The 57,671-nt window shown below is 43.0% G+C and carries 55 protein-coding genes and 1 pseudogene (2 of these 56 cut by a window edge); 17 read left to right on the top strand and 39 right to left on the bottom strand.

Going from position 1 to position 57,671, the window contains the following annotated elements; genetic code table 11:
* Nucleotides 1–1,193: the 3' portion of an ammonium transporter gene (locus H540_RS0122985; RefSeq protein ID WP_028402553.1), read on the top strand. 31 nt of this gene lie to the left of the window's left edge; only the last 1,193 of its 1,224 coding nucleotides appear in the window; its start codon lies off the left edge, out of view; its stop codon occupies nt 1,191–1,193.
* Nucleotides 1,194–1,208: 15 nt separating this feature from the next.
* Nucleotides 1,209–1,574 (top strand): P-II family nitrogen regulator, encoded by a 366-nt coding sequence (locus tag H540_RS0122980; RefSeq protein WP_028402552.1) that lies wholly within the window; start codon nt 1,209–1,211, stop codon nt 1,572–1,574.
* A gap of 336 nt (nt 1,575–1,910) precedes the next feature.
* On the opposite strand, the gene asnB is transcribed toward H540_RS0122980, so the two are convergent.
* Complete coding sequence (gene asnB / locus H540_RS0122975; protein WP_028402551.1) at nt 1,911–3,755, bottom strand: asparagine synthase (glutamine-hydrolyzing); 1,845 nt, start codon at nt 3,753–3,755, stop codon at nt 1,911–1,913.
* 157 nt (nt 3,756–3,912) lie between these two features.
* Between asnB and H540_RS0122970 the strand changes: the two genes are divergently transcribed.
* Nucleotides 3,913–4,464 carry a DUF2777 family protein gene (locus H540_RS0122970; RefSeq protein ID WP_028402550.1) on the top strand — a complete coding sequence of 184 codons (552 nt, stop codon included), beginning with the start codon at nt 3,913–3,915 and terminating at the stop codon, nt 4,462–4,464.
* 28 nt (nt 4,465–4,492) lie between these two features.
* Here the strand turns inward: H540_RS0122970 and H540_RS0122965 are convergent, their stop codons facing one another.
* Nucleotides 4,493–4,867: a YisL family protein gene (locus tag H540_RS0122965; RefSeq protein ID WP_028402549.1), complete on the bottom strand. Its 375-nt coding sequence runs from the start codon at nt 4,865–4,867 to the stop codon at nt 4,493–4,495.
* Between the two features lie 202 nt (nt 4,868–5,069).
* Nucleotides 5,070–5,966, bottom strand: a complete 897-nt coding sequence (locus H540_RS0122960; RefSeq protein WP_034671776.1) for a fumarylacetoacetate hydrolase family protein — start codon at nt 5,964–5,966, stop codon at nt 5,070–5,072.
* A gap of 265 nt (nt 5,967–6,231) precedes the next feature.
* Here H540_RS0122960 and H540_RS0122955 point away from each other — a divergent pair, with 265 nt between their 5' ends.
* The 7 genes from H540_RS0122955 (at nt 6,232) to H540_RS0122925 (ending at nt 8,464) form a co-directional block, all read left to right on the top strand.
* Nucleotides 6,232–6,399: an aspartyl-phosphate phosphatase Spo0E family protein gene (locus H540_RS0122955; RefSeq protein WP_028402547.1), complete on the top strand. Its 168-nt coding sequence runs from the start codon at nt 6,232–6,234 to the stop codon at nt 6,397–6,399.
* A gap of 114 nt (nt 6,400–6,513) precedes the next feature.
* Nucleotides 6,514–6,735: a spore germination protein gene (locus H540_RS0122950; protein WP_028402546.1), complete on the top strand. Its 222-nt coding sequence runs from the start codon at nt 6,514–6,516 to the stop codon at nt 6,733–6,735.
* A gap of 12 nt (nt 6,736–6,747) precedes the next feature.
* Complete coding sequence (locus tag H540_RS0122945; protein WP_028402545.1) at nt 6,748–6,963, top strand: spore germination protein GerPB; 216 nt, start codon at nt 6,748–6,750, stop codon at nt 6,961–6,963.
* A gap of 27 nt (nt 6,964–6,990) precedes the next feature.
* The gene (gerPC, locus tag H540_RS0122940; protein WP_028402544.1) at nt 6,991–7,608 is read left to right on the top strand and encodes a spore germination protein GerPC; all 618 of its coding nucleotides are present in this window, start codon (nt 6,991–6,993) and stop codon (nt 7,606–7,608) included.
* Between the two features lie 3 nt (nt 7,609–7,611).
* Nucleotides 7,612–7,806 carry a spore gernimation protein GerPD gene (locus H540_RS0122935; RefSeq protein WP_028402543.1) on the top strand — a complete coding sequence of 65 codons (195 nt, stop codon included), beginning with the start codon at nt 7,612–7,614 and terminating at the stop codon, nt 7,804–7,806.
* Between the two features lie 9 nt (nt 7,807–7,815).
* On the top strand, nt 7,816–8,214 hold the full coding sequence (locus H540_RS0122930; RefSeq protein WP_028402542.1) for a spore germination protein GerPE: 399 nt from the start codon (nt 7,816–7,818) through the stop codon (nt 8,212–8,214).
* A 34-nt stretch (nt 8,215–8,248) separates the two neighbouring features.
* A complete protein-coding gene (locus tag H540_RS0122925) occupies nt 8,249–8,464 on the top strand; it encodes a spore germination protein (RefSeq protein ID WP_028402541.1) in 216 nt (71 codons plus the stop codon).
* A gap of 108 nt (nt 8,465–8,572) precedes the next feature.
* Here the strand turns inward: H540_RS0122925 and H540_RS30695 are convergent.
* The 10 genes and pseudogenes from H540_RS30695 to uptA form a co-directional block, all read right to left on the bottom strand.
* Nucleotides 8,573–8,931: pseudogene (locus tag H540_RS30695) on the bottom strand (HNH endonuclease).
* Nucleotides 8,932–8,946: 15 nt separating this feature from the next.
* Nucleotides 8,947–12,651, bottom strand: a complete 3,705-nt coding sequence (gene addA / locus H540_RS0122915; RefSeq protein WP_028402540.1) for a helicase-exonuclease AddAB subunit AddA — start codon at nt 12,649–12,651, stop codon at nt 8,947–8,949.
* On the bottom strand, nt 12,648–16,148 hold the full coding sequence (addB, locus tag H540_RS0122910; RefSeq protein WP_028402539.1) for a helicase-exonuclease AddAB subunit AddB: 3,501 nt from the start codon (nt 16,146–16,148) through the stop codon (nt 12,648–12,650). Before addB ends, addA begins: the two co-directional genes overlap by 4 nt.
* A gap of 54 nt (nt 16,149–16,202) precedes the next feature.
* The gene (gene lepB, locus H540_RS0122905; protein ID WP_425388165.1) at nt 16,203–16,772 is read right to left on the bottom strand and encodes a signal peptidase I; all 570 of its coding nucleotides are present in this window, start codon (nt 16,770–16,772) and stop codon (nt 16,203–16,205) included.
* A 71-nt stretch (nt 16,773–16,843) separates the two neighbouring features.
* A complete protein-coding gene (locus H540_RS0122900; protein ID WP_028402537.1) occupies nt 16,844–17,443 on the bottom strand; it encodes a TVP38/TMEM64 family protein in 600 nt (199 codons plus the stop codon).
* Between the two features lie 169 nt (nt 17,444–17,612).
* On the bottom strand, nt 17,613–18,188 hold the full coding sequence (locus H540_RS0122895; protein WP_028402536.1) for a competence protein ComK: 576 nt from the start codon (nt 18,186–18,188) through the stop codon (nt 17,613–17,615).
* 201 nt (nt 18,189–18,389) lie between these two features.
* Complete coding sequence (gene aceA / locus H540_RS0122890) at nt 18,390–19,667, bottom strand: isocitrate lyase (protein ID WP_028402535.1); 1,278 nt, start codon at nt 19,665–19,667, stop codon at nt 18,390–18,392.
* A 42-nt stretch (nt 19,668–19,709) separates the two neighbouring features.
* Nucleotides 19,710–21,290, bottom strand: a complete 1,581-nt coding sequence (aceB, locus tag H540_RS0122885) for a malate synthase A (protein WP_028402534.1) — start codon at nt 21,288–21,290, stop codon at nt 19,710–19,712.
* Nucleotides 21,291–21,585: 295 nt separating this feature from the next.
* Nucleotides 21,586–21,771: a DUF4083 family protein gene (locus H540_RS0122880; RefSeq protein WP_034671773.1), complete on the bottom strand. Its 186-nt coding sequence runs from the start codon at nt 21,769–21,771 to the stop codon at nt 21,586–21,588.
* Between the two features lie 63 nt (nt 21,772–21,834).
* Complete coding sequence (gene uptA, locus H540_RS0122875; protein WP_028402532.1) at nt 21,835–22,434, bottom strand: undecaprenyl phosphate transporter UptA; 600 nt, start codon at nt 22,432–22,434, stop codon at nt 21,835–21,837.
* Nucleotides 22,435–22,837: 403 nt separating this feature from the next.
* Between uptA and H540_RS0122870 the strand changes: the two genes are divergently transcribed.
* Entirely contained in the window at nt 22,838–23,716 is an 879-nt protein-coding gene (locus tag H540_RS0122870) for a pentapeptide repeat-containing protein (RefSeq protein WP_028402531.1), read from the top strand.
* An 82-nt stretch (nt 23,717–23,798) separates the two neighbouring features.
* Here the strand turns inward: H540_RS0122870 and H540_RS0122865 are convergent, their stop codons facing one another.
* From H540_RS0122865 to H540_RS0122850, 4 genes are all read right to left on the bottom strand, one after another.
* Nucleotides 23,799–25,055, bottom strand: a complete 1,257-nt coding sequence (locus H540_RS0122865) for a M48 family metallopeptidase (RefSeq protein ID WP_028402530.1) — start codon at nt 25,053–25,055, stop codon at nt 23,799–23,801.
* A gap of 309 nt (nt 25,056–25,364) precedes the next feature.
* On the bottom strand, nt 25,365–26,891 hold the full coding sequence (locus tag H540_RS0122860) for a fatty acid--CoA ligase family protein (protein WP_028402529.1): 1,527 nt from the start codon (nt 26,889–26,891) through the stop codon (nt 25,365–25,367).
* 148 nt (nt 26,892–27,039) lie between these two features.
* Nucleotides 27,040–28,026, bottom strand: a complete 987-nt coding sequence (lplA, locus tag H540_RS0122855) for a lipoate--protein ligase (protein WP_028402528.1) — start codon at nt 28,024–28,026, stop codon at nt 27,040–27,042.
* A 9-nt stretch (nt 28,027–28,035) separates the two neighbouring features.
* Complete coding sequence (locus tag H540_RS0122850; protein ID WP_028402527.1) at nt 28,036–28,770, bottom strand: MBL fold metallo-hydrolase; 735 nt, start codon at nt 28,768–28,770, stop codon at nt 28,036–28,038.
* Between the two features lie 161 nt (nt 28,771–28,931).
* Between H540_RS0122850 and yhfH the strand changes: the two genes are divergently transcribed.
* Nucleotides 28,932–29,063 carry a protein YhfH gene (yhfH, locus tag H540_RS32565; protein ID WP_081415248.1) on the top strand — a complete coding sequence of 44 codons (132 nt, stop codon included), beginning with the start codon at nt 28,932–28,934 and terminating at the stop codon, nt 29,061–29,063.
* 136 nt (nt 29,064–29,199) lie between these two features.
* On the opposite strand, the gene H540_RS0122840 is transcribed toward yhfH, so the two are convergent.
* The 11 genes from H540_RS0122840 to H540_RS0122790 form a co-directional block, all read right to left on the bottom strand.
* Nucleotides 29,200–30,213 carry a LacI family DNA-binding transcriptional regulator gene (locus H540_RS0122840; protein WP_028402526.1) on the bottom strand — a complete coding sequence of 338 codons (1,014 nt, stop codon included), beginning with the start codon at nt 30,211–30,213 and terminating at the stop codon, nt 29,200–29,202.
* A 257-nt stretch (nt 30,214–30,470) separates the two neighbouring features.
* The gene (locus tag H540_RS0122835; protein ID WP_028402525.1) at nt 30,471–32,657 is read right to left on the bottom strand and encodes a YhgE/Pip domain-containing protein; all 2,187 of its coding nucleotides are present in this window, start codon (nt 32,655–32,657) and stop codon (nt 30,471–30,473) included.
* 69 nt (nt 32,658–32,726) lie between these two features.
* Nucleotides 32,727–33,299: a TetR/AcrR family transcriptional regulator gene (locus H540_RS0122830; protein ID WP_028402524.1), complete on the bottom strand. Its 573-nt coding sequence runs from the start codon at nt 33,297–33,299 to the stop codon at nt 32,727–32,729.
* A 465-nt stretch (nt 33,300–33,764) separates the two neighbouring features.
* The gene (locus H540_RS0122825; RefSeq protein WP_028402523.1) at nt 33,765–36,149 is read right to left on the bottom strand and encodes a DUF6359 domain-containing protein; all 2,385 of its coding nucleotides are present in this window, start codon (nt 36,147–36,149) and stop codon (nt 33,765–33,767) included.
* 178 nt (nt 36,150–36,327) lie between these two features.
* On the bottom strand, nt 36,328–37,749 hold the full coding sequence (gene hemY, locus H540_RS0122820; protein WP_028402522.1) for a protoporphyrinogen oxidase: 1,422 nt from the start codon (nt 37,747–37,749) through the stop codon (nt 36,328–36,330).
* Nucleotides 37,750–37,773: 24 nt separating this feature from the next.
* The gene (hemH, locus tag H540_RS0122815; protein WP_028402521.1) at nt 37,774–38,712 is read right to left on the bottom strand and encodes a ferrochelatase; all 939 of its coding nucleotides are present in this window, start codon (nt 38,710–38,712) and stop codon (nt 37,774–37,776) included.
* 17 nt (nt 38,713–38,729) lie between these two features.
* The gene (hemE, locus tag H540_RS0122810; RefSeq protein WP_028402520.1) at nt 38,730–39,776 is read right to left on the bottom strand and encodes a uroporphyrinogen decarboxylase; all 1,047 of its coding nucleotides are present in this window, start codon (nt 39,774–39,776) and stop codon (nt 38,730–38,732) included.
* Nucleotides 39,777–39,993: 217 nt separating this feature from the next.
* Entirely contained in the window at nt 39,994–42,111 is a 2,118-nt protein-coding gene (locus H540_RS0122805) for a transglycosylase domain-containing protein (RefSeq protein WP_051317244.1), read from the bottom strand.
* A gap of 667 nt (nt 42,112–42,778) precedes the next feature.
* The gene (locus H540_RS0122800) at nt 42,779–43,504 is read right to left on the bottom strand and encodes an EcsC family protein (RefSeq protein ID WP_028402518.1); all 726 of its coding nucleotides are present in this window, start codon (nt 43,502–43,504) and stop codon (nt 42,779–42,781) included.
* 36 nt (nt 43,505–43,540) lie between these two features.
* Nucleotides 43,541–44,755 carry an ABC transporter permease gene (locus H540_RS0122795; RefSeq protein ID WP_028402517.1) on the bottom strand — a complete coding sequence of 405 codons (1,215 nt, stop codon included), beginning with the start codon at nt 44,753–44,755 and terminating at the stop codon, nt 43,541–43,543.
* Nucleotides 44,742–45,494: an ABC transporter ATP-binding protein gene (locus H540_RS0122790; RefSeq protein WP_028402516.1), complete on the bottom strand. Its 753-nt coding sequence runs from the start codon at nt 45,492–45,494 to the stop codon at nt 44,742–44,744. Before H540_RS0122790 ends, H540_RS0122795 begins: the two co-directional genes overlap by 14 nt.
* A gap of 605 nt (nt 45,495–46,099) precedes the next feature.
* Between H540_RS0122790 and H540_RS0122785 the strand changes: the two genes are divergently transcribed.
* Nucleotides 46,100–46,540 carry an HIT family protein gene (locus tag H540_RS0122785; RefSeq protein WP_028402515.1) on the top strand — a complete coding sequence of 147 codons (441 nt, stop codon included), beginning with the start codon at nt 46,100–46,102 and terminating at the stop codon, nt 46,538–46,540.
* Here H540_RS0122785 and yhzF read toward each other — a convergent pair.
* On the bottom strand, nt 46,535–46,720 hold the full coding sequence (gene yhzF, locus H540_RS30690) for a membrane protein YhzF (RefSeq protein WP_034671769.1): 186 nt from the start codon (nt 46,718–46,720) through the stop codon (nt 46,535–46,537). The two genes, H540_RS0122785 and yhzF, sit on opposite strands and share 6 nt — an antisense overlap.
* 80 nt (nt 46,721–46,800) lie before the next feature.
* Between yhzF and H540_RS0122775 the strand changes: the two genes are divergently transcribed.
* Together H540_RS0122775 and H540_RS0122770 are read left to right on the top strand one after the other, a co-directional pair.
* Nucleotides 46,801–47,163: a YtxH domain-containing protein gene (locus H540_RS0122775; protein WP_028402514.1), complete on the top strand. Its 363-nt coding sequence runs from the start codon at nt 46,801–46,803 to the stop codon at nt 47,161–47,163.
* A gap of 134 nt (nt 47,164–47,297) precedes the next feature.
* On the top strand, nt 47,298–47,855 hold the full coding sequence (locus H540_RS0122770) for an HTH-type transcriptional regulator Hpr (protein ID WP_028402513.1): 558 nt from the start codon (nt 47,298–47,300) through the stop codon (nt 47,853–47,855).
* A gap of 45 nt (nt 47,856–47,900) precedes the next feature.
* Here H540_RS0122770 and H540_RS35715 read toward each other — a convergent pair whose 3' ends face one another.
* The gene (locus H540_RS35715) at nt 47,901–48,029 is read right to left on the bottom strand and encodes a DUF1878 family protein (RefSeq protein WP_081415246.1); all 129 of its coding nucleotides are present in this window, start codon (nt 48,027–48,029) and stop codon (nt 47,901–47,903) included.
* 74 nt (nt 48,030–48,103) lie between these two features.
* Between H540_RS35715 and H540_RS0122765 the strand changes: the two genes are divergently transcribed.
* Nucleotides 48,104–48,301 (top strand): hypothetical protein, encoded by a 198-nt coding sequence (locus tag H540_RS0122765; protein WP_028402512.1) that lies wholly within the window; start codon nt 48,104–48,106, stop codon nt 48,299–48,301.
* Nucleotides 48,302–48,677: 376 nt separating this feature from the next.
* On the opposite strand, the gene H540_RS32555 is transcribed toward H540_RS0122765, so the two are convergent.
* Nucleotides 48,678–48,764 carry a YjcZ family sporulation protein gene (locus tag H540_RS32555; RefSeq protein ID WP_081415245.1) on the bottom strand — a complete coding sequence of 29 codons (87 nt, stop codon included), beginning with the start codon at nt 48,762–48,764 and terminating at the stop codon, nt 48,678–48,680.
* Between the two features lie 83 nt (nt 48,765–48,847).
* Nucleotides 48,848–48,892, bottom strand: coding sequence for a sporulation protein YjcZ (yjcZ, locus tag H540_RS35710; RefSeq protein ID WP_155891135.1), 45 nt, complete (start codon nt 48,890–48,892; stop codon nt 48,848–48,850).
* Between the two features lie 612 nt (nt 48,893–49,504).
* Here yjcZ and prsA point away from each other — a divergent pair.
* The gene (prsA, locus tag H540_RS0122750) at nt 49,505–50,365 is read left to right on the top strand and encodes a peptidylprolyl isomerase PrsA (protein ID WP_028402511.1); all 861 of its coding nucleotides are present in this window, start codon (nt 49,505–49,507) and stop codon (nt 50,363–50,365) included.
* A 312-nt stretch (nt 50,366–50,677) separates the two neighbouring features.
* On the opposite strand, the gene H540_RS0122745 is transcribed toward prsA, so the two are convergent.
* The 7 genes from H540_RS0122745 to H540_RS0122715 all read right to left on the bottom strand — a co-directional run.
* On the bottom strand, nt 50,678–52,366 hold the full coding sequence (locus H540_RS0122745; RefSeq protein ID WP_028402510.1) for a glycerol-3-phosphate dehydrogenase/oxidase: 1,689 nt from the start codon (nt 52,364–52,366) through the stop codon (nt 50,678–50,680).
* Nucleotides 52,367–52,503: 137 nt separating this feature from the next.
* The gene (glpK, locus tag H540_RS0122740) at nt 52,504–53,994 is read right to left on the bottom strand and encodes a glycerol kinase GlpK (protein ID WP_028402509.1); all 1,491 of its coding nucleotides are present in this window, start codon (nt 53,992–53,994) and stop codon (nt 52,504–52,506) included.
* 12 nt (nt 53,995–54,006) lie between these two features.
* The gene (locus tag H540_RS0122735; RefSeq protein WP_028402508.1) at nt 54,007–54,828 is read right to left on the bottom strand and encodes an MIP/aquaporin family protein; all 822 of its coding nucleotides are present in this window, start codon (nt 54,826–54,828) and stop codon (nt 54,007–54,009) included.
* Nucleotides 54,829–55,036: 208 nt separating this feature from the next.
* Entirely contained in the window at nt 55,037–55,597 is a 561-nt protein-coding gene (locus H540_RS0122730; protein WP_028402507.1) for a glycerol-3-phosphate responsive antiterminator, read from the bottom strand.
* 60 nt (nt 55,598–55,657) lie between these two features.
* Nucleotides 55,658–55,858: a sporulation YhaL family protein gene (locus H540_RS0122725; RefSeq protein ID WP_028402506.1), complete on the bottom strand. Its 201-nt coding sequence runs from the start codon at nt 55,856–55,858 to the stop codon at nt 55,658–55,660.
* A gap of 67 nt (nt 55,859–55,925) precedes the next feature.
* Entirely contained in the window at nt 55,926–56,870 is a 945-nt protein-coding gene (gene yhaM / locus H540_RS0122720) for a 3'-5' exoribonuclease YhaM (protein WP_028402505.1), read from the bottom strand.
* Between the two features lie 64 nt (nt 56,871–56,934).
* Nucleotides 56,935–57,671, bottom strand: the 3' end of a protein-coding gene (locus H540_RS0122715) for an ATP-binding protein (protein ID WP_028402504.1). 2,068 nt of this gene lie beyond the right edge of the window; 737 of the gene's 2,805 nt are visible here — the last part of the coding sequence; the start codon falls outside the window, past its right edge — the gene reads right to left on this strand; its stop codon occupies nt 56,935–56,937.

The following is a 57,671-nucleotide window of genomic DNA, read 5'->3' as shown; positions in this document are numbered from 1 at the left end:
TGGCTACGGTAATGGTTATGTTGATGACACCAGGACTTGCATTGTTTTACGGCGGGATGGTAAAAAGCAAAAACGTATTGAGTACTACGATGCACAGCTATGGGGCAATGGCTATCGTGTCTATTCAATGGATTTTAATCGGATACTCTCTTTCTTTCGGCCCTGACTGGAAAGGCTTAATCGGCGGGCTCGATTGGATCGGACTTAAAGATGTAACGTTCGCTCCGAACAAGGACTACAGCGCCACGCTTCCTCATAACTTATTTATGATGTTCCAGCTTATGTTCGCAATCTTGACACCAGCTTTAATTTCCGGAGCATTCGCGGAGCGCATGAGATTTTCCGCTTTCATCGTCTTCATTCTTCTTTGGACAACAATTGTATATGATCCGGTTGCTCACTGGGTATGGGGTGTAGGCGGCTGGCTGCGCGAACTCGGCGCACTTGACTTTGCAGGCGGAAACGTTGTTCATATTACATCCGGCGTGTCCGGTCTTGTTCTCGCAATCTATCTCGGCAAACGAAAAGATGCACACGCATCAGCACCGCACCATCTGCCGTTTACAGTGCTCGGCGCAGGACTTCTATGGTTTGGCTGGTTTGGTTTTAACGTAGGAAGCGCACTTACACTAAACGATGTAGCTTTAACTGCCTTCATCAACACAAACACTGCAGCTGCAATGGCCGCAATCTCCTGGGTTGTATGCGAATGGATTTTCACAAAAAAACCGACTGTTCTCGGCGCAGTGAGCGGCGCCATATCCGGCCTTGTCGCAATCACGCCGGCCTGCGGATTTGTTACACCAATTTCTTCTATTGTTATCGGTTTTCTTGGCGGAGCGATTTGCTACTTTGCCGTATTCTATATGAAGAAAAAGCTCGGCTACGATGATGCGCTTGACGCATTCGGCTGCCATGGCATCGGCGGAACTTGGGGCGGCATCGCAACAGGCTTGTTCGCAACAAAAAGTGTAAACGAAGCAGGGGCTGACGGTCTCTTCTACGGCAATGCAGCTTTATTAGGAAAACAAGCGATTGCCATTGGCGCAACATATGTGTTCGCTGCAGTCGCAACATTTTTAATCATCAAAGCTATTAGTCTCGTAATACCTGTACGTGCCAATGAAGAAGAAGAAGCACTCGGTCTTGACATCTCCATGCATGGCGAAAAAGCATATCATGAAAGTTTATAAGAAGAGGGTGATGATATGAGCGACAAGCTGACGAAAATCGAGATTATTACACGTCCTACAAAGTTTGAAGAGTTTAAGCAAGAGCTGGCGAAAATCGGCGTAAGCGGTATTACTGTTTCAAACGTATTAGGCTGCGGATTGCAAAAAGGCTTTACAGAAGTATACCGCGGAGTAAAAAGAGAGATTAGTATGCACGAACGCATTAAAATAGAAATCGTTGTATGCAAGGTGCCGGTCCAAGACGTAGTAGACACCGCCAAGCGCATATTAAAAACCGGAAAACCAGGCGACGGCAAAATCTTCATTTATGAAATTGCCAATGCTATTAAAATTCGTACAGGCGAAGAAGGCTGTCAGGCCTTGCAAAATGATGAAGCATAAAGAAAAGCTCCACCGGCTCGCTCAGGTGGCAGCACCTAGCCGGTGGAGCTATATATGAGTGAATGATAATTTCGACATTTCCATGTGCGATGTGCAACGAAAAGGGAGTATGGTATGCTTCTTCTCTCTGGTTTACCCTTGCATGAACCACTACAAAGGTTTGACCGCTTCTGCACGTCGCCGGATGATCTCTCCCCACTATAAAAAGACGGCTTTTTTATTCACTTGTATATATAAGAAGAGCTGTGGAACACTCCACAGCTCTTTCATTATGTAAATATTATAAAAAACTTATACAAAATTTCACTCAAAAAAAAGACAGCCATCACGGCTGTCTTACTCCTTAATAGAAATATTGTAATGATCGAACCAAACGTGTATCTGCGCCAAATGCGCGAGAAGCTGCGGTCCTGTCATCAATTGCCCGAACCATGGAACCGTAAACGTTTTTCCTTCCGTTGCAATGAGGCTATTAAGCTGATCACGATTAAAGAATTCATGCAGCACGGAATTTTTATCCTGCAGCAATGAAGTCAGCCACTGTGTAACCGCCTTTGTATAATGCGGATTGTGCGTCTTCGGATACGGGCTTTTCTTTCGGTACAGCACATCTTCCGGGAGCACGCCTTCAAGCGCTTTGCGAAGCAATCCTTTCTCCCGATTGTTATACATTTTCATAGCCCAAGGAATATTCCAGGCGTATTCCACGAGACGATGATCTGCAAACGGCACGCGCACTTCTAGACTTGCGCCCATGCTCATGCGGTCTTTCCGGTCCAAAAGTGTTGTCATGAACCAAACCATATTTAAATAAAACAGCTGACGTCTTTTTGCTTCTAACGGACTTTCGCCTTCTAATGCAGGCGTTTCTTTCACCGTTTCATCGTAACGCTGCTGCACGTACTCACGCAGCTTCAGCTTCTCTCTCCATTCCTGCTTCAGTAAGTTTTCACGCGCTTGTGTCGAACGCATCCATGGAAAATTGCTAGACTGCAAATCATCTTCTCTATAAAACCATGGATAGCCTCCGAAAATCTCATCTGCACATTCTCCAGATAGACTCACGACAAAGTCCTTCTTAATTTCACGGCAGAACCATAATAAAGAAGAATCTATATCCGCCATTCCCGGCAAATCCCTGACAATGACTGCCTCTGTTAAATGCTTCGCCAAATCTTCGTTGGAAATGACGCAGCGGTGATGGTTCGTTCCGAATGTTTGAGACATAAGCTCAATCCATGGACCGTCGGAATTTGGCTGAAATGCATTGGATTTAAAATATTTTTCATTATCCTCATAATCAATAGAGTACGTGTGGAGCGCATCTTTCCCCTCTTGCTCGTATGCCATTGCAGCAAAGGCTGTAATCGCACTGGAATCTACGCCGCCTGATAAAAATGTACAAAGAGGAACATCCGATACGAGCTGTCTCGTAATCGCATCTTTTAATAAAAAGTGAACTTTTTCCACTGTCACATCAAAGCTGTCCGTATGCTGTTCGCTTTTCACATTCCAGTATCGCCATACCTTCAGACCGTCCTTTGAAAACGTCAGAGCATGCCCGGGACGCAATTCTTTCACACCCGCGAATATACCGTGCCCTGGAGAACGGGAAGGCCCTAAACCTAATACTTCCGATAAGCCTTCATGTGTCACTTCCGCTTTTACTTCCGGGTGTGCCAAAATTGCTTTTAATTCAGAACCGAACAGCAGCCGCTTTGCATCTTCTTTATAAAACAACGGCTTCACGCCTAGTCGGTCGCGAGCGATAAACATCTTTTCTTTGCCTGCATCCCAAACGGCAAACGCGAAAATACCGTTTAAATAGTCCACGCACTTTTCTTCCCATTCTATATAAGCCGTCAGCAGCACCTCTGTGTCGGAATGCCCTTGAAACGTGTATCCTCTTTGCAGCAGCTCTTTACGTAAATCCTCTGTATTATACAGCTCTCCGTTATAACAAATCGTATACGCATGCTGCTTCGTTCGCGTCATCGGCTGTTTGCCGCCCTCCGGATCAACTACAACGAGACGTTTATGGCCAAATGCCGCGTGCGTTGTCGTCCATACATTCGTATCGTCAGGTCCGCGTTTGGACAGCGTGCACGCCATGTTTGCAACAATTTCCTTCTCATGCAGCAAAGAACGGCCGTAATCAATCCAACCAGTAATTCCACACATGTTTCTCATCCTTTCACTATGAAAATGAACTTCCTTACACTGCAAGTTGCTTTCATTGTATGCCCAAATGCAAAGACGGGTGCATTCGTTTTTTTGTTTGTTTAAATTGCGCCAGAACTGTCTATAACAAGGACAGAAACGATGCAAGGAGGCCTTTATGAAAAATCGCTATCACATCATGCACAGCCAGCCGCGTGCACACACGATCGGAAACGTGGAATACATCAATGAAGAATGGGTATTTTTTGAAGAAGAAAGTGACGAAGCGTTTTTACTTGGGGATGTAATAGAAGATGATTTTGAAATCCTGTATAACAATCATTGGCTGCCCGCCCGCTTTTATGAGGATGATTTACTGAAAATCGACAACGACATACATCCGCTGCAAAACGGAGAAATGATTCGCGTCCGCAAAAAGCTACAATATGTATATAGCGAATGGCTGCAAGAATTGTCTGATGAAGCATTTGGTGTTTTTATAGAAACGCTAGAAAAATTAGAGTACTCCTTATATGACAGCATCTACTGTCATAACTTTTTATTTTTCCAGGTGACGAAATATCCACGGCAAGGGGTAAATTTCATAGTCTATGACAACGGAGACATGATTTGCTCGCTCCATCATCATTACATAAGGGATATGCATACGAGAAAAGATGTATTTTCTTTTACAAAGGCTGATGGCAGTTGTATATCCGTCACAAAATAAAAAAACTGCCCGTTTTCAGGCAGTTTTTTTATGCGAATGGATGCCAGCCTTGCGGAAGACGCAATCCAAGATACAGCACAACGAGAATAGCAATGACAAATTGAATCCAAGCGCCGTTTGTGCTTTTCCCTTTGCTTGTCCGGATTAGCACCATTTCCATAGAACCGATTACCCAGATACCTGCCAGCATTTTAAAGCCGTACCACATATGGTCAGTTCCGCTGCCATATTTCATAACAGGCACATACAGCAAAAAGCCTGTTACGATGATGACAATATACATGAGACGGTCAATCATATGTACGATTTTCGCTTTTGGATTTCTATTTTTGTACATAGCATATGCAGCAAAAAATACGATAATCCCAATCATCCATGACGTAATGTGCCAATGTGTTGTCATATAAATCCTCCTTTAATGATCAATTCCTTTTACATCATATCATGTCCAGCTTATTTCGCGAAATGATTCTTCTTCATTATTTACGGTAATGGATAAGAAAAGCGCAACCGGCTCGCTCAGGTGCAGAACCAGACATGTCTCCAGTTTTATACTTTCTTATCCTTATATACGAAACGGATTCTCCCTAAGGAGAATCCGCTCTCTATTTCACAGTATTTCGCAGCGTGCCAATCTTCTCTACTGTTACTTCCACTACATCTCCCGGCTTTAAAAAGCGCGGCGGCTGAAAGCCTTTTCCGACACCGGCAGGCGTTCCTGTCGCGATGATGTCTCCTGGCTCCAGCGTCATTCCTTGACTTAAAACAGAAATGATTTCTGCAATGTGAAACAGCATTTCTGACGTACGGGATGATTGCCGCACTTCTCCATTCACCTTCGTTTCAATTACTAAATCATCCGGGCTTTCAATCCTTGTACGGTGGACAAGAATCGGTCCCATCGGACAAAACGTATCGAAGCTTTTTCCAAGAAAAAATTGCTTATGGCGGCTTTGAATATCACGCGCGGTAATATCATTGACAATTGTATAGCCGAATACATGCGAAAGCGCCTCTTCGGCAGAAATGCTTTTTCCCTTCTTTCCGATTACAACAGCCAGTTCACCCTCATAATCCAATTCATGCGTTAAATGCGGATAGCTATGGATGTAATCATGCTGTCCGACCACAGTTGTGGGAGCTTTCGTAAAAAAAATAATATGCTCTGGTTTATCGCTGCCCATTTCAAGGGCGTGTTCTTTATAATTCTTTCCGACACATATAATATTTTTTCGCGGCCGCGGAATCGGTGCCAACAACTTCACTTCTTCTAGCGTATACTGGCCGGCTGGCTTTTCTTGTTCTTTGGCCCACTTCATAACTTCTTCTGCTTGCTTTATGAAAGCCTCTCCTGCTTCTATGCACTCTGCCATGGTAATGGGAATGGTCACTTTCCCACCCATCGCTTTTTGTGCTTCTCTCATGTGCAGCACTGTTCGAAAAGATTCGTCCACAATCCCCACAAACACCTTTTCTTCTTTTTTTGCCGTTACAAATTGCATTGTTTTCACACTCCATGTCACAGCTAGTATCTTACAATACATTCGGAGCCTTACAGAAAAATTCCTGCTGATTTCGTCGAAAACTTACTTCTATTTCAAGTATTTTTTTGTATACGAAGATACTATATTGCAAAACTTTGTAGAAATTTCCCTTCTTTTATCGAAACGGTTTTCTTTTGAATAAAACATTGTATAATATGAATTATAAAGAAGGGAATGGTGTTGGGAGCACTCTTTAAAATCCTAAAGAGGTGGAGCTAAGCGTATGTTCGAACAAGTGATTGAAAAAAAGCGCGAAAAGATGAAGTACTTGGCAGAACGCTACGGGATGACCGCAAAGAAAACCGTTTCCTGCAGTCAGGAACTGGACAAGCTGCTAAATATTGTCCTGCTTCTGCAAATCGATTGCAACATCAAAAATCAAGAAATGTAAGGTACACTCTCGGACGAGTGTGCCTTTTCCTTTTTCATAATTTTTATACACATTCTGGGGAAAACGTCCATACAATAAATATAAGAATCTTTTAAACGAAAGGTGTTTTTCATCATGCCTGCTATTGTAGGGAATATGAATATCGTCAATATCGGGTCAAGCGGCGTGGTTCATATCGGCGACGTGTTCGCGATTCGTCCAATCAGCTTTTCCAGAACCTTTGCCGGAGCAGGATCCTTTAATGTCGGGGAAAATGTTTCTGTCTATAACTATCAAAACACAACACATGTGGATGATTCTGATGTAGTGGACCAACCGATCGCCTTCAACTATTAAGGAGGGATTTGCTTGAATCTGTATGTACATCAAAGCATTATCATTAACAATCTTCGAGTAGGCAGCATTACCACCTCTTCTGTGTTCCAAATCGGAAGTGCAGGAACCATCAAAGCACTATCAAAGTTTTCTAATACCGGAGGCTTTCAAGAGCCGGCGCGCCCGCTAAAGGCAGAAGGGCAGATCATTTCCATCTCCTCTTCCGGTGAACCGACGGGCAATAGCTAGACTGCTCACATTCAGGAGGTTTTCTTCATGAACCAAGATTGGTTTGCTTTCGTACAACAGATGCAGTATACCATTCAAAATCAACAGCAAAAGCTGGAAGAATTGGAAAAAGCTCTGCAAGCTATGAAAGCAGAGCTTGAAGATGTAAAACGAAATCCTCCGTCCTCCATCGGGAAGGTGGAATACAAATTCGATCAGCTCAAGGTGGAAAACTTAAACGGAACATTAAATATCGGTCTTAACCCCTTCGTAAGCAAGGGACAAATGATTGAAGACTTTGATGTTGACACAGAAACTCTCAAAGTGAACCCCGAAACACAAATAAACCCGGATTTTTATCAAGATATTATGCAAGAAATGAATAGATATTTAAACGAAGAAGCATACAGCCGCATCGTGCAGCTAGAGAATAATGAACGAATTCCTTTAGATGACATGTATAGACAAATGATGATCGATGATATCAGAAAACAGATGGAGCACCGCCTTCCGTATTATTTATCACAAGTGCAGCCATACCCGGAAATTACGTCAAATCAGCAATACATGAAGGAAGTCATCACGCAAAATATGAAGCAGGACATTGATAAAGCCTTTATTGCCTTTATTCAGCATTTGCCTCACCATATGCGAAAGGAGGAATAGCGGATGAATTTCACCGTTGTCAATTACGAAATTAAGGTCGGTTCTATTAAAAGCCTCGGGGTTTCTGCAGCTGCTCTCTTTTTAATCGGTGATGCTGATCTTATCATTATGTCTTCTATTTTGGATACGCCGCCAGAATCTCTTACGAAGGGCCCCTTTGTTCCCCTCGTCCTTGATGTTCCGACAACACGGGCCTAGGAGCTGCTTATGTTTAGACGATTTTCTGTTGTTCATGATATATCTGTCATATCTCTCGGACTCAGCGGTGTCGTCCAGCTTGGGGATACGAACACGATAGAAGCAAAAAATAGATCGATTGCTGTACAGCGTGAAGTGCCTTTTTTCTTAAATAGCGAAATGCCTTTTGAAGCGTATAATATTTTTACGGATCAAGAGATTACAATGCCGAAGCGCTCTAAGGAAGTTCGGATGCACACCATTCATGCATGCCCATTCATTGTTGTAGACCATGTCACGATAACTAGCGTTCTAATTTCTGGTTGTTTTCAGATTGGTTCGCTTGACTATGCTTTTTGCAACTCGCGTGTGTTGCAGATTCGTCAATTTACCTCAAATGATACACCTTCTTCTAACCACAGCATATAGTAGAAGAAAATACGTTTGGATAGCAGGTGAAACTATGCCTTCGTTTGTCGGAAATGTCGTTGTACAAAACAGTAACGGCTCGTTTAATTTAGGGGACTTTTATAATGTATCTCCTAAAGACAATACAAAATCTTATAACGGTTCGGGCGCATCAAATGTCGCTTTTGTCGTCAATACGTTCAGTGGCATAAACGCTACAACTACATTTGACCCAGATGTGAACGATCAGAATCAGATTGCGTCTGCATAAGAAAAGCGTAACCTTCAAGGTGCAGAGACCAATGTTCTCCACCTTCAAAGACGTTTTTTGTCAATGCATCGGCGGAGGTTCTTAGACAGCAGCACCTAGCCAGTGGAGCTAAAAAGCGAAGCCTTCGAGGCGCAGCTGAACAAAAGAAAAAGGGAGGCAAACGCTACCTCCCTTTCTTTTTTCGTTCATTGAATTTTTTGTACGGATAAGCTTAGAAGATGCTTGCTTGCGGATCCATTTCAAGAACGCTGCAATTTTATCGTCCGCCTGCAGTGCTTCTATTGTATTGAGACGAATTGCCAGTTCTTCATTCGTATATAAACATGAATTTGCTTATGACACGCAATGCATAAATCAGCAGTCGGTTCAAAGGTGCCGCCCAGTTCCTTTGGCGTTAAGTGATGAACAGTAAGTTCCAAGCCTTCCCTGCCGCAAAGCTCACAGGTTCCGACCAGCTTTTTCCCCACACTCCCACTCTTTCCTTAATCTAGTTGTAGTATGTGGCGGCCGTCAAAAAAGTATAGATACTTTTCCTTTACCTTTTTTTGCAAACTCTTTTCAATTGCTTCGCTGTACAAATGGAGCTGCTGTTTATAACGCTCTTCCAACACCGGCTTCGCTTGCTCAAACCCGCCTGGAAATTTCCCTGCAATGGTGTCGGTTTTGAAATCAATGAGTACAATCCCGTCTTCTTCTTCAATCATGCAGTCAATAACCCCTTGGACGAGAACAGATTCGTCATAAGCTGCCTGCCAATCAGCATACGCTTTTCTCGCAGACATCATCATGGTAAACGGCACTTCCCGCTCTGCGTGCTCCGCCTGCAGGAGACGCTGCCCCAATGATGTATCAAAAAATGCGGCAATCTCTTGCGGTTGAATACTTTCAGCTTGTTCATATGTCAGCAGTTCATGATTTACCATTCCAGCAAGCTGTTCTTGAATCGTTTCTTTCGTAACCGGCATTTCTAACTTCACATGCTGCATGACCATATGAACAGCGGTTCCATGCTCAGCGCCAGTCAGACCCTTTTGCTCCATAAAACGCGGCCGCTTCTCAATCGGCGAACGGAAGGAACTAAGAAACGCTCTGTCGCTTTCTTCTTCAGCCTGGTAGTTTCTCTTAATTTCAGAAACGGACTGCTTGGCGCGATGCTCGGCAGCAGCACCAAAGCCGTATTCCCATGTTAAACGATTTCGAACCTCTTTCTGCATTTCGCTTGTAAGAGGCACTTCCCGCTGCTCTCGCAATGCCTCCAGCAGCTCCTGCTGTTCTTCTGTAAGCTTTTCAGGAGCTGCTAAGCTCGCAGCTTCAATCGTTCTGATTTTCCATGATGCCTCGTAGTCATACACGAAAGCCGGCACAAAAGCTTCTTCTGCAACCGAGGCGCTTCCCCTATGCCTCATAAGCGCAGGACCAACCCAATCTATATAACACGACGCCTGTGCTCTTACATAGTCGGGAAGCAGCCAGTCAGGATGCTCACGCACTTCATTCCATTTTGCGAGCGCAGCTTCCGTGTCCTTTACGGTTCCAACGAGAATCAGCTTCTCTTTTGCCCGAGTCAGAGCTACGTAGAGAACACGCATTTCTTCCGCAATTAATTCCATTCGCATCTTTCGTTTAATCGCCAGCTGCGGCAATGTCGCATATTTAATACGCTTATGCGGATCAATAAACTGCGATCCAAATCCTAGGTCCTTATGAAGAAGGAAACGGTTGCTTAAATCTCGAGTATTGAAACGGCGGCCCAAGCCGGCAACAAACACGATCGGAAACTCCAGCCCTTTGCTTTTATGAATCGTCATGATGCGGACAACATCCTCTTGCTCGCCGAGCGCACGCGCAGTTCCCATATCATCGCCGCGCTCGAGTATACGCTCAATAAAGCGGAGAAAACGGAACAAGCCGCGAAATGACGTAGCCTCATATTGCCGGGCGCGGTCATATAACACTCGCAAGTTTGCCTGCCGCTGCTTGCCGCCCGGAAGGCCTCCTACAAAATCATAATATCCCGTTTCACGGTACACTTTCCAAATGAGATCTGTAAGCGGCTGCTGTCTCGCAAAATCGCGCCAGCCCTTTAGCATTTCCTGAAATGCTGCAGCTTTATCGTAAAGCTCTCGCTCATGCTCCGGCGGCGTATTCTGCACAAAGCTGCAAAGAACCTGATAAAAGGATTCTTTCTTTGCATGAATGCGAAGGCGTGCCAATTCCTCATCCGTCATGCCGACAACAGGAGAACGAAGAACGGAGGCAAGAGGAATATCCTGTGCAGGATTATCAATAACACGAAATATATTGAGCATAATGTTCACTTCTGTTGCCTCAAAATATCCCGTTGACAGCTCGGCGTATACAGGAATTCCCTGCTGCTTGAATTCCTCCATCATCTGCGGCGCCCACGGCATAGAACGAAGCAAGATGACAAAATCCCGGTATGAAACAGGGCGCATCGCATTATGCTTTCGGTCATACACTTCATAGCCGGATGCAACCATTTCTTGAATGCGATTGGCAATAAGGCGCGCTTCAAGCTGCGATGTTTCCAAATCCGCCTGCTCGTCCTCTCCGTCTTCTTCAGAATCAGCTTTCGTATTCTGATTCACAATAAGAAATTCAGCTGCTGTATCATCGCTTGCTGGATAGCCGGCACCGAGCTTCAATTCCGCATCGGCATCATAATGAATCTCACCGACCGTTTCTCCCATAATTTGCTTGAACACAAAGTTGGTACCTGCAAGTACTTCTTGACGGCTGCGAAAGTTTTTCGCCAAATCAATGCGCATACCGCCCGCTGCTCCCTCTGAAGTAAATCGCTTGTATTTCCCGAGAAACAGCCCTGGTTCCGCGAGACGAAAGCGGTAAATGGATTGTTTTACGTCCCCCACCATGAATAAATTCCCTTGGCTTTCCGTTTCATTTGTAACAAGCTGCAGAATAGATTCCTGTACGAAGTTTGTATCTTGATACTCATCCACAAGCACTTCAGCAAACTTTTCGCGATATTGCAGGGCAACAGCAGACGGCCTCAGAGCTTCTTCAGAGGAATCCGTTAAAATCTCCAAGCAAAAGTGCTCTAAATCTGTAAAATCAACCATGCTTTTATCGCGCTTCATTTTTTGGAAGCGATACCCAAACTCCTTCACAAGTACAACGAGCTTTTCAACAACAGGCTGCATCGTTGCCAAGTCATGCAAATATTTTTCAGGTGTACGGCTAAATAGCTCATCCTTTAGCTTACCGACTTCTTCCTTCGCTTTCGTTCGAAGAGAATCAGTTTTCTTAAGCAGCTCTTCATTGTAATCGCTGCGCTTAATGCGCGGCAGCGTTGCCCAGCTCACATCCTGCATCGCTTCATACAGGGGAGTCCAAGAATCTGCACCCAAGAGCTTTTCAAGCTGATTATAATCCGATTCAAATGCAGTCATTCTCGGCGCCGGCCCATCCGGAAGAAGCGCGATTTCCATCGCTTTTTGGATATATTGCTTTGCTCCCTCGAGCCGAAGACGCACATCATCCAGCAAGTGCTTAACGTACGGGAGATCATCGATTTGCATTTCCCCTACCTCATACATGCCAACGAGGCGATCGAGCCAGCGCAGCGGGTTTGGATGTGCTCTCGATTCGGTATAAAGCGCTAAAATCATATCCTGCAAATCATGGTCGCTTCGGTCACCTGTATAACGGTCCACAACCTCAAAAAATATTTTGTTCCCTTCCAGACCATATTCTTCTTCTAAAATATCATCCAGCACTTCTTCCTTTAACAGCTCAATTTCCGTTTGATTTGCAATGCGAAACCCAGGGTCTATATCAATCATATAGTAATACGTCCGTATGACCTGTAAGCAGAAGGAATGCAGCGTCGAGATAGACGCGCGATTCAGCAGGCTCAGCTGCTTGCGCAAGTGCTGAGAATGCGGATTGTGCTCCAGCTCCTTCTCCAGCGCTTCCCCAATCCGATTTTTCATCTCTTGGGCGGATGCATTCGTAAACGTCACAACAAGAAGGCGGTCTACATCAATCGGATGCTCCGGGTTCGTCATTTTCTTAATAATGCGTTCAACGAGCACTGCCGTTTTTCCAGAGCCTGCAGCAGCGGCAACGAGAATATCCCGTCCGCTTGCTGCAATTGCCTTCCATTGATCGTCTGTCCATTGGCTGCCTGTCGGTTTTTTCATCATAAGCGGCTGAGCTCCTCTCTTATCTTCTGCAGCGCTTCGCTTCCTTTTAGCGGTTTTAAAGAACGATAGCTGTTTTCCTCCAGCGATTCATCGAATTGACATACGGATTTAAACTGACAAAATGTACATGCTGCTTTCGTTTTCAATTTATAAGGCGCAATGTCAATTACACCATCAGTAATGTTTGTACCGATATCTTGAAACGTACGGCGTACATGATTCTTCAGCATGCCGAATTCCTGCTCGCTCGCTACTGACGAGTAAGCGCTGAAGCTGCCGTCCTTTTTCAAGCCTGCAGATACAATATCAGATGAGCCGCTTGTTAAAGTGCTATCCATTAATCGGACAACATCTGTATCTCCAAGCAGCAACCCCTTCATCTTAAATTTCCTTAGAATTTCTTGCTCGATTTCTTCTTCTGACAAACTGCTTTTCACATCAATCATCGGGTTATGAATATGGAAATAAAGCACGCCTGCCGGAGCGGCTGAGGCGCCATTCTTCACCCATTTCCCTGCATTTTCTATAACAACATCCAAATAGGTGAGCATTTGCAGTGCCAAACCGTAGTACACTTCCGTAACATCTAAAGATTTCGCACTAGATTTATAATCGATAATGCGCAAAAACGTGCCTTGTTCGCTTTCTGCTTTATCTACACGGTCGATACGACCGACAACTTCCATTCTTGCCCCGTTCGCAAGCTGGAACTGGAGCGGCGGTAAGGCGCCGTTTCCCATGCCGAACGGAACTTCAAGATCAACTGGAACAAATCCGCTTGCCTTCGCATGCTCGCTCAGAATCAGTGAAGCACGGAAAATAATTTGCTGAAGCTTTCTTTTTAGATAATGATGGCGGTTGGAGCTTAATAGAATTTCTTTTTGCAATAGCGGTGCAAGGTTTTCTATCGCTTCCATAGCAAGATACTCGCATTCTTTTCGCGTTAAATCCGCCCAGCTCCTGCTTTCCTTCGCAAGACGGTCTGCGATGTTCTTTAGCGCTGCATGAAACAGCTCGCCGATGTCCGGTGCATCAATTTTAAAAATATCACGTTCTTTCAAAGATAGCCCGTGCTGTACGAAGTGAGCATACGAGCAGCGCTGAAACAGCTCCATGCGCGATACACTTCCTCTGATTGCATCCCCGTACAATTCACGGCTGACAGAACGATTCAGCTTGCGTGCTTCATTTCGATAAAATAAGCTCGACAGCACGCGTTTACTTCTCATCTTCCATTCAGGCGCTGTCACATAAAAATTGTATACATCCCACCAGAAAGAAAGGTTTCCTTGAAATCCGTACCGTTTCCAATTTTGCAGCTGCTGCGTTAAATATGAAAGCGTGACAGCAGGCGTTGCTACGAAGGATACTTGTTTTTCGATTGCATAATCGTTTACATCATTCGTCAGGAAGATCTCGTTCACTCTCGGGAACATTCCTTTAATCTTTTTAAGCAGACTGGACGGAAGCAGCATCTTTCCTTCTTCGTCCGCTAACGGACATGTAATGTACAGCTTATGGGATGAACGCGTGAGAGCTTGGTAGATGACAAACTGCTCATCCAACAGCTTTTGACGCCCTGTAGGCGCCAGCTCGATCCCCGATGCAAGCAGCGTTTCACGCTCTTCATCAGATAGTACGCCTTCATCTAAAATCGCAGCCGGAATTACCCCTTCGTTCGCTCCGATAAGAAACAGAGCACGAATATTGGATAAACGGGACCGGTCCATATTTGCAATCAGCACCTGATCCAAGGAAGGCGGTATGTTCGCAAACTTCAATGACTCCAGTCCCGTCGCCATGACTTCAATGAACATATCAAGAGAAAGCTTTTCTTCCCCCAGCATTTCTACGTACTTATCCAGTAAATCAATAACCTCCTGCCATACTTGGTCATGATCATTCGCAAACAGGAGGCTGCCTTCCTCTTCTGCCTGCTGCCGGAGCGCTTCCAGTTTTTTCGGAATATGCAATTCTTCTAAAAATAAATAAACCGCCTCGCACATTTTCAACGTTGACTTCGCACGCTTCAAACGCTTTTGCAGCTGCAGAATCGGTTCTGCAACAATGTCGCGAAGCTTGTTAATTTTTTCTTCTATTTCCCGTTCGTTGTCTGTTTGCATAGAAGTATATCCTTCAAGCGAACGATAGCGCCGATACGTCCATCGCTCCCCGGCTGTCCACTTTTTCCCTTGTATGCCGTAAGCAAGACAATAGTTTTCAAACTCATCCATTTCTTCCCGCAGCTTTTCTTTATTCGTATCAAGCGGATACAATAGCTCTGTCTTAATGCAGCGAAACACCGCATCATACCGCCAATTGCCATTGATAACCTCCAGTGCGGAGCGAATAAGTTCCACAAGCGGATGATGAAGCATCGGACGCTTTTCATCAATAAAATGCGGAATTTTATAATCCTGAAACATCGTTTTGATTACATCATAATAGCTTGCTCCGTTCCGAACTATCACAGCGATATCACGATAGCGATAGCCTTCCTCACGGACAAGCTTGCGAATTTCACGTGCAATCCCTTCCGTCTCTGCACGGCGATTGGCAGCGGAATATATAGTAATATCCGGCTCATCGCCAAAATATTTATAAGGTCTGGACTCATAATACTTCTCCAGATGGGCAAGCGATGAGCTTGATCGAAAGCGCTCCTGAGCTGTCAGTTGTACAGAAGCTTCTATTTTTGTGCCTGTTTCTTTTGCTAAACTTACAAGCTTGCTGTATGTGCGCGATGTTGTATAAAACAAATCCAGCTCGTGCTTTGGCGTTTCTTCATCTATCGTTAAAGCTGCCGTTACGTTTGCACCGCCTACAAGCAGCTGTTTCACCACGTCCAGTTCCTGCGGCAAAAATGTGTGAAACCCGTCTAAATAAACAAGCGCATTCTTCATATACAAAGAATGCGGGAGCTTTTCAATCAAAAGCTTCATATAGTCTTCAGAGTCTAAATATTTGCCGATGAGCGCCCGTTCAAAATCTTCATAAAGAAGCTGTAAATCGTACATTTTATTCGCAAGCAAAACATCATGCGCCTTACTGCTTCTTGTATCAAGCTCCTGCCAAAGAGCGTATACATTCGAAGGTGTTAAGTTATGTCTCTTAAATTCTGAAATCATGCCGCCGAGCTGATCAAAAAAGCCGTTTTGCTCAGCAGCCTTTTGAAACACGCGTAATTCTCCTTTGCGCGCTTCCACCACTCTGCGAAGCAGCATATTGACACCGGCGCCGTCAATATGAAGACGGCTGGCTCCACCTGTCTCCTGCAGCACCCGCCACGCAAGACGGGAAAAGCTGAATACTTGCGCCCGGATAGAACCGTCAATCTCACGGTTGAGCGCCTGCTGTGCCTGAAACGTCATTTGTTCCGGCACAAGATATATAATAGAAGCTCCCTTCGGACTGCGGCGCAGTTCTTCACGAATTTCCGATAAGCATCGTTCGCTCTTTCCGCTGCCTGCCCGTCCGAGTATAAAACGAAGCGACATCCTATTCCCACCTTTCTAAGAAAAGAAGGTAACTCGAAATATTCGAATTACCCATTAAAACTTAGCGCGAACCTCCTGAATAGGCCAATAGCGCAAGTCTACCTTACCGACAATTTGACTAATGTGGACGAATCCGAAATGCCGGCTGTCCCAGCTCCCGAGGCGGTTATCGCCAACCACGAAAACAGAGTCTTTTGGAACTGCTTTTTTATCAGTCAATTCCTCCAGCTTAAAATCTCCGGTTAGCTGACCGCCTGCAAGCTGTTTTTTGTATGCTTCCAAATACGGCTCTTCCATAAAGTAACCATTCACGTACAGTCGGTCGTTTTTATATTCAATTCGATCGCCAGGAAGTCCGATAATACGCTTTACGTAATCTTCTTCCTTGTTTGCATGAAATACAACAACATCAAATCGATGCAACTCGCCTACTTGATAGCCGACCTTATTAATAACAAGGAGGTTACCATCTTGTAAGGTAGGCATCATCGACTTTCCTTCCACTACATAAGTCGAAAAGAAAAAGGTCCGAAAGAAAACAGCCAACACAATACCAATTCCGATTGTTTTTATCCATGCCATGCTTTCGCGCTTCCAACTCTCCTTCACAAGCCTCTCCCCCATTCAGGCAATCAATATGAAGTGTTCTCCGCCATTTTGCTTTCTGTTTTTGTACGGATTGCAGCGAATGAATGTTATTCTTTTCCCAGTTCCATCCTTACTTCGAGCTTCTTCCCGACGTACCAAAGAATGAATATAATAAAAGCAACTAGCAATGTTTTAAACGGCTTATGAAGGAATGATAAAAGATCATAGCCGATATAGCTGATACCAAAAATCATGACGACCTTTCCAAGCATAAGCGCCAGCATAAATTGCTTTTTGCTGATTTTGGAAAGTCCGGCCACCACATTAATCAATGCAGACGGCGAAAAGGGCAAGCAAAACAGCAGAAAAATAGGTCCAAATCCTTTTCGCTCCACCCAAGTCATTGACTTTCGCACTTTCGGATGACGGTTTACAAAAGAAAAGAAGCGATGCTGCCCAAAGCTTCGGATTAGTACGAACAAAAGCAATGACCCTAAGCATGAACCAAGCCATGAATAAAAAAATCCGCCCCAGAGACCATACGCTGCCGCATTTGCCATAATGAACGCAAACAGCGGCAAGAATGGAAAGAATGCCTCCAGCATCGGAAGGAAAATGCCGGCCAGCGGTCCGTAATCCCGATAGCTCTCCAGCAAATCCCGCATATTTTCAATCGTAAAATATTCTCGCACTGCCTCAAAATCCATGTATACAACATGCTCCTTCTCGTCCATTTCTTTCTATTGTACCATTGTTTATTCAAATCCTTAAGTAATTCACTTCAGCAGTGACTGTATGTTTTAATTTCCATGCAAGGGTGTAAATTCCTTTTTTATAACATGAAAAAGCCGATGTCCAGAAGACATCGGCAGGAACTCACTCATCCCATTTCGCAGCGTACACATCTTGCGCCGCGGCATGTTCAAATATCTCATGAGATCGTATAAATTCAAAGGTTTGTACAGTTTTTCTTTCTTTTAAACCCTCAAATGCGGAACGAAGCTGTGCAGTACGATTTCGCTGATTATTAAAAGAGTTTTGGGAGATTGCAAGCTTGATTGTCTTATCGTTGCTGAATTTGATCAGAAGGTTATTATGTGGGAGATCTTTGCTTCTTACGACATGAGAATGGGAAAGCCATGCGCATTCTTCTCGTGTGTAGGACAAAGTTGAAAAAAAGTATAAGTTATCTGCAGGGCTGATACAGATAGGCGCTTTATGGGTCACATCGATTAATTCTTTCGTCCCCTCTTTTCTTCCGTAAAAGCTTGATCCATAAAAAAGGCAGCTTTGCTCGATAATTTCAATGGGCTTTTTGAAAACTAAAATTTCCTCCTCTTCTTCTATTATTTTTGAGATTATTTGATTATCCTTCGTAACCAGCGGGAGAATTGCCATTGTTTTACGGTTCACAATATAATCTTGTCCACATTTTTCCATCTTAACTTTCATGTTTGTCGCTCCTTTTCTTAAAATAGAATTAAAACATCTTCCACATGGAAAATTATACTATTTTTCTTTCTTTATCGACTTGGATTTTCAATATTTTTACATTTTTATAACAAAATATAACAATTAAAGAAAGCTGAATAGAAAAAAGACCGGCTCATACAAGGTTTTTCTGAACCCTTTGAGCCGGTCTTTTCCATCTATTTACTTCGCAAACTGCTCCTCTTCCGTAGACCCTTTCAGCGCAGTCGTAGAGGATGTTCCGCCTGTAACCACCTGTGCCACTTGGTCGAAGTACCCTGTACCTACTTCACGCTGGTGACGTGTTGCGGAGTAGCCGTACTGTTCTGCTGCAAATTCAGCTTGCTGCAGCTCGGAGTATGCTGCCATGCCGCGCTCTTTGTAGCCGCGCGCCAATTCGAACATACCGTAGTTTAAGGAGTGGAAGCCCGCAAGCGTTACGAATTGGAACTTGTAGCCGTACGTTGCGATTTCTTTTTGGAAGTTCGCGATCGTTTCATCGTCAAGCTTCTTCTTCCAGTTGAAGGAAGGAGAGCAATTGTATGCAAGCAGTTTGCCAGGGAATTTCTCATGAATTGCATCCGCGAAGCGTTTTGCATCTTCTAAGTTCGGCTCGGATGTTTCACACCATACTAAATCTGCATAAGGTGCGTATGCAAGTCCGCGAGCGATCGCTTGGTCAAGACCCGCATGAGTGCGGAAGAAGCCTTCTGCTGTTCTTTCACCTGTGATAAACGGCTGGTCAACCGGATCTATATCGCTTGTAATCAGATCTGCTGCATCAGCATCTGTTCTTGCAACGATGATAGTCGGTACGCCCATCACGTCTGCAGCTAGACGCGCCGCGATCAGGTTGCGTACTGCTGTTTGCGTTGGCAGCAATACTTTTCCGCCTAAATGGCCGCATTTCTTTTCAGAAGAAAGCTGATCTTCAAAGTGTACACCCGCAGCTCCCGCTTCAATCATGCCTTTCATTAATTCAAATACATTTAACTGTCCGCCAAAGCCGGCTTCTGCGTCCGCTACAATCGGTACGAAATAGTCTATATCTCCGCTTCCTTCCATATGCTGAATTTGATCAGCGCGCTGAAGCGTTTGGTTAATGCGCTTTACAACAGCCGGCACGCTGTTTGCCGGATATAAGCTTTGGTCCGGATACATATGGCCCGAAAGGTTTGCATCTGCCGCTACTTGCCAGCCGCTTAAGTAAATGGCTTTCAATCCCGCTTTTACTTGCTGCATCGCTTGGTTTCCTGTAAGTGCGCCCAGTGCATTAATATAGTCTTCCGTATGAAGAGAGTCCCAAAGCTTTTCTGCGCCGCGGCGGGCCAGTGTATGCTCGATATCAATAGAACAGCGAAGACGAACTACATCCTCTGCAGAATACGGACGCTCAATACCGTTCCAGCGTGCATCTAATTCCCAGCTCTCTTGCAACTTTTGTACTCTTTCGTCTCTCATTTCAATCCATCCCCTTTTTATAGTTATATAGAATATGGTACTTTACAGCAATTCATAGCCCGGCAATGTAAGAAACTCTACAAATTCATCATTGCGCACTAAATCGGTAAACAGTTTGGACGCCTGTTGCAATTTATCTGACGCAAAATCCGCCTCACGCTTGATTTTTTCCAATTCTTCTTCTTGATATCGGTCCACAATCTCAAAAGTAATCTTTGTGCCGTCTTCCAGCTTTCCTTCTGGATGGCGAACCCATTGCCATACTTGAGCGCGGGAGATTTCTGCTGTCGCAGCGTCCTCCATCAAGTTATGAATTGGTGCAGCTCCTCTTCCGCTTAACCATGATGCAATATATTGAATGCCAACATTGATGTTGGTGCGTAAGCCCTGTTCTGTAATTGTGCCAGCAGGTACTTTCAGTAAGTCCGCTTCTATCACATGCACATCTTCTCGTTTTCTATCAATCTGGTTCGGGGTCGTCATAATGCGGTCAAACACCGCAAGCGCAACTGGTACAAGCCCCGGGTGGGCAACCCATGTCCCATCGTGTCCGTTGTTTGCTTCTCTCTCTTTATCGGCGCGCACCTTCGCATACGCTTCTTCATTTGCTTTTGGATCGTTCTTAATCGGAATTTGCGCTGCCATTCCGCCCATAGCCGGTGCGTTGCGGCGATGGCACGTTTGAATTACGCGCAGACAGTATGCTTCCATAAACGGAACTGTCATCGTCACTTGCGCACGGTCAGGAAGGAGAAATTCTGGGTGCTTCGCAAATGTTTTCAAGTAGCTGAAAATATAGTCCCAACGGCCGCAGTTCAACCCTGCGGAGTGATCGCGCAGCTCATACAATATTTCATCCATTTCAAATGCCCCGTGAATCGTTTCCAAGAGTACCGTCGCTTTGATTGTGCCGTTTGGAATGCCGATATACTCCTGTGCATACACGAACACATCATTCCAGAGTCTTGCTTCTAAATGGCTTTGCAGCTTCGGCAAATAAAAGTACGGCCCGCTTCCCTTTTCAATCAGCGTCTTGGCATTATGGAAGAAGAATAAACCGAAATCGAACAGGCTGCCGGACATTTCTTCTTCGTCCACAATCACATGTTTTTCATTTAAATGCCAGCCTCTTGGTCTTACCATAAGCACCGCTTTTTTTTCATTCAACCTGTATTCTTTTCCGTTTGGGTTAGTAAAGGAAATTGTCCCGTTCACTGCATCGCGCAGATTGATTTGTCCATCCAAGTTATTCTCCCATACAGGAGAGTTCGCATCCTCAAAATCTGCCATAAACACGCGCGCTCCGGAATTCAGCGCATTGATAACCATCTTGCGGTCTACAGGACCCGTAATCTCTACGCGGCGATCCTGCAGGTCTTCCGGAAGCGGCGCAATCGTCCATTCGCTGTTTCGAATATGCTCAGTCTCCGGTAAAAACCTTGGGAACGCCCCCTTGTCAATCTGCTCCTGCTTCTCTTTCCGCTTTGCCAGCAGTTCTTGGCGCCGTCCATTAAACTTCTCGTGTAGAGATTTAACAAACTTCAGTGCCTCTGGCGTCAAAATTTCAGAGTAAGCAAGAGAGATCTCTCCTTCTATCGTTACTCCTGACGTTTGTGTCGGCATATAAGCATCCCCTTTCTGTTTTATAACAGTTTAACTTTTATATTTATATTATATAACAAACTTTCAGAAAAGGAAGGTATTTTTTGAATTTTTAAGAAAAATATACCAGAACCTGTCTAAGGACAAATGAAAACGCTTTCTAAATACTATGATAAGTGTAAAAAGAAGCATAAGTTGGCCAGAACAGCCATCTTATGCTTCTTTTAGTTTACGGTCAACTTATGCTTCCCATATATAGCAAAGGAGCCTGTTTATTTAAATAGGCTTCTTTACATAACCAAGATTATCGGCAGTGCTATTTCTTTAGTAACTTTTCTTGATTCTCAATAATTTTATCTAGTTTTTTCTCAATTTGATTTAAAGATGCTGCTTTATTTGATTGATTTCTTAGCAACAACCTTACAAATAAAGTAAGTGAGACAAAAAACAAGCTGATTAGGAGAAAGACAAATAATTGATAAATTACTGTTCCTATAGGCATATTGATTTCTGATCCTCCTATCTACTTGACACAATCAGTTTTATCGGGAGTTAAATACAATTATTACCGGCGTTGCCTAGCTACTAATATTTTTATAATAAAATACAAAGCAACAATACCAACCGCGGCAATAGCAAATTTATTAACATAAGGACCTGCAATTACATTAATATCTTTCCACTTTTCTCCAAGAGTTTGACCTAAATAGATAAATAACATCGACCAAGGAATAATAGCAAGTGTTGTAAGGGTAATAAATCGGACATGTGACATCTTAGCAATACCTGCAGGAATTGAAATCGCATGACGTACAAAAGGGATAAAGCGTGCAGTAAAAATAACACCTGTCCCATATCTATTAAACCAGGATTCCGCATGGTTAATATGTTTCTCTTTAATAAAGATGTATTTTCCATAACGCTTAAGGGCGGGTCTCCCCCCGTATCGTCCAATCCAATATATAAAAAGTTGTGCTAAAACTCCTCCTATAGTACCAAATAAAACTGCACCCCAAAACGATATACGTTCTGATGAAACCAAATAACCAGCATAACTGAGTATAATTTCACTTGGAATAACCTCAATCATTAATCCAAGCATAACCCCCCAGTAACCAAGTCCTTCTAAAAAGACTAGAATTGAATGAATAAAATTTCCTAGCATTTGAGTTCTCCTATTTTGTAAGTATTAAATTATAGTAATTGGAAATTTTGTAATTTTGAATATAATTCCAATATTTCTATACTATACCATAGGTAACTGATGAATATAAAAATATATATTTTAGGGTTGTGTATTCTATACATGTGAGGTTTACATAACATGACATTATCGGTAGTCAATGTATATAGAAACCTATAAAAATCCCCTCCAGAATCACTTCGCTGGAGGGGATTCCTTGTTCACATAATCGGTGTTATCGGTTAGCGTTAATCCTACTCTGCTTAGATTGACAGAAAAAATATTTAGTAATAATATATAAAGATTGAAAAATTATAAGAAAAATATCTTATAGCCTTGCGTTTAAATTAGATTATACAAGTATAGGAATAAAGGAGGCCGCATCATGTCTGACAACCACAAATATTCAGGATCTTTGCTTGACAAGAGCCGCCGCAGTCTACAAGTTAACTGCGAAAACTGTTTTGGCTTGTGCTGTGTTGCGCTGTCCTTTGCAGCTTCGGCAGACTTCGCGATTGATAAAGACGCTGGCCAGCCTTGTCCTAACCTACAATCAGACTTCCGCTGCGGTGTTCATAAAAATCTTAGACAACGAGGTTTTCGAGGTTGCACTGTTTATGATTGCTTTGGCGCGGGGCAAAAGGTTTCTCAAATCACCTTTGGAGGACTTGACTGGCGAAAAGCCCCAGAAACCGCAAAGCAAATGTTTGAGGTGTTCCCGATTATGCGGCAACTCCATGAGCTGCTGTGGTATTTGACCGAAGCTCTGACGTTGAAGCCAGCCCATTCGATCCACGGTGAACTTAGCTCGGCACTTGATGAGACCGAACGCCTCACTCGTCTCAGTCCCGACTCTCTCGTTGAACTGGACATGACAGCACACTGGGCAGATGTTAATGCTTTGCTCCTACAGACCAGCGAACTCGTACGAGCCGAAGTTCTTCGTCAGCAGAAGGGCCCCGGGGGGCGTAAGAAGACCTACGGCCGAGGAGCTGATCTTATCGGGGCTAATCTCAGAAAGGCTGACCTCAAAGGTGCCAATTTGAGAGGGGCCTACCTTATTGCTGCCGATCTCAGAGGAGCCGACTTGAGAGGGGCTGACCTCATTGGGGCTGATTTCCGAGATGCTGATCTCAGAGGAGCTGACCTCACTGAGAGTATCTTTCTTACCCAAGCCCAGCTCAATGCAGCGAAGGGCGATTCCAACACAAATCTGCCGCCGTCGCTCACTCGGCCAACGCACTGGTCCACTTTAGGAGCATAAAGCGAGCTGGCTTAAGCAGCCCCCCTGTCACTAGGCCATTTAAAAAAGCCTTCAGAACAATCTGAAGGCTTTCTTTGACTTCTTATTCCTTTCCATATTGTTCTAGATATTGAATTCTTTCAAAAATCGTCGGGTGTGTATACAAGAAGAATTTCACAAGCCCCGGCGGATTCACTTGGCTTAAGCTCGTTTTGGACAAGTCTTGAAATGTCGCAACTGCCGCGTTATTATCTCTTGTCATCTCCATCGCATAGTTATCGGCGGCCCGTTCTTCCATCCGCGATACATAATTCGTTACCGGACTTGCCGCAAAGGATAAAATAGACGAGACGAGGAAAAACAGCGGCAGCACAGAAAAGCTTGCTGCTTTTGAAATATGAAACACATCCCCCCATTTGCGAATCGTTCCGTTTATAATGCGGCTGATAAGAAATAAACCGACAAAGGACATCGCAATCTCTCCGGCCATACCCCAATAAATGTGCTTTTTCACATAATGTGCCATTTCGTGAGCCATAATGAACAATATTTCATTATCGCTCAGCTGTTTGAGTGTCGTATCCCAAAGCACAATTCGGGAATTTGAACCGATGCCTGTTACATAAGCATTCAATGAGTTCGTTTTCTCTGACATGTTCACTTCATACACGCGACTGGCCGGTATATTTGCTTGATCCGCAAGCTTTAAAATCTTCTGTTCTAGCTCCTTATTTTGCAGCGGCATAAAATCGTTATGCAGCGGATCTATGAATACAGGCTGAATGAATGTCAAAAAAATAGTAAACGGTACAGATAGCGCCCATGCATACAGCCACCAGCGCTTTTCGCTTTTTTGAATAAGCCAAAGGAGCACAGTTACAATTACAAGCATTAAAGCGAAGTTCACCCAAAAATCGATAACCTGATCCTTCATCCAGCTTGCAGCCGTCTGCGTCGAAATCTTATATGATTTTGACACTTGATACCCGACCCATTGTAAAGGAAGAGACAAAGCTGTAGTCAGCAAGGACAAATAAAACAAATAAATGGCGATTTGCCCAAAGCGTACCTTTGTTGTATCCTTCGCCCACTTTTCAAAGTTCTTTGAAATGCCGAGAACTAAAACAAACAGTAAAACCATCCATTCCAGCGGCGTCGATAAAAAGTACAATACATACTTCGTTCGTGAATAATCCTGGCTGAGCACAAGCTCTTTTGCATTCATAAATGTCGCCGGATCTGCGCTTGAGCCCTTGTATGCCTCAGGTATACCTGCATTCGTTCCGTAAAACAAATACCAGTATATAAACAAGCCAAAACAAACATACAACAATAATGACCAACTTATGACCTTCTTCATGATTCCCCTCCTCGGTGTCCAAACTCTCCGTACTATTATTGTAGTTGTTGTCCAAAAAATTAGAACAAGCAATCCGCAATATTCAATCTCCCTCCTGCTGTTTTATTTCTACTGCCTGGATGATAAAAACGGGAGGGCGATAGCATGAAGAAGCTATACATAACCTTTACCATACTTACTGGATAAAGATAACCGTTTGATTGAAGTGTTCGGTATAGAGGAAAAGGGATTGGATAACACGAAGGCGTTAAAGAAAATTGAAGATACGATGTAAAGAAGAGATCCCTCTCCCGCGGGATCTCTTCTTCTTTACGCCTTCATTTCCTGCCTCAACGCACGGCGCAAAATTTTGCCTGTTGCGTTTTTCGGCAGCTCCTCCAAAAACTCAACAGACGTCGGCACCTTATATTTTGCAAGGTGCAGCGCACAATATACAATGATTTCCTGCGCACTGACTGAAGCATCATTCATTACAGCATATGCTTTGACCGCTTCGCCTAAGTTATCGTCAGGTACACCGAGAACAATTGCTTCCGTAACAGCAGGATGCTTATATAATACTTCTTCTACTTCACGCGGATATACGTTGTAGCCGCCGACAATAATTAAATCCTTCTTGCGGTCTACGATATAAATGTAGCCGTCTTCATCCATGCGAGCCAGGTCACCCGTGTACAGCCATCCTTCACGAAGCGTTGCAGCCGTATCCTCAGACAACTTGTAATACCCCTTCATCACGTTTGGACCACGGACGATTAGCTCTCCTACTTCTCCCGACGCTACGTCCTCTCCCATTTCATTCACAATTTTGTTTTCCACATGCCAAATGCTCGTGCCAATAGAGCCCGGCTTACGAGGACGGTCAAGCGGATTGAAACACGTTACTGGGGAAGCTTCCGATAAGCCGTATCCTTCTGAAACCATGACGTTGAATTTCTTTTCAAAGTTTTCAAGAAGAGCTATCGGCAAGGAAGAACCGCCGGAAATACATAGACGAAGCGTTTGCAAATCTTCTACATTTCCTTCCGGATATTGATACAAGAAGTTGTACATAGTCGGTACGCCTGCAAATACAGTCGCTTCATATGTACTTGCAATACGGAATACTTCTTTCGGACTGAACCCTGGCACGATAAGAACCGTTGCACCGTTTACAATCGGTGCGTTCAACGCTACCGTTAAACAGAACACATGAAACATCGGCAAGGCTGCAATGATTTTATCATTTTCCGTATACTGCAAGTACGAAGCTACATCACTTGCGTTGCTGTAAAGATTGCGGTGTGTAAGCATAGCTCCTTTCGGCTTGCCTGTTGTACCTGACGTATACAAAATGACTGCATTATCCTCGTCTTGCATGTCAGGCATCGGCAAGGAAAAATCTCCTGCTTCTAAAACACTTGTAAACGATTTCATTTTTTCCGTATATGCAATTTCATCTGGTGATGTCGGACAAACGATGATATGTTCTATAAAAGGCAGATTTGGTGCGAGCTGATTCATTACAGGAAGAAGCAGGTCTAAGGTGATAATAGCTTTAACGTCTCCGTTTTGTAAAATGTAGTGGATCTCATCTGGTGCGTAAATTGGATTAATCGGAATGACGGTTGCGCCGACACGCATCGTTCCGTATAATCCGATAACGAAATAAGGCGAATTTCCTACAAGCAATGCGACATGATCCCCTTGCTTTACCCCAAGCTTCGATAAACCGCTTGCAAATTTCGTGACAGCGCCGTTAAGCTCCGCATACGATACGGCTTTTTCTTCAAAAATATAAGCCGTTTTTTCTCCCTTCTTCCTTGCCGTCTCCGATAATGAGTGAACGAGATTCACTGAAGAAGCCCTCCTTTTACAAAAAATTATAAAAATTCTAAATATATTATAATTGAAAGAAAATTAAATAATCAAGTAGAATTCGTTTTCCAGAAAAATAAAAAACTAGCCAAATGTATAAAACGGCTAGTTTTTTATTTTTATTCTTTTAAAAGAATAAGCCGATAAAATCTTCCGTTGCTATATTACCAAAATAACGCTGTACATTTACATCCTTCAGCGCTGTTTCGAATTCCCCTTTGGAGAATTTCTGGCCAGCTAAGCGTTCCTCAATATCTTTTACATCCTCTACACCGAAGAAATCTCCATAAATCTTACATTCTTCCACGATTCCTTTGTTCACTTCCAAGCGAACATCAATTTGACCGACCGGAAAACGATGGGAGTGCTGCACATTAAACTTCGGCGATTTGCCATAGTTCCAGTCCCAATTGCGGTAACGCTCCTGGGACAGCTTATGAATAGCGGCCCAGTCCTCTTCAGTCAGCTCATAAGAAGGAATATCATCTGTATGGAAGATCGTTTTCAATAACAGCTGCTTAAACTCTTCCACTGTGATGGAATCATGTAAAAACTCGCTTATGTTCGCTACGCGGCTGCGAATGGATTTAATGCCCTTTGACTGAATTTTATCTATTTTTACATTCAAGGCCGATACGACGTCTTCAATATGAGAATTAAACAGCAGCGTACCGTGACTGAACATTCTTCCTTTTGTGGAGAACTGCGCGTTTCCTGAAATTTTGCGTCCTTCTGCCAAAATATCATTGCGCCCGCTCAGCTCAGCATGAACGCCGAGCTCGCGAAGCGCTTCAATGACAGGCTCCGTAAATTTTCTGAAGTTATGGAAGCTTTCTCCGTCGTCCTTGGTGATGAAGCTAAAGTTTAAATTGCCAAGGTCATGATACACAGCTCCACCGCCTGATAGTCTGCGTACGACGTGAATACCTTTTTTTTTCACATAATCCGCATTGATTTCTTCCACTGTATTTTGGTTTTTGCCGATAATGATTGATGGTTCGTTAATATAAAACAGCAAATATGTCTCATTAATATCAAGATGCTTCAAACAATATTCTTCAATAGCTAAGTTAATAGTCGGGTCTGTAATTCCTTTATTATCAATATATAACATGCTTTCACCTCATCGGCTCCAAATATACCCGCTGCGTGCAAGCGCAATACGGCCCTCATATACCTTTTTCGCTTCTTCCGCTAAATCAGCGATATTCCCTGCATGGGGCAGGTGCGTCAACAGAAGCTCGCTTACGTTCGCTTCCTTCGCGATACTGCCTGCCTCTGTACTATTTAAGTGCCCTGCACTCTTGCCGTCTTGATGTGCATACATATTGCATTCACAAATCAAAAGGTCTGCACCTTTTGCAAATGAAGCAAGTTGAGGAAGATAGCTTGTATCCGCTGTGTATACAACTGTATTAGTTCCTTCTGTAATGCGCATGGCGAAGCATGGCACAGGATGCATCGTCTTTAAAAACGTGATAGAAAATGGTCCGATTTGCAGCACTTCCCCTGGATCGTACTTTACGCCTTTTGTATATGGTGCATATGTCAGTGAATCAAATCCCTTTGCATCAAGTGCATGACCGTAAATCGGAAGCTCAGGAAGCTTTACGCCGTTAAAGAAGTGAACGAGCCATGCATATTGCAAGACACCGATGTCTGCTACATGGTCATGATGATAATGAGACAGAAGCACCGCATCCAATTCACTTACCTTTATGTATGTTTGCAAATGCGATAATACACCGCTGCCGCAATCAACGAGCAATTGAAATCCGTCATGTTCAAACAAATAGCCCGAGGTTGCTTCTCCCGCTTCAGGATAGCCGCCCCAAAAGCCTACAACTGTTACTTTCATTCGCTCACGTCCTTTCCACTTTCAGTTTTCACACTGCACCTTAACTATAGTCGTTTTTATAGACATTTTCATTATTTTTTAATTTTGTTATAAAACAGTTGTTGACTAAATATAATTGTACTAATACAATGTTAATAACAAAGGAAATGGAGGGATCATTCATGTTACAAAATCCAATGGAGTTTTTCAGAAGCTTGCCGCCTAAGAATTGCTGTACATGCGGAAAAGAAATTGATGAGCAGCATGAGGCATACCATAACCAATGTGAAGAATGTATTCATACGGGAGAATAAGAAAAGCGCAGCACGGGAGAATACCACGCTGAATTCTTTTTAGGTGGGCATAGTGCGCCGTATAGTAACGGTCAAAGCCTTTTAGATGCGCAATTTTATCCTTTCTTATCATTAAAAAAGCCTAGCAGATGTTCTGCTAGGCTAACATTATGACATTTTTTGCTGTAGAACCCTTGATAAGCAGTTCAAGCTCAAATTCATATACTTCTTTTTTATGATATTTTTTCGTTTGAATTTTTTCCATCATCAGGTCGATGACTTTGTGAGCCATCTTGTCAATAGGCTGACAAACTGTTGTAATCGTCGGTTCTGTTATTTCCGATAGCAGCTGATTGTCGAAGCCGACGATAGCCAACTGGTCCGGAACGCTCCAATGATTCCGTTTTGCCTCTGATATAATCCCTGCTGCTACCTCATCCCCCCCGGCAAAGACAGCTGTCGGGATTTTTTTCATTTGTGCAATTTTGTGAAAGACTCTTCTGCCATCTTCAATATCGTAAGCATCCTCGATAAACTCAACAAGCTCCACTTGCAGCTTATGCTCTGCCATAGCGCGCAAAAAACCCATTTTACGGTGCTGTACGACCATGCTTTGCTCGCTTCCGCTGCAGAACAGCAAACGGCGATGCCCTTGCTCAAGCAAGTGCTTCGCAGCTATGTAAGCGCCTTCAACTTGATTGAACTTAACCGTCGGAATATGAGCTTCTTCTGCATACTCATTACATAATACGATTGGCCCGTGATCTAAATACGGCTCTACATGTTCCCACTTATTCTGTAAAGAGCATAAAATGATGCCGTCCACTTGCTTTGTGGAAAGCAGCTGCAAATATTCCAGTTCCTTTTCCAGCAAATAACGTGTCTGACATATAATAAGCTTATATTTATATTCAGAAGCGGCCATTTCAAGTGACTCTATCAATTTACTAAAAAAGGGATTTGTCACCCGAGGGACTAATACAGCAATTGTTTCTGCTTTTTGCTTGCGAAGTCTGCGCGCGGCAGAATTCGGTACGAAACCGAGCGTACTCATGGCAAGAATGACCCTTTTCTTCTTATCCTCAGATACATACGGATGGTTGTTAATTACGCGTGATACAGTTGTTCGGGATAATCCCGCCAACTTTGCCACGTCCTCGATCGTTGGCACAAACCTCTCCCCCTTAAATATGAAAGCGTTTTCCATTTTACATTATATAGGAAATACTATAAATTTTCAATGGCTTGCAGCTTTTTTGTAACATACAAGCATGAAGAAGGCGTTATATTTAGGAATATGACGTCCAAATGTGTTATATTTTTTAAAACAAAAGGATAACGGACGTATGTCTTGCAACACTCCCTCCGATAGCCGAAATGCAAAAAGAGGATATAGGGCACTATGCCATATATCCTCGTTGCTATCTTTTATGCTTGTGCGCCAGCATCTGTACCTGGCTGCACCTTCTTGAAGCAGCGTCTGTGAAGAAGCTGGAAGCATATATTTGTGCAGAAAATACAGCCAAGCGCCCACATCGCCAGCACACCTGCATTATGCCACATAAAGCTGTAGTCTCCGCTTGTGATCACAGCCTTAAAACCGGCTACAGAATATGTCATCGGCACTAACGGACCGAACGCCTGCATCGCTTTGTTCACCATCTCAATCGGATATGTTCCTGCACTTGTAGTTAATTGCAAGATAAGAATGATAATCGCCGCAAACCGGCCGACATCTCCAAACGCAGTAACAAGAAACTGAATAAGAGACAGGAACGCGATGCTTGTGATAAGTGTGAACAGCACAAAACGCGGTTCGCTTTGCACCTTAAAATCAAGTCCGAACAGTACCACTGCGTCAATAATGAGCGATTGCATCACTCCTACAATCAGCAGCACCGTATACTTGCTTGCAAACCAGCGGAAGCCGTTTTTCGGAATTCCTGCCGCTTCACGAAGCGGATAGATTACACTCAATAACAACGCTCCTACATACAGGCCGAGAGAAATAAAGTAAGGCGAAACGCCTGTACCGTAGTTGTCCACCTCACCAAAGCTATGTGTTGTTACTTCTACAGGCTTGGCAAACATATTGTATTTTTCGTCGCTTCCTTTCACTTTTCCCGTCTCATCTGCAGCATCATGAAGCTTGCCGGACAGTTCTCCTGAGCCGTCTTGAAGTTTGCTCATACCATCAGTTAAGTCTGTAGAACCCTTAGCGAGCTGACCTGTGCCGTCTGCAAATTTGTTGGAACCGTCAACAAGCTGAACTGAACCTGCCGTCGCCTCTCCCAGCTTACTGCCAAACAGCTGAAAACCTTGCATGAACTCATTTTGGCCATTTGCCAGATTTGTTGCTCCTTCTGCGAGCTGATGCTGGCCATCGTGTAATTTGCTTACGCCTTCTGCTAATTTCTTATGGCCATCGTTTATCTGTGTTGCACCATTCACCAAACCTGTTGCACCATCTATAATTTTATTTGTATTCTTTGCTAACCCGCTGACTCCCCTTGATACACCTGCAGATCCATCTGCTACTTGTTTACTGCCAGCGTTCAATTGATTTAAAGCTGTTTCGAGTGCGGTTTTCTGATCTTGCGGGAGATTTGGATCACTTAAGAATCGCTGTAACTGTTTAGTAAGTTCAGTAATGCCGTCTTGCACATCTTTTGCTCCTTTAGCAGTTTGTTCAGCAACACTGCTAAGATCGTTGGCCTTACTTTGCCAATCTTTAGCACCGCCTTGAAGTTGGACTGCTCCCGCTTTTAACTGTTCCGACCCTTTCTCTAATTCCGGAACTCTCTGACTCATTTCATCAATACCAGGCAATGTACTATTTAACCCATTACTTATCTTATTCGTACCATCCTGTACCTGAATGGCTCCCGCTTGCAGTTTTTGCTGCCCTTGTTGCAATTGAGATAAACCGCTGCTTAAGTCTGTTGTGCCTTTTTGGAACTCAATGGATTTTTCTGCAAGCGTTTTTAAGTTGTCACGAATTTGTATTGACCCGTCCTTCGCCGCAACTGTCCCGTCATTTAACTTCTTCGCCCCATCGCTCGCTTCTTTCAAACCGTCAGACACCTTCGCCACAGAATTGAACATATCCTCAGCATACGTTTCCGTGATAGTCGCGGACACTTCTTCTTTCATCTTCTCCACAGCGCTGCTGCTAATTTGAGAAGCCAGGAAGTTGTATGCTTTATTCGGAATGTATTCCAACTCCAGATGCTTTGGATGATCATCCATTAGCGTAGTCGCATTTTTCGAAAAGTTTTCTGGAATACGGATTACCATATAATATTTTTGATTCTTCAATCCTTCTTGTGCCTCTTTGTTTGTAACAAAGTGCCATTGAAACGTGGCTTTCTCTTTCAGCTTTTCCACAAAGTCTTTCCCGACAGTCAATTCCTTGCCGTCATGCGTTGCCCCTTTATCAAGGTTTACAATAGCGACAGGAAGATGGTCAAGCTCGCCGTACGGATCTTTAAATGCGTATAGATACACGCCGGCATACAGAAAAGGAACAAACATAATGGCAATCAGAGCGATCAACATCATTCGCTTCTGAAAAATGGCTGCGAATTCGGCTCGCAGCTCTGCAAATCTTCTCATCTTTCTCCCTCCTTTAACAATTGACCACATTGTTCATTTAGTCATTTTTATGATAAGAAGAAGGACTATCTATTTTGACAATCCCTTTAATAAATATAATTCAAACAGCTCTGCGATATGTTTTTTCTCTAAAGGCTTATGATTTTTTTCCCAATCGAAAATCAAAGCAATATACAATCTCACCATGATAAATGCGGTGATCTCCGGGTCGCACTCGCGAATTTCTCCCTTTTCAATCGCTTTTTCCAGTTGCGTACGGATGTACGAAAGAATTGCGGTGTCAAGCTTCTGCATGACTTCCTGTACTTCCGGCGTACCGATTTGCCGTTCTTCTTGAATGAGCTTAATTGTAAGCTGGTGATCCTTGCGAAACTCCAGAATACTATAAATGGCGCGATGCACATTTTCAAAAAACGGTGCATCAGGATCAATTGCTTTATCAGCCACCAGTTTCATTTCCATGATCAAATGAGAGATAATTTCACCAAATAACTCTTCTTTGTTTTTAAAAAAGGTGTAAATTGTTCCCTTTCCGACGTTTGCGAGCTTCGCCACTTGATCCATTGTGGTTGCCTTATAACCAAAGGATGCAAACGACTTTGTTGCCGCTTCTACAACTGCTCTCTTTCGATCTACAGCCAAGTTTCTCACCTCCATAATGACCAGTTGAATAATATAGTCAGTTGGTATGGATGTATATTATCATACGCATTCATAAAGCACAAGATACAAACCTTACATTTTGTTCTTATTTTGTTACTTATTTTTCATCTTATGCTGCCTTCATGACACATATAAAACGGATTATCTATGATTATAGTATAAAATAAATTATACAAATATTGAACGAAACATTTATATACAAATAAATAAAAAAACGTTTATAGTGGGGAGAGATTAAAAGACGTACAGAAGCGGTCAAACCTTTGTAGTGGTTCCTGCAAGGGTAAACCAAAAAGAAGAAACATACCATACTCCCTTTTGGTTGCACATAGCACATGGACATGTCGAAATTTAATTTACTCATATATAGGAGAGAACGTATATATGCAAGAACAACGCATACAAGAAAAGCCCCTGAATTAATAGCTCAGGGGCTTTTCCTTATCAAGAAGCTTTTTTATCTTTTTTCATCTTTTTGAAATCGATTTGTGCCAATACTGGATCATGATCACTGACACGCCCATGCTCATCCATAAACTCAGCATTGATATGAACCGGCTGAATAGCTGTATAAGGCTCTGCATTTTTCGTAACAAGAATATGATCAAGCACTTGTGCGTTTCCATCATGAATATATGTGTAGCGCTGCTCTTTCGGCAATGTTTCCATCATATTTGTCATGATATCTCCTTTTAATGCTTGAAGCGGCTTAGAAAATTCAAAATCATTCATATCTCCCGCTGCTACTACGACTGCATCTTTTTTGCCGGCAACAATGCTTTGCATAAAGCGATTTACTTCTTGCGCCAGCTCGACGCGTTTCGGCTCGCTTCCAAGCACTACAGGCTGAATCTTTCCAAATGGTGATACATCGCCAATTTTAGAGTTCAAATGATTTGCGACTACTACAAAATTTTGATCTTTAAACTTAAACTCTGCAGCAAGAGGCTTTCTCGTATTATCGAAAAGAGGATTGTCCGCCCCGATTTTCATTGGATTTTTCGGCAGAAGGTTCTTCTTATCATTCGACTGCACAAGCTTCACTCGAGTTGGATTATAGAGGAAGCCTACGCGAATATTAGCTCCCGGCGCTCCCCCGTCTTGGTTGTTTTCCGGTGCTAAGTCCACATATTTATAAACAGGCCCTTGATAAGCACAAATTTCATCAATCAATCTCTGTGCGCTCTCCGAAGCATCTGTCGTACCGTCATTAATGGTTCCGTTATTATCCTGCATTTCTTCAACCGCAATAATATCAGGAGTGTTCAAGCTCTCCAAAATAGCAGTTGCTAAACGATGTACTTTCTCATCTGATGTTTGTTCTTTATTCGCAGAGAAGTTTTCAATATTGAATGTTGCCACTGTTACTTCCTCGAATGATGGTTTAAGAGATGTACGCTGCTGCTTCAATCCGCCGTCTTGGAGCATCGGGAGCTCGCCTACAGGAATAACGCGATAGTTCGTGTAATCATATCCGATAACACCTGTAATCTTACCAGCAAACACATCGCCGGCCTTCGTTACAAACGTTCTTCCCGCCTTCACAGAAAGGCGTTCAGGATTTACGTTATCTGCTGAAAGAATAGGCGTGCCCGCGCGCGTGCGAGGCTTAATTGATCCATTATCTACCGCTACATATACATCTCCATATTTTTGCGGGCCTGTTACAACCGCATCATTAATTTCAACAAGCATCCCTTCAAGACTTTCATAAAAGTCAATGGCATCCTCTGCCGGATCAAAGATAGAGAAGGAATCATTATCTACGATTTGATCAGGAATTTTCGTTCCATTTTTTCCAAGCACAACAGCTGCCGGAAGCTCCTTATTAAATTCTTTTACTTCTACGCGGCTTGCTTTCAGCTCAGTAGTTGCTAAATCTGTTTTAAATTTATCTGAATAGCCTTGTCCAATATATTCGTCTACTTGTCCGTCTGTAACGACAACATCTCCCGGTTTTACTCCCGTTTGTTTCTTATACACGTAAATGCCTTCAGAAGTTGCTGCGTCGTCATCCGGCTGCAAATCTTGCATATAAAAGCCGTTAGAATCTGTCGCTGTCACAATCCCCTCTATGTTTCTAACTGTTTTGCCGTTATAAGCAGATACATGCCCTTTTCCCTGAATATCATGGATACGCAGCGGTTTTTCGTTCTTAATTAAGAACGAAAATTCTGCAATTTTAGAAGGAGTTAAACCTTCCTTCATTGCTACAGCTTTCACGACAACATCTTTCTTAATTTCGATTGGAGTGCTGTATATAAGGCTTTGTTCCGTCGGTGTTGTTCCGTCGAGCGTATAATGAATCACAGCGCCCTCTGTAGCTGTAGACAAAGATACTATTGTTCCCGCATCTACAGTTCCGCTGTTCGGATTTGCTTGCACATCTTGCACTTGATTCTGTTGCTGTCCGTCAACGAATTGATAAGCTGTAACCGACTTCAGCCCCGGGCTGCTGAAATATAAATCGAGCGTACCTGTCAAGCGCACTTTTTTTCCTACATTTTCCGGATGATCTTTCACGTTTACCGCTTTGCGAACATCACCTAAAGGAAGCTGTACAGGCATGATTTTCGCAGGATCTGTTTCAGAGGAAGAAGACGCAATGGCCACGTTCGTATCTCCAAATTTTGATGGATCGTTTGTATACTTTGAGGGGTTTGTTGTGTAACCGATAATATATCCCTCAACAACAGCATTCGCTTTCCCTGTGTCTTTAAATTTTTGAATTGCTTCATCGACCGTTAATACTGTTTCTGCTTTAATACTAGGCAAAATAAACGGAAAAACTAAAAGCAGCACGAAGAATGCTGAAAGAAACTTCTTCAAATTTTCTCCCCCTTAAGCAAGGCTATTCCTTTTCCTTGCAAAATTTCCAGTTTTTTAACCGGCCTTTATATAATATCATTCTTTTATAACGAAAAAAGAATATTGTTATAAATTTACAATTTTTTAAAAAACTTAAAATTTGAACATAAAAAGCATCCTTCCGCAGGATGCTTTCGTTTTATAATACAGCTTCTTGCTGCTCAGTTTGTTTAGATAAATATTCGAGAACCTTTTGAACGGAATTTTCACCTTGATCAATGCAATCCGGCAGTCCTGCCCCGCTGTAAGAGCTTCCTGCTAAATATACACCCGGAAGCTCGCGGTCCATAAACGCCTGAAGCTTTGCCATTCTTTGTTTATGTCCGACTGTGTACTGCGGCATCGCTTCTTTCCAGCGGCTTACAACCGCAAATTCAGGTGCAGCATCAATGTCCATCGTTTTCTTTAAATCACGAAGCACAATACCAATAATTTCTTCATCGGATTTTTCTACGATTTCTTCTTCGCCGGGTCTTCCTACGTAACAGCGCAGCAATACTTTTCCTGCAGGTGTTGTATGCGGCCATTTTTTATGCGTCCACGTACACGCAGTAATTGCAAAATCGCTGTTGCGCGATACGACGAAGCCTGTACCTTCAATATCACGTTTGATGGCCTCTTCAGGAAACGCCAAAGCGACATTTGCTACAGTCGTAGCCGGAATCGTCCGGAAAAACTGAAACTCGTTATATTGCGCAAACATGGAAGGCAATGTTTTATGAGGTGCGGCTGCGATAATTGTATCCGCCTCTATTTCTTTGCCGTTGCTTAATGCAATCTTATAAATGCTCTCTATCTTTGTTACCTTTTCCACACGTGTGCTTTTTAAAACGGTTCCTCGTTCCAATCGTTCTTCAACCGCTTCTACTAAAGCTTCCAAACCTTCTGTGAGCGTTTGAAAGATGCCTTTAGGCCGAGCGGATTTCAGCGTCTTTGGAGCTATCGTTTTCATACCGAGCACAATGCTTCTATGCTTTTGTTCCACTTCATGAAACTGCGGGAAGGTAGACATTAAACTCATTTGATCGATGTCTCCTGCATAAATACCCGACAGCAGCGGTTCAATCAAATTTTCTACCACTTGGTTGCCGAGACGTCTCCGAAAGAAATGTCCAAGCGATTGATCGTCTGCCGCTTTGGAGCGCGGCAGCACAAAATCAAAGCCTGCTCTTGCTTTTCCAAGAGGAGAAAACAATCCTGAGAAAAGAAAAGGTGTAATTTGAGTCGGAATTCCCATCATCGATCCTTGCGGAATGCCGTGCAGCTTGTTGTTTACAAGCACATATGATTTTCCGGCCGTATTATTGACAAGCTGATTGCCCAAGCCAACCTCTCGCGCTAAGCGCCCCGCACTTGTTTTCCGCTCTAAAAACGAATCCGGTCCTCTTTCGATAATGAATCCATCATGCTTTTCCGTTTGCACTTTTCCGCCAAGGCGTCCGGAAGCTTCGATCAGCAGCGTTTCAATATCAAGTCCGCGCTCTCGTATTTCTTTTTGCAAATAATAAGCTGCTGTAAGCCCCGTAATGCCTCCGCCGATAATTACTACCTTTTGCGTCACAATCACTTCCTCCTCTTGCTGCTTCTATTCGCAAATTTGAATAGCTTTTTTCATCACTGTTTCTGCCAAGCACTCTACGAACTCTTCCTGTGCGTTCGGCATCTCAGGACGATAATAGCTTGCACCAATTTTATCTGTTACTGCCTTGCACTCGATATCGTTGTCGTATAACACTTCTAAGTGCTCCGCCACAAATCCGACTGGAATGTAAACAAACGCTTTATAACCGTGCTCTTCATGAAGATCAAACGTTAAATCTTGTACATCAGGTCCAATCCACGGGTCTGGCGTATTGCCTGCGCTCTGCCAGCCTACTGCGTAGCGTTCAACACCTGCTGCTTCAACGATAAGCTGCGCTGTCTCTTCCAGCTGCTTTGGATACGGATCACCAAGCGCGATGATTTTCTCCGGTAAGCTGTGCGCAGATACAATTAAAACAGCCTTTGCACGTTCTTCTTCTGTCATTTTTGCATATGTTTCTTTTACTTGATTTGCCCAGTATGCGATAAATTTTGATTCTTTATACCAGCTTTCAATATCATAAATAACCGGACCATCGATTTTTGCCGATTCTTCTTTTGCTCGTCCGTTATAAGATTTTACGCTGAACGTAGAGTAATGAGGCGCCAGCACAAGACTGATCGCTTCTTCAATGCCGTCTTCCTTCATTTGTCCAACGGCATCTTCTACAAACGGTTCGATATGCTTTAAGCCCAAGTACATTTTAAATTCAATATCATCCTGCATTTCATTTAACTTTTGTTCCAGCTTTTCTGCCTGCTCGAGCGTAATTTTGGCAAGAGGAGAAATACCGCCGATTGCACGATATCGCTCTGTCAGTTCTTCAAGCATTTCCGGGCTCGGTTTTCTGCCTCTGCGAATGTGCGTATAATAACGTTCAATATCCTCCTCTTTGTAAGGAGTTCCGTATGCCATAACAAGCAATCCCATTCTCTTTTTCATACTCGTCTCCTTCCTGCTTATTTCTTAAGCTGCTGTGCGGAATATTCATGAATAAATGCAGTTAAACGCTGCAATGTTTCCGGCAAAACCTCCGGGAATACGCCGTGTCCAAGGTTGAAGACATACCCCGGATTCTTCATGCCTTGATCGAGAATCGCTTTCGCGCGCGCTTCGATTTCTTCCCACGGGCAAAGCAAAATAGCAGGATCCAGGTTTCCTTGCACTGCTTTTTGAATGCCGCGTGCACGCGCTTCTTGTATCGACAAACGCCAGTCCAAGCCTACGACATCAAGCGGCAGATCGTGCCATTCGTTTGCCAAATGACTTGCGCCTACTCCGAACATAATAAGAGGCACATTCATTACACGAAGCTCGGAGAAAATACGTTCCATCGTCGGCTTAATATACGTGCGATAATCGGCAACGTTCAATGCGCCTACCCAAGAATCGAAAATTTGGATAGCTTTCGCGCCTGCGTTTATTTGTGCTTTCACATACGTGATTGTCGTATCCGCAAGCTTCTCCATAAGAGCGAACCATGCTTTCGGCTCCGCATACATAAAGGATTTTGTTTTATTATAATTACGGGAAGGGCCGCCCTCAATCATGTAGCTTGCAAGCGTAAACGGTGCGCCTGCAAATCCGATCAGCGGAACCTCCAGCATTTCTTCTGTTAATAACCGGATTGTTTCCAATACGTATGGAACATCGTCTTCCGGATGAATTTCGCCAAGCTTTTCTACATCCTGCAAGGAACGGATCGGGTTGCTTATAACAGGTCCGATTCCGGCTTTAATATCTACATCCACTCCAATAGATGGAAGCGGTGACATAATATCTTTGTATAAAATTGCTGCATCGACGTTATATTGGTCTACCGGAAGCTTCGTTACATATGCACAAAGCTCAGGCTGATGCGTGATTTCAAAGAGAGAATATTTTTCTTTTATCTTGCGGTATTCGGGCTGGGAACGTCCAGCCTGCCTCATATACCAAACAGGCACATAATCAGTTTGCTCCCCTTTGCAAGCCCTTATAAATGTATCATTAAATTGTCGTACCAAAACCCCTGTCTCCCTTCATAAACTGTTATATAAACATACATGATAGTTTCGTTAAGTATCCTTTTCTACTATACCTTTTTATAGAATGAATTGCATAGAGAAACCTTCATGTTCAATAAATTGACACTTTTCATGCCCAAAAGCTTTAGAAATAGCTGATTTAAACGTAAAATGCGCCTATTTTCACAAAATTCATTATACCATACAATCTGTTGTTTCACGGCTTCTGCGCCTTCGTTCTTTCGCCTTCTCGCTCCGTTTGTGGATTGTAAGGAGCTACATAAAAATTAGGAACAGAAAAGACGTTAATATACTTGATACGATACTCCCCTTTTCCAGTTACGGTGCCGACTACAGATTGAGAATCTCCTTCTGCTTTATAAATGCGGTACTGTATCCGTTTATCCGCGAGCGGCTTCCAAGTCAGCTTCGCAGTAAATAATCCAAGCGGCGTAAAGGTCAGCTTCGCTTGTACACTTTCTAATTTCTCAAGACGAATCGGTTCGCCTACGTTTTTCACTCCTTTTGGCTTTTTAAAGGAGGCGAATGCTTCTGTATGGGCGCTTGTTAAAATCTTTTTAAACAGTTTCGTCGGATAGCTGCTGCCGCCTTCGAGATAATGCGACGCATCTGTCCGGTCGTACCCCATCCAAAGAGCCCCTACCATCGTCGGCGTATAGCCGACAAACCATGCATCTTTTGCCCCATTATCCTGATTCGGAAGAGAAGTTGTTCCTGTTTTTCCCGCGAGCGCTCCTTCATAGCTTCCGGCTTGTGCCGTTCCCTCTTTTACAGCTCCTTCGAGCATGCGTGTCATATACCATGCGGTTTGCTCAGAAAAGATTTTTGTCTCCTTTTGAGACGCTTTTGCGATGACCTCATCCTTTCTGTTCACAATCTTTTCGATTACGTGCGGCTCCACAATATTTCCTTCTTCCACGAAAGCCCGATACATTTTCACAAGCTCCAGAGGAGAAATCCCTTCTTTTAAACCTCCTAATGCAGCGCTTAACCCATCCTCTTCAATTGCTACATTCCCTTTTTCCAAGTACGTTTTGCCAGTCTCCATGCCGATTTCATTAAGCAGCCATACAGCCGGAACATTTGCTGATTCTTTAATCGCATCATACATGGTGATTTCTTTAGAATACTGTTCGTTATAATTGCGCGGAATATAACCGGCAAAGGATTGCTTTTCATTCGCAAGAAGAGAGTAAGGCTTATATTTCTTCGTTTCTAAAGCTGGTCCGTATACAAGCAGCGGCTTCAGCACTGAACCCGGCTGCCGCTTCATATACACCCGATTCCACCCCCGCGGCACATAGTTCCTGCCGCCAATCGCAGCTTTAATGCCTCCGCTTTTGCTGTCCATGAGCACAAAAGCTCCTTCGACCTCGGCGCTTTTCTTAGGAAAGTTTTGATCATCCTGAAATAATTTATATGCCTTTTTTTGCATAGCTGAATCCAATGTCACAACGAACGTATAGCCCCCGCGCAGCACCTCTTCGTACGATAAACCGTATACGTCTGCGGCTTCCTGGAACACCATATCAATATATGGGACAAACGCTTGCTCTTTCTTTAGTGCTTGCACATGTAAAGACAATGTTTTCCCTTGGTAACGGACCGTTTCTTCAGCAGTCAGAAATCCTTGCTTATGCATAAGAGACAATACGAGATTTCGACGCTCCTTGCCCTTTTCCGCATGCAGAATTGGAGAATACGCATTCGGCGCCTTCATCATGCCGGCAAGTAATGCTCCTTCTGCAACCGTCAAACTTTGCGGTTCTTTTTGAAAGTAAAACGCGGCTGCCGATTGCATGCCGTAGACACCATGTCCGAAATATACTTGATTCAAGTACATTTCCAGAAGCTGCTGCTTTGTATAACGCCGTTCTAAATTCAGTGCGATAATCATTTCCTTCGTCTTTCGTAGCCATGTTTTTTCATTTGTCAAAAATACGTTTTTCGCTAACTGTTGTGTAATGGTGCTTGCACCTTCCGCTTTGCTTCTTGTCAGAATGTCTTTATAAAGAGCCCGGACTAAGGACGCAATGTCTATTCCGTGATGCTCATAAAATCTCGTATCCTCCGCTGCCAAAAATGCCTTCTGCACGTGAGACGGGATTTGATCAATAGATACTAATTCCCGATTCTCCACATACATTTTAGCAATTTCATTTCCTTGCTCGTCTACAATGCGCGACGTAGAATTTAGCACAAGCTTCTTTTCATCTATAATAAAATCCCCTAAAAAGATAATGAAGAAATATCCAATACATGCTGTTAAGAAAATGAGTGCAGCACCTCCTGCGATGAATGCTCCTTTTTTCAATGCGGCGACCCCCTTTTCCAAATGATGGTTATACTTAGTATTTGAAGTATAGTTTCCTTTATGTACCATAGGGCAAGCTTTTTTGTAAGAAAATCAAATAAGACTTGTTATAGATTCTAGACCGAAAAAACCTCTTGGGCTTGCTCCGATGTTTTTTCGGTCTTTATAAATTTTTTCCTTTCATATATAACCTGATTGTGGAATTTCTTTCTCTCTGTACGGCATAACAAAAACAGAATATACGCTCGTTACCTAAAGAGAAGAGGAAGCAACATGACTAACAAGGATGAGAAAACCAACAAGCGAATAAAGAGTTAGAACAACAAATAGAACCAGTCTCCCATCAACTTGAAGAGTTGCGAGAAACTTACCGAGTAACTTGAGATTTTGTCCAGAAAGAAGCTGAGCGGTTGCAAAAGCGATTTTCTAAAGCACAAGCCGTCATTCGTCACAGCTTTTCATATTTAGACATTTCCCGAGAAATACCAAGAAAAGCGGAACCGGCTCGTTCAGGCGCAGAGACCAAGGTTCTCCGCCCTAAAAAGCGTCTTTTTGCTTTTTTGCGGCGGAGGTTCTTGGACGGCAGCGCCTAGCCGGTGGAGCTGGACATCATGAAAAGCGGAGCCGGCTCGTTCAGGCGCTTTTTATTCAAGACAAAAGGAGCAGGCTAACCCTGCTCCTTTTGCTCCTGTACCCATCGTAACTGATAACACTTCATCGTAACTTCTCCGAGGCGGTCCAATAAATTATAGTTCGCATATGCCCCAACCGCAGCTCCAATAAAAGGAACAAGCTGAAGCATTTTGGCCAAGTCAATGTAATCGCGGTATTCTTGCTGAAACTTCCGCCAATCTACATGCTGTTCTTTTTCTGTATGCGTTTCCCAGTTTTCTATGATTTGGAATACCTCGCGGCGATGCTCGTCGCTTGAAAACGCAAGCTGAAAGATGTGCAACAAAAAAATACGTTCTTCTTCTTTGCTTGTATCATAGCCATATAAAGTCGCTGCGTCAAAAAGAAACTTAATTTTAATTGTCAGCAAAAGCGGAAAATCGGCGAGACCAAGTAAAATACCGCCGGCACCCGTGCCGGCACCTTCTACTGCAGCAATCTTTTTGTAATCCTCTATCTTTTTTCTTACTCGCTCGTCGCGCTGCTGCAAAGTTAAGCTTTTATCCTTTAAAACCGGCTGAATAAAATCCGAGCCGACGACAATCGCCTGTACCATTTTCTTGATTGTTTCCGTTAGAATCTTATGTGCTTTTTCTGGAATGAGCTCCTGCATTTTCGTTTGTACTTTTTTGGACAAACGATTCATAAGAGACGACTCCTTTATCATTTCCTGCTTCCACTTTGTCAGCTCATAGCTTACGAAACGTTCATAGTCTGTCATGGTTTCACTTCCTTTTCGGTAAAAAACCTCCTGTATCTACAAGAGGTTTTGAATTTTTCTTTTTCCATATCCGTATGTAAATATATAGCTCACTACGACATTGCAAAGCAGCAGCAAACCAGCCATGACCCACTCTTTCGTTCCAAATGCAAACACTGTCGCAAATACGGCGCTGCTAACGAACAGAAGACTTACAAGCAGCTGTAAAAACGAGCGCATTTTATCTTCTTCCTGCAGCGGGTACAGGCTGAGCCAAAGCTTAAAACGATGCTGCTTCCATAAGCTTAATGTTTGATAGCCCATTAAATACAAAAACAATATGCTTATAAATAAACGCCCATAAAGGAATGGGACAAAATAAATAAGTATACTTCCCAATATAAGCAAACGGAGAAACAGCCCTAAGTAATTTCCTGAGCGCAAAAACGTTCGGATATATAAATATGAATATGCGTTTTTTTGGTGAAACGGAACAAGGCTCGCAATACCGTCAAGCCACTTTCTCCGCTGCACCCGTTCCTTCAGTGCAGGCACGTCCGTAAACAAATTGGCTATCCGATAAAACAAAAGCATTTTTCTGCCTTCTTCATCAATAAGATGCTCCCAGTGTAATCCCTTTTTTGCCTCTTTTCTTTGTAAAAGGAGAAAATACACAAGCATCACAACAATCATGCTACCCGGGTATACAATAGAGAATCCGGCCGTTAAAAAATACACAAACAAAAAGTTTACGCCAAGCCGGAGCAGCCAATCATACAGCCGCACTTTTCCGTCCATATCGTGCGCGCTTTCCCATGCAGACAATAGGTTCCATAGCTTTACGAGCGCTATAAGCACAAGCAGCAATACATATGAACCAGATTCATTCAGTTGCTTCAAATATAACGGTGCAAAAGCTGCGCCAATCATTCCGATGATGTAAAGCTGCACGATGTACGAAAAGCGAAATGCTCTGCCAAAGTACGGCTTCAGCTTTTCTTCAAGCGGCAGAAGAAACACAAGATCGGCCGGCTTTAGCAGCGTTTGTATCGAACCGGCTGTTAAAATAATGGCAAATACGGCTGCAATGATGAACGCGGCAGGAAATGCCGGCGTTAACGTTTCAAGCCATTGCCGATAATAAAATGTGCCAATCCCGAGCGCAAAAATGAGCACAATGCTTATATGATCGTTAAAAATATATTTACTGTATGTCCGAATTTCCTTTAGATATAATGCAAACCGCTGCTTCCATAATTCAATTGCGTTCATGATCTTCTTCTTCCTTTGTGAGCTCAATATAGATGTCATCAAGCGTCGCGGACGGCATAGAAAACTGATCCTGCAGCTCGCGAAGCGTCCCTTTTGCACGCACTTGTCCGTGATGCAAAATCACAAATGAATCACAATACCGTTCTGCCGTCGCTAAAATGTGCGTGCTCATTAAAATACCCGCGCCGCTTTTCTTCATTTTTTCCATCAGCTGCAGCAACGATTGAATTCCAAGCGGATCCAGACCAAGAAACGGCTCATCCACAATATATAGGGAGGGCTGTACTAAAAAGGCACACATGATCATGACCTTTTGTTTCATCCCTTTAGAAAAATGAGATGGAAACCATTTTAAGCGATTTATCATACGAAATTCTTTTAAGAGCGGTCCTATCCTTTCCTTATATGTATGTTCTCCTAAGCCATATGCCATTGCCGTCAGCTTCAAGTGTTCTTCAAGCGTCAGCTCTTCGTACAATACAGGCGTTTCCGGAATGTAAGTGAAGCTGCTCCGATATACTGTCGGATTTTCTCCAAAAGTCCTTCCTCCAATGGCAATGCTTCCTTTTTTCGGCTCCATCAGTCCGATAATATGCTTAATTGTCGTACTTTTACCAGCTCCATTTAATCCGATTAAACCAACAAGCTCTCCGGCATTGACAGAAAAAGAAACATCTTGCAGCACCGGCCGCTTTGTATAGCCGCCTGTAACATTTTGAACTTGTAATAGCGTATCCATATGTCAACCCTTTCTTCATTCGGGACTATATATTTCCATCTTACCAAAAAATAAGGCTTCTACATAGCTGTGCATTTTATTATATTAAGAAACTATATCCTTTTATTTCCTTTACATAACTTTTACAAAACGGGACATTATAATGAGTGAGGAAGGGAGATGTTGAATAAGCACAGTCCCAGCAAGTGATGAACGCTAATGTAGTGATTATTCGTCATTTTGAAATGGGGTGTCAACTAAAGACCAAGTAAGAGAAGCGACAAATTTTGTTCAAAATGAGGTGTTTCGAGGAGAGTAGATATCCGCATATGTATAAGGGTTTATGCTCTTAGAAATGAGGTGTCTCCAAAAGACAGATCAGAACAAATTTCATAGTTGGAAAAGCATGTACTTCAACCGCAAATGGGGTGTCTCGAGCAGAGCAGAGAAGTGATAATGCGTAAATTTTCCTAACAAATGAGGTGTCTCCCAAAGGCAGAGTAAGCTAAGCTTTTCAACACACCTTTCTCATTCGACAGGAAGCGAATCTGCTTCCTGTTTTTCTATTTTGTCTACTATGCAAATATGGTAAAATACGGCTAAGACTATATGAGAGGATGAGAAGCATGCAGCATACGGCAGAGAATTGCATTTTTTGCAAAATTATTGAAGGGAAAATTCCGTGCGCCAAAGTATATGAGGATGAGCATGTATTTGCTTTTTTAGATATCGGACAAGTAACGAAAGGACATACGCTCGTCATCCCGAAAATACATAAACAGGATGTGTTCGCTCTAACTCCATCCATCGCAGCAAGCACTTTTGCAGCCGTTCCTAAAATTGCAAACGCTATTAAAGTGCAATATAACCCGGTCGGCTTAAATATTTTAAATAATAACGGAGAAAAAGCGGGACAAACTGTCTTCCACTTCCATATCCATTTAATTCCGCGTTATGGAAAGAACGACGGCTTTGGCGCCGTGTGGAAGTCGCACGAGAGCCAGTATTCGCAAGCAGATTTACATGAAATTGCCTCGTCTATTGCTCGCCATATCGAGCAGCTATAAAAAGGCACGAAACAGCATTGTACATACCAGCACGATGCCGCCCAACAGGCCGAATAAAGCCGCTTGCTGTTTTAAGATCATCGGAGGCGGGTATACCCGCTTCTGTTTTAAGGACAGCATCAAAAACATAGCTCGAAGCAAACAAACTAAACCGCCCATAATAAACAGCCAGACAAACATTACGCATCCCTCCTTTTCTATGGATATGCATGTTGTCCCCTGTTCATGAGAACGTCAAAAGAAATTTGAGGAGGATTCATATGTCAAAATCAAAAGCATTTGTTACAGGTCTTCTTTTCGGAGGCGTTGCAGCAGGAGTTACAGTTTTATTTGCAGCTCCTTCTTCCGGAAAAGATTTTCGTAAAAAACTAACACAAAAAGGAATTGAACTAAAACGGTCCTTTCAGGAAATAAAGAATGACTCGAAACTTTTAAAGGAACAAGTGATACAAACAGCTGTCGAAAGCAAAGAAGTATTTGGAGAGCTAAAGGATGATATGCAAAAGGCTTTTTCCGCATGGACGCAGGATATTAAGCCGAACAAAGAGAATATTGAAAGAAAACTGGAGGAAATTCAAAAGTCCATTGATCATTTACAAAAAACAGTGCCTGCTAAAAAATAAAAACAAGCCAGAACTGGAAGGTTCTGGCTTACGCAAAAAATTTTTACAATTTTCACAAAAGTTCTTTATTAATTTTTATTTTACTGGCATAATAGATACTAATAAATTAGATTAAGAGAGAAGCAGGTGAGTCAATGAAAAGCGGGGAAAAAAGTTATTCAGCAAAAGAAGCAATGATTTTTAGTCAACGCATCGCTCAGTTGTCAAAAGCATTATGGAAATGCGTTGAAAAAGATTGGCAGCAATGGATTAAACCGTACGATTTAAATATCAATGAACATCACATTCTCTGGATTGCCTATCATTTAAAAGGCGCTTCCATCTCCGAAATCGCCAAGTTTGGCGTTATGCACGTATCCACTGCGTTTAACTTTTCCAAAAAGCTGGAAGAGCGCGGTCTTCTTATATTTTCTAAAAAGGAAGATGACAAGCGCAATACGTACATCGAGATTACAGATGAAGGTGAAGATCTTCTATTAAAACTCATGGAAGAATATGAACCAGAGAAGAACTCTGTGTTTAACGGCGCCCTTGCCCTTCGTGATTTTTACGGTAAATTTCCAGAAAATATTGAACTAATGGCGATTCTGAGAAATATTTACGGTCAGGACTTTATTGATATTTTTGAAAAATCATTAGACAATATTGAAGACAACTTTACAGAGAAGGATAAAAAGCTTGTTAAAAAATAATGCAGTCTTCGCAGCCATCCGCAGGCTTTTATCCTTCAAATGCTTTTACAAGCATTTTGTGGAAGCGCTTTTTTTGAATGCCGTAAGAAGCGGGTGCTGGAGAAGAAACCCTTCCGCTTTTTGCGATTCACCAGTCTTGCTCAATCCTTCACATAAATTCAAAACCGCCTCTATTCCAGCTACATTTCTATTATTTTCTTGCCCTCTTTAACTATGTTATAATTTAAAGGATATGCTAGAGAAGGAGGCTGCTCCTAATGAACGCAATCTTTGCAGCATTTGCGCTTATTGTTTTATTCTATATAAATGTTTTAACACATGCTCTTTGTCTAAAAAAGCAAATTGCTGATGTACACAGTGTTCGTGTGTTTCGATTTATTAATGTATGCACGACAATTTTGCTTATTTCGAGCTATGTAGAGGTTGTATATCGTACAATGAAGTGATGAAGAAAAGATGTCTTCATCGCTTTTTTGTTATGTATAACTGACTTATAGATTCAACATAAAATTGAAGTTTGGATAGAAGAAAATATAAAGTATATACAACTGAATAAAAAAACCGTCTTTTTACAGTAGGGCGAGAGCATCCGGCGACGTGCGAAAGCGGTCAAACCCTTGTAGTGGTCCATGCAAGGGTAAACCATAGATAGGAATAAAATGCAAATGCCTCTGTACACAGCACATTGAAATGTCGAAATCATAAATCATTCATATATAAGTGATGAGTAGTTCAAATGCAGTTGATATATGTATGGTGCTTTGCCTAAAAAATATCGGTCAGCCCGTGCTGACCGAATATTCATAGTTTTTTTGTTCGCAATTAGCACAAACAAGCTGCACCAACAATGATCAATAGAATAAACAATACAACAATTAACGCAAATCCGCTGTGGAATCCGCCACTCATGCCTTACACCTCCTTCTTTTTCAAGTAAGATATTGTATGCATTTCACGACTAAAAGGAGTAGGCGTTTACCTAGCTGCAGATATTAATAAACGCAAGCACAGCCTACAATAATTAATAAGATAAATATACAACAAGCAACACAAAGCCATTATTATAATTGTAACTCATCGCCTTTACTCCCTTTTCAAACTTCTCTGTATAGTATGAATGAACATAACATTTTGCCTATACAAATGTTATGATTTTGAAGATCCTCTAAACAATTGGACGTTTTTCGGTTCCTCGATAGGAATATATAGTGAAATATGCTGCATCCATTATCAATCGTTTTCCTAAAAATACAGTTAAAAGGGCAGCTTAACCGAATTCCTTAAAGCAACCTCCTATATAAAGCAAATCGCTGCCACGGGATGGGCTTGAAATACATTGCGAAGACTATGATTAACTTGACATATACGACCTCAACTTTGAAGGCGTAACCTCCAGCGGTTGCGCTTCTTCTTTTATTTATGCGATAATAGTCGAAGGAGGTCAAACGCATGGGAAACGAGAAATATTTCGACATTGAAATATTAAAAGGATTCGTTCGCCTATATGAAGAAGTGAAGGAAACCGCATATTTCCAGAACTAAATCAAAGGCAGAGATAACAAGGCGCATCTTTTAATGGCAGAGTTGAAATTTTCATGATTATTTGACCATACTATTACTAAAAAATACATATGTAGGAGTGTTATTAAATGAAGAAAGCAATTATTGCGCTGGCTGCCACGAGCGTCCTCGCGCTTTCCGCTTGCGGCTCTTCCGATACAATCGTGAAGTCAAGCTCCGGAAACGTTACAAAGGAAGAGTTCTACGATGCGATGAAGCAGCGTGCTGGTCAAAGCGTGCTGAAGCAATTGGTAATCGAGAAGGTCTTCACGAAAAAGTATAATATAAGCGACAAAGATGTAGATAAAGAATATGACAGCTCGAAAAAGCAATACGGCGATCAATTCGAATCTCTTCTGAAGCAAAACGGCATGACGACGGACTCCTTCAAAAAACAAATTCGCGCCAGCCTTGCACTTAAAAAAGCGGTTGGTGACAGCTTTACTGATAAAGAGCTGAAGGCAAACTATAAACCGGAAATCAAAGCAAGTCATATTCTTGTAGCGGATGAGGCAACTGCGAAGAAGGTGAAAGACCTTCTGAACCAAGGGCAATCCTTCGAAGACTTAGCGAAGCAGTATTCTACAGATACAGGCTCTAAAGACAAGGGCGGCGATTTAGGTTATTTCGGACCTGGCAAAATGGTTCCTGAATTTGAGGCAGCAGCTTATAAGCTGAAAAAAGGCGAAGTAAGCGATCCTGTTAAATCACAATATGGATACCACATCATTAAAGTAACAGACATTAAAGAGCTGAAGCCTTTTGACGAAGTAAAAGGAACGATTAAAGATCAGCTTGTAGAAACAAAAATGCAGGATTCTACTTTCATGAATGATTTTGTAGACAAAGAGCTCAAAAAAGCGAATGTAACAATCGAAGACAAAGATTTGAAAGATGCATTAAAACCAGCGGCAGACCAGTCAACAGGTCAATCTACAACAGGTCAATAGTACAAAAAAGGATAAGCGTCAAGCGCTTATCCTTTTTTACAGAATAGGACAGTATAAAATTTCTGGAGTATGTCCAGCTTCACCGGCTAGGCCCTGCCACCAGAGAACCCCGCCCACACAAAAGCAAAAAGCGCTTTTGAGGGACGCGAACCTCTGGTTCTGCGCCTAAACGAGCCGGCTCCGCTTTTCTTGATGTCCAGCTCCACCGGCTAGGCCCTGCCACCAGAGAACCTCGCCCTCACTAAAGCAAAAAGCGCTTTTGTGGGGCGCGAACCTCTGGTTCTGTGCCTGAGCGAGCCGGTTCCGCTTTTCTTATGCCCCGACAGAATTGGATTTGTTTTCATCCGCAGGCACAACCGCATCGCGCAGCGCCATTTCCAATTCTTCGGCATATTTTACTTTTTCTTGTGCACTCCAGTTCAATCTCTTTGCCATATATTGCAGCACCTCTTCCTTCCACTCATATACCCAATCAATACGGAAGAATAGCGCTCCGGTACGGCGAATGAAGAAGTCGACCGGCTTCGTTGTCATCTCGTAATCCATTGCATACATAAGCGGAAGAAACACCTCTAGCGGCAAATTCTGTGTCTTTGCCTCTTTTCCATAATTTCTAGCAAGCTCAAATAAAACATCTACATTGGAGCCATAAGAACGAGCAAACTGTTCTGCCTGTTTTTTTGTTAAACCGTATGCCTGCCCCTCATCCGTCTTCTTCACAACAAACGCTTCAAATTCCTTAGATCCACCTACATCTCCTCCTGAAATCGGCATATGCTTCGTTTGACAGGATGGATACGCAACGTTGCCTTCTGACTGAAGAAGAGATGCTACAAGGTCAACAACCATTTCAGCCATTTTGCGGTAACCGGTCAGCTTGCCGCCTGCGATTGTAATAAGGCCGCTGTCCGATTGCCAAATTTCATCTTTACGGGAAATTTCAGATGCGTTTTTTCCCTCTTCGTAAATGAGCGGTCGAACGCCGGCCCAGCTTGATTCTACATCCTGCTCGGTTACCTTTACAGTCGGAAACATGTAGTTGATGGCATCAATTACATATTTCCGATCAGCTGCTGTCATCCTAGGATTTACAGCATCTTCCTTGTAAAACGTATCCGTTGTTCCTACATATGCTTTGCCGTCACGCGGAATCGCAAATACCATGCGGCCGTCAGGCGTATCAAAATAAATGGCTTGTTTCAATGGAAAGCGCTTCTGGTCGATTACAAGATGAACTCCTTTGGATAACTGCAGTTGTTTACCCTTTTTGGAATTGTCTTTTTCACGCAATTGGTCTACCCAAGGACCTGCAGCGTTTATAATTTTTTTCGCGTACACTTCATACATACGGCCATCCAATTGATCGACTGTACGTACACCGATTACCTTGCCGTTTTCATATAAGAAACCTTCTGCTTTTACGTAGTTCACTGCTTTCGCTCCGCGCGCTACTGCTTCTTTTAATACTTCAATTGTTAAGCGTGCATCATCTGTACGATATTCTACATAATAGCCGCCGCCCTTTAATCCGTCCTGCTTCACTAGCGGCTCCCGCTGTATCGTTTGCTCGCGGCTCAGCATAGACCTGCGTTCTCCCTTTTTCACTCCCGCAAGGAAGTCATATACACGCAGGCCGATAGATGTGCTGAACTTCCCGAACGTACCTCCTGTATGAATCGGAAGCAGCATCCATTCCGGTGTTGTTACGTGCGGACCGTTTTCGTACACAATCGCACGTTCTTTTCCCACTTCCGCCACCATTTTCACTTCAAATTGCTTTAAGTATCGCAAGCCCCCATGTACGAGCTTAGTGGAACGACTGGATGTCCCTGCCGCAAAATCCTGCATTTCAAACAATACTGTAGACATTCCTCGCGTAACTGCATCTAGTGCAATGCCACAACCCGTAATACCGCCGCCGATAATCATTACATCCACATGCTTTTTATTTACGTCCATCAATAATTCTTTTCGCTGCTTGCTTGAAAATAATGTTCCCATTTGTTTTCCTCCTTTTTATCCCTAAAAAAAGAAGAGACCGCAAACTGCACTATAGAATATGCTTCTATAGCGCATTGCGGTCTCTCCAAATCTCCTGCCAAAATATTAACTTATCTTTAGTATACTACATGTTATGCTTATTTAAAAACTTTTGTTGCTTCAATCGCTTTTTTCCACCCCATATACAGCTGTCCGCGCTGTTCCTCTTCCATTTTTGGCTCAAAGGAGCAGTCCATGTTCCACTGTGTAGAGATTTCCTCTTGATTCTTCCAATATCCTACTGCCAAGCCGGCAAGATACGCAGCACCAAGTGCTGTCGTTTCGTTCACGACTGGACGCTCAACCGGTACACCTAAAATATCCCCTTGGAATTGCATTAAGAAGTTATTCTTCACAGCGCCCCCATCTACACGTAGCGTCTTCAGCTCAATACCGGAATCAGCCTTCATTGCGTCCAATACATCTTTCGTTTGATATGCTAACGATTCAAGGGTAGCACGAATGAAGTGCTCCTTTGTTGTGCCGCGCGTTACGCCAAACACGGCACCCCGCACGTCGCTGTCCCAATACGGCGTTCCAAGCCCGACAAATGCAGGCACCACGTATACGCCATCTGTAGAATCTACTCGTTCTGCGTACAGCTCGCTTTCTTTTGCATCTTTAATCATTCGCAAGCCGTCGCGGAGCCACTGAATAGCAGATCCCGCTACGAAAATACTTCCTTCAAGCGCATACTCTACTTTTCCATTTAAGCCCCATGCAATTGTCGTTAACAGGCCGTGTTCGGATGCAACAGCTTTTTCACCTGTATTCATCAGCATAAAGCACCCTGTCCCGTACGTGTTCTTTGCCATACCTTTCCCAAAGCATGCCTGTCCGAATAACGCTGCCTGCTGGTCTCCCGCAATCCCGGCAATCGGGATGCTTTGTCCGAAGAAATGATACTCAACCGTATGGCCGTACACTTCTGAAGACGGGCGAACTTCAGGAAGCATGCTTTTTGGCACCGTTAATATATTCAAGAGCTCTTCATCCCATTTTAATTCATGTATGTTATACATTAACGTACGGGAAGCGTTAGAATAATCCGTTACATGCACCTTTCCGCCAGACAGCTTCCATACAAGCCACGTATCGATTGTTCCAAACAACAGATCGCCGCGCTCTGCTTTCTCACGCGCGCCTTCTGCGTTATCAAGAATCCATTTTACCTTTGTACCAGAGAAATAAGCATCTATCAAAAGACCCGTTTTTTCTCTTACAATCTCGTTATATCCTTTTTCTTTTAGCACTTCACAAATGCCAGCCGTTTGACGAGATTGCCAGACGATTGCATTGTACACTGGCCTTCCTGTCGTTTTATCCCATACAACCGTTGTTTCGCGCTGATTCGTAATACCGATTCCTGCAATTTGCTCAGGCTTTACATTTGCCTCGCTTAAACAGCTTGCGATAACCGCAAGAATCGATCCCCAAATTTCGTTCGGATTATGCTCAACCCAGCCTGGCTTCGGAAAATGCTGCGTAAACTCTTTTTGCGATACATGAACAATTTTACCTTGCTTATCAAATAAAATGGCCCGAGAGCTTGTTGTTCCTTGATCAAGTGAAAGAATATATGTTTCCATGAAATGTTCCCCCTAAGCTACTAATTTTTTCTCTGGTCCTGTGCGTTCTTTTTTGCTCATTGTGTATGAAAGTACCAAAATTACAAGCGTTGCAATTCCTACATATAAGAGAGCCGGTGCTTCTTTTCCTGCAAAAATGACATGATAAAACATGCCGCCAAGAGATCCTCCGAGCACTGGACCGACGACTGGAATCCATGCATATTTCCAATTGGAATTTCCCTTTCTTGGGATCGGAAGGAAGAAATGCGCCAAACGCGGTCCTAAGTCACGAGCCGGATTAATGGCATAACCGGTTGTTCCTCCTAAAGATAAACCGATGCTTACAACCAAAAAACCGACGATGAATGGATTCAAACCGTCTGTAAATTTATTTGCCCCGATTGCTAGTATGCCGAATACAAGTATAAAGGTCCCAATGATTTCACTTAAAAGATTAGCAAAAGGATGATAAATTGCCGGTCCTGTCGCGAATACTCCTAATTTCGCGCCTGCATCTTCCGTTTCCTTCCAATGCGGCAAATAATGAAGGAATACAACGACTGCTCCCAAAAACGCACCAATCATTTGCGCCGCAATATAAGACGGAACTTGTTCCCACGGAAAGCTTCCGTTAAAAGCTAAAGCTAAAGTTACAGCGGGATTCAAGTGCGCTCCGCTGATTGATCCTACTGCATAAGCGCCAACTGCCACCGCAAGCCCCCATCCCATTGTAACAACCATCCATCCAGCGTTTTGAGCAAGTGATTTTTTCAAAGTAACACCTGCACATACACCGCCGCCTAAAATAATAAGTACCATCGTTCCAATTAATTCCCCTAGAAACGCTGTCATAAAAAACCCCCATTTCAAATTTTATAAAAGAATAAAGAAGAGTGATAGAGTCATGAATGGCCATTCATTTTTCTTAAAAAGAAAAAACCACACCCGCATACCTCTGCCGATGAGCAGAAGCATTTGAATGTGGATCTCTTTTTCTCCGTCACTATTATTAACTTGTCTATATAGTAATTGTTTTTGTAAGCGGTGTCAACAATCTCCCTTATTTATTTTCATAATATTCCCATAGTTTTTTATCAGATGTCGTAATAGCTGTCGCCCCAGCTGTCAATGCTGTTTCCACATCCTCAATACTGCGTATGAACCCTCCTGCAAGAATGGGAATACCTGTATGCTCTTTCACCTCAGCAATCACTTCTGTCAGCGCACCTGGAAGTACCTCGATATAATCAGGCTGTGTTTTCGCGAGCAACGCATAGCTTTTTTCAAGTGAGCTCGAATCAATAAGAAAAATGCGCTGAATCGCGATAATACCCTTTTGTTTTGCTTTTGTAATCACATTTGCTTTCGTAGAGAGCAAACCGTACGGCTCAAATTCCTGACATAAAAATTCTGTTGCATACGCATCGCTCTGTAAACCACGAATGAGATCAACATGAAGAAACACTTTTTTCCCGTGCCTTTTAGCGAGGGCAACCACACTTTTAAGCTGTGCAATATGAAGGTCTAAAAGCACGATATATATATAAGGGCTGTGCAGCAGCTTTTCCAAATCTTTTATATGCCGGACAGCCGGCAAAATACGCTGTTCATGAAACTCCATTTTCTGCTCCTTCTCGTTCTTACTGTACACGAAAGGAAAGCCGGCAAGATGATTGCCAGCTTAGAACAACACGGAATTCTCATCCTCTTTTCCGGCACGGCGATTCTGTTCCGCACGCAGCCGTTCCATGTATATTTCACCTTCGCGCTCAATGAACTCTTGATCAATTTCTTCCTCTTTTTTGGATGTATATAACACCATATAACCGCTCACGACAATTCCTGCAATCACAAGATATACCCACCAAGGCAATAATTCCATATGTTCTCCCTTCCTTTTAGACAAGCTTTTTATTTTCACTATATGAAGAGAGAACAAGTTTTATACCTTATGCATGAAATGTCGGCTTATAAAAGGCGCGGTTGTCAAGCGCAAATACGCGCTCAGTATATTCCCCGGGCTTCGTGCGGCTCAGCGCCCGGTCCATCATATTCATTTTTGCATCTAAATTATCAATGTAATGAAGAATTTCGGCTTCCCGCACCATCGGAGGCTTCGGACTGCCCCACTCACCTTTTCCATGATGGCTCAGCACAATATGCTGCAGAATGACGACCTCTTCTCCTTCAATGTTCAATTCATCTGCCACTTTAGAGATTTCGCTCACCATAATTGAAATATGCCCGAGCAAATTCCCCTCTACTGTATAAGAAGTAGAAATCGGTCCTGATAGCTCGATTACTTTTCCAAGGTCATGTAAAATAACACCGGCATACAATAAATCTTTATCAAGCGAAGGATACAAGCTTGCAATCGCTTTTGCCAAATCCAGCATGGAGACAACATGATAAGCTAAACCTGATACAAATTCATGATGATTCTTTGTTGCAGCCGGATACTCCAGAAACGCAGCCTGATATTTTTTCAGCAAATGTCTAGTAATGCGCTGCAAATTCGGATTGCGCATCTCAAATACAAATTGGGTAATTTTCTCCATCATCACTTCTTTCGTGAGGGGCGCGCGTTCCACAAAGTCAGATATATCCGGCGCTTCATGCGGCTGCGTAAGACGAATCTGCTTCAGTTTCAATTGAATGCGTCCTTTATAATTTTGAATATCCCCAACTGCTTTTACAATTTTCTCTGCTGCATATTGCTGTTCATCTTCCTTTGAGACATCCCACAGCTTTGCCTCAATCTCGCCGCTTTGATCCTGCAGCATCAATGTAAGAAATGGTTTGCCGTTGCTAGCGATGCCCCGCGTCGCTGATTTAATCAGCAGCAGCACATCCACCTGCTCGCCAACCTCATATTGCAAAATTTTCTTTTTCATATAAGCTCCTCCAGCGTAAACAATTATCTCTAGTATACCATGAAAAAATCTTCCATATTAATAATTACACTGTTTGGATTTTCTCCTGAAGATGCACTGTTTCTGAATGAGCAAAAAACGGAAGAAGATGAGTGTGGCACGTAAAGAATAAAACCTGCCGTTTCTCGGAAATCATTCGCAAAAGAGATAGAGTCCGTTCTGTTCGCCCGTGGTCAAAATGAACGAAACTGTCATCTATCACGAGCGGTACTTGCGCATCAAACGTATCAGCAAGAGCGAGGCGAAGAGACAAGTACAGCTGCTCCGCAGTTGCCTGGCTGAGTTCATGAGCGAAAAAGCGTATGCCGTCAGCTCGTTCCACTATAAATGCTTGCTCGGCTGTTGGCGCAAATAAACGGACATACTGCTCTTTTGTTACATACCGAAAGTATTGCTCAGCTGTTTCAAGAATGCGCGGAAATCGCACTTCATGATACTGCTCTTTTGTTTTTGTTAATATGGATTTTGCGGTTCTGCATGCTGCCCATTTCTTCATTTGTTCGCGAAGCTGCGCTTTCTTCGCTTCCCATTCATGCAGAAGCACAGAATAGGCCGTTCCTTCTTCTAAATTTGCAATTTCCACTTTACATTGAGCAGCTTGCGCCTGCAGCTGCTGCTCTTCCTTTTGCAGTTCCTCCTGCTTTTTGAGATGCTGCTCAAGACACGCACGGTAATCCTCCGTCCAAGTCACCCGATCTGAAAGATGAATAGAAATGAGACGCTCTTCCAGCACAGAAATTTGGGTCATTATAAAAGACAGCT

Origin of the sequence: Ectobacillus panaciterrae DSM 19096, assembly GCF_000430785.1 — a bacterium.
GTDB lineage: Bacteria > Bacillota > Bacilli > Bacillales > Bacillaceae_G > Ectobacillus > Ectobacillus panaciterrae.
The sequence above is the reverse complement of the archived record's forward strand: the minus strand, read 5'-3'. Positions and strand labels throughout refer to the sequence as shown.

Coding starts and splice junctions, on each gene's coding strand:
- H540_RS32555 (WP_081415245.1), bottom strand. CDS start 48,764: ATGAGTGGCGGATTCCACAGCGGATTTGCGTTAATTGTTGTATTGTTT.
- H540_RS0122850 (WP_028402527.1), bottom strand. CDS start 28,770: ATGAAAGTAACAGTTGTAGGCTTTTGGGGCGGCTATCCTGAAGCGGGA.
- H540_RS0122900 (WP_028402537.1), bottom strand. CDS start 17,443: ATGGATTTTGAGGCAGTGCGAGAATATTTTACGATTGAAAATATGCGG.
- H540_RS0122980 (WP_028402552.1), top strand. CDS start 1,209: ATGAGCGACAAGCTGACGAAAATCGAGATTATTACACGTCCTACAAAG.
- H540_RS0122775 (WP_028402514.1), top strand. CDS start 46,801: ATGTCAAAATCAAAAGCATTTGTTACAGGTCTTCTTTTCGGAGGCGTT.
- asnB (WP_028402551.1), bottom strand. CDS start 3,755: ATGTGTGGAATTACTGGTTGGATTGATTACGGCCGTTCTTTGCTGCAT.
- prsA (WP_028402511.1), top strand. CDS start 49,505: ATGAAGAAAGCAATTATTGCGCTGGCTGCCACGAGCGTCCTCGCGCTT.
- aceB (WP_028402534.1), bottom strand. CDS start 21,290: ATGCCGACACAAACGTCAGGAGTAACGATAGAAGGAGAGATCTCTCTT.
- H540_RS0122925 (WP_028402541.1), top strand. CDS start 8,249: ATGCCTTCGTTTGTCGGAAATGTCGTTGTACAAAACAGTAACGGCTCG.
- H540_RS0122735 (WP_028402508.1), bottom strand. CDS start 54,828: ATGACAGCGTTTCTAGGGGAATTAATTGGAACGATGGTACTTATTATT.
- H540_RS0122725 (WP_028402506.1), bottom strand. CDS start 55,858: ATGGAATTATTGCCTTGGTGGGTATATCTTGTGATTGCAGGAATTGTC.
- H540_RS0122930 (WP_028402542.1), top strand. CDS start 7,816: ATGTTTAGACGATTTTCTGTTGTTCATGATATATCTGTCATATCTCTC.
- H540_RS0122785 (WP_028402515.1), top strand. CDS start 46,100: ATGCAGCATACGGCAGAGAATTGCATTTTTTGCAAAATTATTGAAGGG.
- lplA (WP_028402528.1), bottom strand. CDS start 28,026: ATGTTATATATTGATAATAAAGGAATTACAGACCCGACTATTAACTTA.
- yhzF (WP_034671769.1), bottom strand. CDS start 46,720: ATGTTTGTCTGGCTGTTTATTATGGGCGGTTTAGTTTGTTTGCTTCGA.
- H540_RS0122800 (WP_028402518.1), bottom strand. CDS start 43,504: ATGACAGACTATGAACGTTTCGTAAGCTATGAGCTGACAAAGTGGAAG.
- H540_RS0122895 (WP_028402536.1), bottom strand. CDS start 18,188: ATGAAAGTTAAGATGGAAAAATGTGGACAAGATTATATTGTGAACCGT.
- H540_RS0122955 (WP_028402547.1), top strand. CDS start 6,232: ATGTTCGAACAAGTGATTGAAAAAAAGCGCGAAAAGATGAAGTACTTG.
- H540_RS0122790 (WP_028402516.1), bottom strand. CDS start 45,494: ATGGATACGCTATTACAAGTTCAAAATGTTACAGGCGGCTATACAAAG.
- H540_RS0122835 (WP_028402525.1), bottom strand. CDS start 32,657: ATGAGAAGATTTGCAGAGCTGCGAGCCGAATTCGCAGCCATTTTTCAG.
- lepB (WP_425388165.1), bottom strand. CDS start 16,772: ATGGGGGAGAGGCTTGTGAAGGAGAGTTGGAAGCGCGAAAGCATGGCA.
- addA (WP_028402540.1), bottom strand. CDS start 12,651: ATGATGAAAAAACCGACAGGCAGCCAATGGACAGACGATCAATGGAAG.
- uptA (WP_028402532.1), bottom strand. CDS start 22,434: ATGCTAGGAAATTTTATTCATTCAATTCTAGTCTTTTTAGAAGGACTT.
- H540_RS0122870 (WP_028402531.1), top strand. CDS start 22,838: ATGTCTGACAACCACAAATATTCAGGATCTTTGCTTGACAAGAGCCGC.
- H540_RS0122960 (WP_034671776.1), bottom strand. CDS start 5,966: ATGCAATTTGTAACGGCAAAAAAAGAAGAAAAGGTGTTTGTGGGGATT.
- H540_RS0122770 (WP_028402513.1), top strand. CDS start 47,298: ATGAAAAGCGGGGAAAAAAGTTATTCAGCAAAAGAAGCAATGATTTTT.
- H540_RS0122935 (WP_028402543.1), top strand. CDS start 7,612: ATGAATTTCACCGTTGTCAATTACGAAATTAAGGTCGGTTCTATTAAA.
- H540_RS0122865 (WP_028402530.1), bottom strand. CDS start 25,055: ATGAAGAAGGTCATAAGTTGGTCATTATTGTTGTATGTTTGTTTTGGC.
- glpK (WP_028402509.1), bottom strand. CDS start 53,994: ATGGAAACATATATTCTTTCACTTGATCAAGGAACAACAAGCTCTCGG.
- hemH (WP_028402521.1), bottom strand. CDS start 38,712: ATGAAAAAGAGAATGGGATTGCTTGTTATGGCATACGGAACTCCTTAC.
- gerPC (WP_028402544.1), top strand. CDS start 6,991: ATGAACCAAGATTGGTTTGCTTTCGTACAACAGATGCAGTATACCATT.
- H540_RS0122745 (WP_028402510.1), bottom strand. CDS start 52,366: ATGGGAACATTATTTTCAAGCAAGCAGCGAAAAGAATTATTGATGGAC.
- H540_RS0122950 (WP_028402546.1), top strand. CDS start 6,514: ATGCCTGCTATTGTAGGGAATATGAATATCGTCAATATCGGGTCAAGC.
- aceA (WP_028402535.1), bottom strand. CDS start 19,667: ATGAGAGACGAAAGAGTACAAAAGTTGCAAGAGAGCTGGGAATTAGAT.
- yhaM (WP_028402505.1), bottom strand. CDS start 56,870: ATGAAAAAGAAAATTTTGCAATATGAGGTTGGCGAGCAGGTGGATGTG.
- H540_RS0122880 (WP_034671773.1), bottom strand. CDS start 21,771: ATGCCTATAGGAACAGTAATTTATCAATTATTTGTCTTTCTCCTAATC.
- H540_RS0122795 (WP_028402517.1), bottom strand. CDS start 44,755: ATGAACGCAATTGAATTATGGAAGCAGCGGTTTGCATTATATCTAAAG.
- addB (WP_028402539.1), bottom strand. CDS start 16,148: ATGTCGCTTCGTTTTATACTCGGACGGGCAGGCAGCGGAAAGAGCGAA.
- H540_RS0122965 (WP_028402549.1), bottom strand. CDS start 4,867: ATGACAACACATTGGCACATTACGTCATGGATGATTGGGATTATCGTA.
- H540_RS0122730 (WP_028402507.1), bottom strand. CDS start 55,597: ATGGAGTTTCATGAACAGCGTATTTTGCCGGCTGTCCGGCATATAAAA.
- H540_RS0122970 (WP_028402550.1), top strand. CDS start 3,913: ATGAAAAATCGCTATCACATCATGCACAGCCAGCCGCGTGCACACACG.
- yhfH (WP_081415248.1), top strand. CDS start 28,932: ATGTTACAAAATCCAATGGAGTTTTTCAGAAGCTTGCCGCCTAAGAAT.